This window comes from Streptomyces galbus, assembly GCF_005280195.1.
Lineage (GTDB): Bacteria > Actinomycetota > Actinomycetes > Streptomycetales > Streptomycetaceae > Streptomyces > Streptomyces galbus.
On the sequence record NZ_SZPR01000034.1, the window covers coordinates 1 to 57,671 of the forward strand.

The 57,671-nt window shown below is 73.5% G+C and carries 44 protein-coding genes and 2 pseudogenes (1 of these 46 running past the window's edge); 26 read left to right on the top strand and 20 right to left on the bottom strand.

From position 1 onward, the window contains the following. Nucleotides 1-194 precede the first annotated feature (194 nt). On the bottom strand, nt 195-572 hold the full coding sequence (locus tag E4U92_RS32325; protein WP_137303993.1) for a MerR family transcriptional regulator: 378 nt from the start codon (nt 570-572) through the stop codon (nt 195-197). Nucleotides 573-647: 75 nt separating this feature from the next. On the opposite strand from E4U92_RS32325, the gene E4U92_RS32330 reads away from it, so the two are divergent. Then, nucleotides 648-1,376, top strand: coding sequence for an SDR family oxidoreductase (locus E4U92_RS32330; RefSeq protein WP_137303994.1), 729 nt, complete (start codon nt 648-650; stop codon nt 1,374-1,376). Nucleotides 1,377-1,398: 22 nt separating this feature from the next. Here the strand turns inward: E4U92_RS32330 and E4U92_RS32335 are convergent. Further along, nucleotides 1,399-1,795: pseudogene (locus E4U92_RS32335) on the bottom strand (SDR family NAD(P)-dependent oxidoreductase); the annotation flags it as partial. Between the two features lie 78 nt (nt 1,796-1,873). Between E4U92_RS32335 and E4U92_RS32340 the strand changes: the two are divergent. The 4 genes from E4U92_RS32340 to E4U92_RS32355 all read left to right on the top strand — a co-directional run bounded on the left by E4U92_RS32340 (nt 1,874) and on the right by E4U92_RS32355 (nt 4,436). Further along, the gene (locus E4U92_RS32340; RefSeq protein WP_137303996.1) at nt 1,874-2,275 is read left to right on the top strand and encodes a VOC family protein; all 402 of its coding nucleotides are present in this window, start codon (nt 1,874-1,876) and stop codon (nt 2,273-2,275) included. 67 nt (nt 2,276-2,342) lie between these two features. After that, nucleotides 2,343-3,332: a magnesium and cobalt transport protein CorA gene (locus E4U92_RS32345; protein WP_137303997.1), complete on the top strand. Its 990-nt coding sequence runs from the start codon at nt 2,343-2,345 to the stop codon at nt 3,330-3,332. A 106-nt stretch (nt 3,333-3,438) separates the two neighbouring features. Then, complete coding sequence (locus E4U92_RS32350) at nt 3,439-3,945, top strand: DUF6584 family protein (protein WP_137303998.1); 507 nt, start codon at nt 3,439-3,441, stop codon at nt 3,943-3,945. Between the two features lie 53 nt (nt 3,946-3,998). Continuing rightward, nucleotides 3,999-4,436: a VOC family protein gene (locus tag E4U92_RS32355; protein WP_137303999.1), complete on the top strand. Its 438-nt coding sequence runs from the start codon at nt 3,999-4,001 to the stop codon at nt 4,434-4,436. A gap of 18 nt (nt 4,437-4,454) precedes the next feature. On the opposite strand, the gene E4U92_RS32360 is transcribed toward E4U92_RS32355, so the two are convergent. From E4U92_RS32360 to E4U92_RS32375, 4 genes are all read right to left on the bottom strand, one after another. Continuing rightward, nucleotides 4,455-4,736, bottom strand: a complete 282-nt coding sequence (locus E4U92_RS32360) for a hypothetical protein (RefSeq protein ID WP_137304000.1) — start codon at nt 4,734-4,736, stop codon at nt 4,455-4,457. Nucleotides 4,737-4,937: 201 nt separating this feature from the next. Further along, nucleotides 4,938-5,519, bottom strand: coding sequence for a DUF4328 domain-containing protein (locus tag E4U92_RS32365; RefSeq protein ID WP_229863514.1), 582 nt, complete (start codon nt 5,517-5,519; stop codon nt 4,938-4,940). A gap of 171 nt (nt 5,520-5,690) precedes the next feature. Further along, complete coding sequence (locus tag E4U92_RS32370) at nt 5,691-6,233, bottom strand: MOSC domain-containing protein (protein WP_137304002.1); 543 nt, start codon at nt 6,231-6,233, stop codon at nt 5,691-5,693. Nucleotides 6,234-6,344: 111 nt separating this feature from the next. After that, nucleotides 6,345-7,385: a zinc-binding alcohol dehydrogenase family protein gene (locus E4U92_RS32375; protein WP_137304003.1), complete on the bottom strand. Its 1,041-nt coding sequence runs from the start codon at nt 7,383-7,385 to the stop codon at nt 6,345-6,347. A gap of 167 nt (nt 7,386-7,552) precedes the next feature. On the opposite strand from E4U92_RS32375, the gene E4U92_RS32380 reads away from it, so the two are divergent. The 3 genes from E4U92_RS32380 (at nt 7,553) to E4U92_RS32390 (ending at nt 9,415) form a co-directional block, all read left to right on the top strand. Next, a complete protein-coding gene (locus E4U92_RS32380; RefSeq protein WP_137304004.1) occupies nt 7,553-7,918 on the top strand; it encodes a winged helix-turn-helix transcriptional regulator in 366 nt (121 codons plus the stop codon). 222 nt (nt 7,919-8,140) lie between these two features. Beyond that, nucleotides 8,141-8,902 (top strand): dienelactone hydrolase family protein, encoded by a 762-nt coding sequence (locus tag E4U92_RS32385; protein WP_137304005.1) that lies wholly within the window; start codon nt 8,141-8,143, stop codon nt 8,900-8,902. 195 nt (nt 8,903-9,097) lie between these two features. Beyond that, nucleotides 9,098-9,415 carry a peptidoglycan-binding domain-containing protein gene (locus E4U92_RS32390; RefSeq protein ID WP_168725242.1) on the top strand — a complete coding sequence of 106 codons (318 nt, stop codon included), beginning with the start codon at nt 9,098-9,100 and terminating at the stop codon, nt 9,413-9,415. Nucleotides 9,416-9,550: 135 nt separating this feature from the next. Here E4U92_RS32390 and E4U92_RS32395 read toward each other — a convergent pair whose 3' ends face one another. Continuing rightward, entirely contained in the window at nt 9,551-10,192 is a 642-nt protein-coding gene (locus E4U92_RS32395) for a carbonic anhydrase (protein ID WP_137304007.1), read from the bottom strand. A 174-nt stretch (nt 10,193-10,366) separates the two neighbouring features. Between E4U92_RS32395 and E4U92_RS32400 the strand changes: the two genes are divergently transcribed. Beyond that, nucleotides 10,367-10,579, top strand: coding sequence for a hypothetical protein (locus tag E4U92_RS32400; RefSeq protein ID WP_137304008.1), 213 nt, complete (start codon nt 10,367-10,369; stop codon nt 10,577-10,579). 87 nt (nt 10,580-10,666) lie between these two features. Continuing rightward, the gene (locus E4U92_RS32405) at nt 10,667-11,710 is read left to right on the top strand and encodes a LacI family DNA-binding transcriptional regulator (protein WP_137304009.1); all 1,044 of its coding nucleotides are present in this window, start codon (nt 10,667-10,669) and stop codon (nt 11,708-11,710) included. A 36-nt stretch (nt 11,711-11,746) separates the two neighbouring features. Here the strand turns inward: E4U92_RS32405 and E4U92_RS32410 are convergent, their stop codons facing one another. The 3 genes from E4U92_RS32410 to E4U92_RS32420 form a co-directional block, all read right to left on the bottom strand. Next, nucleotides 11,747-14,191, bottom strand: coding sequence for a beta-glucosidase family protein (locus E4U92_RS32410; protein WP_137304064.1), 2,445 nt, complete (start codon nt 14,189-14,191; stop codon nt 11,747-11,749). Between the two features lie 104 nt (nt 14,192-14,295). Beyond that, nucleotides 14,296-15,387 (bottom strand): DUF1996 domain-containing protein, encoded by a 1,092-nt coding sequence (locus E4U92_RS32415; RefSeq protein ID WP_137304010.1) that lies wholly within the window; start codon nt 15,385-15,387, stop codon nt 14,296-14,298. 133 nt (nt 15,388-15,520) lie between these two features. After that, nucleotides 15,521-17,707 (bottom strand): discoidin domain-containing protein, encoded by a 2,187-nt coding sequence (locus E4U92_RS32420; RefSeq protein ID WP_137304011.1) that lies wholly within the window; start codon nt 17,705-17,707, stop codon nt 15,521-15,523. A gap of 1,263 nt (nt 17,708-18,970) precedes the next feature. On the opposite strand from E4U92_RS32420, the gene E4U92_RS32425 reads away from it, so the two are divergent. The 8 genes and pseudogenes from E4U92_RS32425 to E4U92_RS32455 all read left to right on the top strand — a co-directional run bounded on the left by E4U92_RS32425 (nt 18,971) and on the right by E4U92_RS32455 (nt 30,404). Beyond that, nucleotides 18,971-23,005: an amino acid adenylation domain-containing protein gene (locus tag E4U92_RS32425; protein WP_229863516.1), complete on the top strand. Its 4,035-nt coding sequence runs from the start codon at nt 18,971-18,973 to the stop codon at nt 23,003-23,005. A 62-nt stretch (nt 23,006-23,067) separates the two neighbouring features. Beyond that, nucleotides 23,068-23,676 (top strand): serine O-acetyltransferase EpsC, encoded by a 609-nt coding sequence (epsC, locus tag E4U92_RS32430; RefSeq protein ID WP_137304013.1) that lies wholly within the window; start codon nt 23,068-23,070, stop codon nt 23,674-23,676. Between the two features lie 82 nt (nt 23,677-23,758). Continuing rightward, nucleotides 23,759-24,643: pseudogene (locus tag E4U92_RS36905) on the top strand (ATP-grasp domain-containing protein); the annotation flags it as partial. 96 nt (nt 24,644-24,739) lie between these two features. Then, entirely contained in the window at nt 24,740-26,005 is a 1,266-nt protein-coding gene (locus tag E4U92_RS36910) for a cysteine synthase (protein WP_373311743.1), read from the top strand. Further along, the gene (locus tag E4U92_RS32440) at nt 26,002-27,276 is read left to right on the top strand and encodes an ATP-grasp domain-containing protein (protein WP_137304014.1); all 1,275 of its coding nucleotides are present in this window, start codon (nt 26,002-26,004) and stop codon (nt 27,274-27,276) included. The genes E4U92_RS36910 and E4U92_RS32440 overlap by 4 nt, the downstream gene beginning before the upstream one ends. Nucleotides 27,277-27,355: 79 nt before the next feature. Continuing rightward, entirely contained in the window at nt 27,356-28,612 is a 1,257-nt protein-coding gene (locus E4U92_RS32445; protein WP_137304015.1) for an ATP-grasp domain-containing protein, read from the top strand. An 8-nt stretch (nt 28,613-28,620) separates the two neighbouring features. Continuing rightward, on the top strand, nt 28,621-29,886 hold the full coding sequence (locus tag E4U92_RS32450; RefSeq protein WP_137304016.1) for an MFS transporter: 1,266 nt from the start codon (nt 28,621-28,623) through the stop codon (nt 29,884-29,886). Nucleotides 29,887-29,951: 65 nt separating this feature from the next. Beyond that, a complete protein-coding gene (locus tag E4U92_RS32455; RefSeq protein ID WP_067238279.1) occupies nt 29,952-30,404 on the top strand; it encodes a cupin domain-containing protein in 453 nt (150 codons plus the stop codon). A gap of 96 nt (nt 30,405-30,500) precedes the next feature. Here the strand turns inward: E4U92_RS32455 and E4U92_RS32460 are convergent, their stop codons facing one another. From E4U92_RS32460 to E4U92_RS32475, 4 genes are all read right to left on the bottom strand, one after another. Further along, on the bottom strand, nt 30,501-31,040 hold the full coding sequence (locus tag E4U92_RS32460) for a nucleoside deaminase (RefSeq protein WP_229863519.1): 540 nt from the start codon (nt 31,038-31,040) through the stop codon (nt 30,501-30,503). 26 nt (nt 31,041-31,066) lie between these two features. Further along, complete coding sequence (locus E4U92_RS32465) at nt 31,067-31,903, bottom strand: LLM class flavin-dependent oxidoreductase (protein ID WP_137304018.1); 837 nt, start codon at nt 31,901-31,903, stop codon at nt 31,067-31,069. An 85-nt stretch (nt 31,904-31,988) separates the two neighbouring features. Next, nucleotides 31,989-33,215, bottom strand: coding sequence for an MFS transporter (locus tag E4U92_RS32470; RefSeq protein WP_137304019.1), 1,227 nt, complete (start codon nt 33,213-33,215; stop codon nt 31,989-31,991). Nucleotides 33,216-33,225: 10 nt separating this feature from the next. Continuing rightward, the gene (locus E4U92_RS32475) at nt 33,226-34,254 is read right to left on the bottom strand and encodes a transporter substrate-binding domain-containing protein (protein ID WP_137304020.1); all 1,029 of its coding nucleotides are present in this window, start codon (nt 34,252-34,254) and stop codon (nt 33,226-33,228) included. A gap of 618 nt (nt 34,255-34,872) precedes the next feature. Between E4U92_RS32475 and E4U92_RS32480 the strand changes: the two genes are divergently transcribed. Beyond that, complete coding sequence (locus tag E4U92_RS32480; RefSeq protein ID WP_137304021.1) at nt 34,873-35,238, top strand: hypothetical protein; 366 nt, start codon at nt 34,873-34,875, stop codon at nt 35,236-35,238. A 71-nt stretch (nt 35,239-35,309) separates the two neighbouring features. On the opposite strand, the gene ppk2 is transcribed toward E4U92_RS32480, so the two are convergent. Further along, entirely contained in the window at nt 35,310-36,266 is a 957-nt protein-coding gene (gene ppk2, locus E4U92_RS32485; RefSeq protein ID WP_174864111.1) for a polyphosphate kinase 2, read from the bottom strand. Nucleotides 36,267-36,393: 127 nt separating this feature from the next. Then, a complete protein-coding gene (locus E4U92_RS32490) occupies nt 36,394-37,155 on the bottom strand; it encodes an SDR family oxidoreductase (protein ID WP_137304023.1) in 762 nt (253 codons plus the stop codon). Between the two features lie 183 nt (nt 37,156-37,338). Here E4U92_RS32490 and E4U92_RS32495 point away from each other — a divergent pair, with 183 nt between their 5' ends. The 4 genes from E4U92_RS32495 (at nt 37,339) to E4U92_RS32510 (ending at nt 41,007) form a co-directional block, all read left to right on the top strand. Continuing rightward, entirely contained in the window at nt 37,339-38,187 is an 849-nt protein-coding gene (locus tag E4U92_RS32495; protein ID WP_137304024.1) for a helix-turn-helix transcriptional regulator, read from the top strand. A 143-nt stretch (nt 38,188-38,330) separates the two neighbouring features. Continuing rightward, complete coding sequence (locus tag E4U92_RS32500) at nt 38,331-39,164, top strand: CPBP family intramembrane glutamic endopeptidase (protein WP_137304025.1); 834 nt, start codon at nt 38,331-38,333, stop codon at nt 39,162-39,164. Nucleotides 39,165-39,199: 35 nt separating this feature from the next. Further along, nucleotides 39,200-40,351 (top strand): sensor histidine kinase, encoded by a 1,152-nt coding sequence (locus tag E4U92_RS32505; RefSeq protein WP_137304026.1) that lies wholly within the window; start codon nt 39,200-39,202, stop codon nt 40,349-40,351. Then, nucleotides 40,348-41,007, top strand: coding sequence for a response regulator (locus E4U92_RS32510; protein ID WP_137304027.1), 660 nt, complete (start codon nt 40,348-40,350; stop codon nt 41,005-41,007). Before E4U92_RS32505 ends, E4U92_RS32510 begins: the two co-directional genes overlap by 4 nt. A 71-nt stretch (nt 41,008-41,078) precedes the next feature. On the opposite strand, the gene E4U92_RS32515 is transcribed toward E4U92_RS32510, so the two are convergent. Both E4U92_RS32515 and E4U92_RS32520 read right to left on the bottom strand, forming a co-directional pair. After that, on the bottom strand, nt 41,079-43,052 hold the full coding sequence (locus E4U92_RS32515) for a lamin tail domain-containing protein (protein ID WP_137304028.1): 1,974 nt from the start codon (nt 43,050-43,052) through the stop codon (nt 41,079-41,081). Nucleotides 43,053-43,264: 212 nt separating this feature from the next. Next, entirely contained in the window at nt 43,265-44,533 is a 1,269-nt protein-coding gene (locus E4U92_RS32520; protein WP_137304029.1) for a helix-turn-helix domain-containing protein, read from the bottom strand. Nucleotides 44,534-45,189: 656 nt separating this feature from the next. On the opposite strand from E4U92_RS32520, the gene E4U92_RS32525 reads away from it, so the two are divergent. Next, on the top strand, nt 45,190-45,927 hold the full coding sequence (locus E4U92_RS32525) for a LuxR C-terminal-related transcriptional regulator (protein WP_137304030.1): 738 nt from the start codon (nt 45,190-45,192) through the stop codon (nt 45,925-45,927). 109 nt (nt 45,928-46,036) lie between these two features. Here E4U92_RS32525 and E4U92_RS32530 read toward each other — a convergent pair whose 3' ends face one another. Together E4U92_RS32530 and E4U92_RS32535 are read right to left on the bottom strand one after the other, a co-directional pair. Continuing rightward, a complete protein-coding gene (locus E4U92_RS32530) occupies nt 46,037-46,555 on the bottom strand; it encodes an RNA polymerase sigma factor (protein WP_137304031.1) in 519 nt (172 codons plus the stop codon). A gap of 16 nt (nt 46,556-46,571) precedes the next feature. Beyond that, nucleotides 46,572-47,897, bottom strand: a complete 1,326-nt coding sequence (locus tag E4U92_RS32535) for a phthiocerol/phthiodiolone dimycocerosyl transferase family protein (RefSeq protein WP_137304032.1) — start codon at nt 47,895-47,897, stop codon at nt 46,572-46,574. Between the two features lie 639 nt (nt 47,898-48,536). Between E4U92_RS32535 and E4U92_RS32540 the strand changes: the two genes are divergently transcribed. Both E4U92_RS32540 and E4U92_RS32545 read left to right on the top strand, forming a co-directional pair. Beyond that, nucleotides 48,537-57,284, top strand: coding sequence for a non-ribosomal peptide synthetase (locus tag E4U92_RS32540; RefSeq protein ID WP_137304033.1), 8,748 nt, complete (start codon nt 48,537-48,539; stop codon nt 57,282-57,284). Next, a protein-coding gene (locus E4U92_RS32545; protein WP_137304034.1) for a type I polyketide synthase crosses the window boundary here: on the top strand, nt 57,277-57,671 show its start. It continues 3,418 nt past the right edge of the window; the window shows 395 of its 3,813 coding nt (coding positions 1-395); the start codon lies at nt 57,277-57,279; its stop codon lies off the right edge, out of view. The genes E4U92_RS32540 and E4U92_RS32545 overlap by 8 nt, the downstream gene beginning before the upstream one ends.

A 57,671-nucleotide genomic window follows, 5' to 3' on the forward strand; every position in this document is an offset into this window, starting at 1 on the left:
CTCTCCGAACAGCACACCTAGGTCGTGTCCGCAAAGTCGCGTCGTCCGCCCGGAGGGCGGGCCCTGCGGCGTCCGGTGCGTGCTCTCGGCGTGCCGGGCGGACGCCCGCGTACTGGCCGTACTCGGGTGTTCGCCCGGTGCGGCGAGAGTGCGTGCCGGGCGTCGTAGGGCAGGCGGGACTTTGCGGACACGGCCTAGGGATGCGTGTCCGTGATCGCGATGACCTGGTCGAGGCGGTCCCGGGCGGCCTCCAGGTCGTCGATCCTGGCCTGGAGGCGCTCGCGCTCGACGCGCAGCATGGCTCGTTGGCCGGCGTCGGTGTGCCCGGAGTCCCAGCACGGGAGGAGTTCGGTGATCCTCCGGCTGGTCAGGCCGGCGGCGAACATCTGCTGGAAGAAGCGGACCATGGCGATGGCGTCCGGCCGGTACAGGCGCTGGCCGGACGGGCTGCGCTCCGCGGTGAGCAGCCCCTGCTGCTCGTAGTAGCGCACGGCGCGCACCGAGACGCCGGCGGCCCGTGCCACCTCGCCGATGCGCATCAACCGCTCGGTCGCATCCCCTGTGACAGACATGGTGGCCCCTCTCGCCCCGGCTCCCACCATCGGCGCTTGCCTCTGACGCCGACGTCAGGTTTTAGCGTACCGGGCATGGACATCAACCACTCCGTCGCCCTTGTCACCGGTGCCAACCGCGGCCTCGGCCGCGCTTTCGCCCAGCGCCTGCTCGAACGGGGCGCCCGCAAGGTCTACGCCACGGCCCGCCGGCCGGAGGCCGTGGACCTGCCCGGGGTCGAGGTGCTGCCCCTCGACATCACCGATCCCGCATCCGTGCGGGCCGCCGCCGACGCCGCCCCGGACGTCTCGCTGCTCGTCAACAACGCGGGGGTCAGCACGGGGACCGATCTCGTGACCGGCCCGCTGGAGGCGGTGCGGCACGAGCTGGAGACCAACATGTTCGGCCACCTGGAGGTGATCCGGGCGTTCGCGCCGGTGCTCGCCGGGAACGGCGGGGGCGCGATCGTCAACGTCCTGTCCGCCATGTCGTGGTTCGGGGGCAAGGGCGCCGGGGCCTACCACCTGTCCAAGGCCGCCGCCTGGGCCATGACCAACGGCGTCCGCCTGGAGCTCGCCGAGCAGGGCACGCTCGTCACGGCGGTCCACCTCGGCCTGGCCGACACCGACATGGCCGCGGGCTGGCCCGTGGCCAAGATCGCTCCCTCGGACCTGGCCGACGCGGCGCTCGACGGTGTGGAGGCCGGCGCCGCGGAGGTCCTGGCCGACCAGTGGAGCCGTGACGTCAAGTCCCGCCTGCCCCTGGCGCCGGAGGACTTCGCCGCGGCGATGGACCGCGCGCTGGCCGCGCTGCTGGCGGCCTGAGGCCTCTCTCCCCGGCCCCTGGTCACCAGGGAAGGGGTCCGGACCGGCCGACGAACTGCCCCGTCGGTCCGTCCGGACCGGTCGTGGCGAGGGCCACGATCGGGTCCGCGCCGTCGGTGACGCCGTGTCCGAGGCCGCCGGTGGAGTCGGTCGCGGTCTGCCCGGGGTCGGCCGCGTTGACCTCCACGTCCTTCAGTTCCCCGGCGTACTGCGACTCGACCCGCTCCGGGTCGTGGGTCATGCCGAACGAGCCCATCCCGCTGGACACGTTGACGATGACGGGGTGCGGCGACCTGCGCAGCAGCGGCAGGAAGGCGCGGGTGACCCGCACGATCCCCACGACGTTCACGTCCAGCACGGGCGCTCATGTCGGCCGCGGTGTACTCCTCGACGGGACCGGTCCTGCCCAGCACGCCGGCATATAGGACCGCATCCGTCCTACAGCGCTCCTAGGCTGCGACGCGCACCCTCCCGTACAGCGAGCCAAGGAGCACCCCATGCAGTTCACCTCCATCCGCGTCATCACCGGTGACGTGGCCCGCCTCGTCGGCTTCTACGAGCGCGCCACCGGAGTGCGGGCCGCGTGGGCCACCGAGGACTTCGCCGAACTGAGGACCGAGGGGGCCACCCTGGCGATCGCCGGCACCCGCACCGTGCCCCTGTTCGCTCCGGGCGCCGCCCGTCCGGCGGACAACCACAGCGTGATCACGGAGTTCCTCGTGGACGACGTGGACCGTGTCCATCGGGACCTGGCCGGTTTCGTGACCGACTTCGTCAGCGGACCCACCACCATGCCCTGGGGCAACCGTTCGCTCCTGGTCCGCGACCCCGACGGCAACCTCGTCAACTTCTTCACGCCGGTCACCCCGGCAGCCGTCGCGAAGTTCGCTCGCCCCTGACGGTGCGAGTCCGCCCGGAGCGGTCCCGCCAGGCATGAAATGCCCGGGCGGAAGCACCCGGAGGGGCATGGAGTGCGCGATCTATCAGGAGCAGACGGATGAGTGGGAACAGGTCGACTGCCGGCAGGCGGACGGCGGGTGCAAGGCCACCCTGGCCCGGCTGGCGGACCTGAGGCCCGGCGAGTTCGCCTGGATCCGCATGGACGAACCCGGCGAGGAGGAGCTGCAGCAGCTCGGTGAGCACCTGGGGCTGCACCAGCTCGCCGTGGAGGACGCGGTCCACGCCCACCAGCGGCCGAAGCAGGAGCGCTACGGCGACGTGCTGGCGGTGGCGGTCAAGACCCTCTGGTTCGTCGAGCGGACCGCGGACGTGGAGACGGGCGAGGTGATGATCTTCCTCGGCCCGTCCTTCGCCCTCACCGTCCGGCACGGCGCGGCCGACCCCGCCGCCGAGGCCACGCGACGGCTCGCCGAACAGCCCGACCTCGCGCGGCTCGGCCCGGTGAGCGTGCTGCACGCGGTGACCGACGTCGTCGTCGACGCCTACACGCAGGCCGCCGCCCAAGTGCGCACGGACCTCACGCAGTTGGAGCGGTGCGTGTTCTCCCCCGCCCGCGAGGACCTCACCGAGCAGATCTACTCCCTCAAGCGGGAGGTGGTGGAGTTCCGCGACGCCATCCAGCCGCTGGTGCCGGTCCTGCAGCCCTTCGCGACGGCGCGGGACGACTGGCCGCACGAGGTCGTGCCGTACTTCCGGGACGTCGCGGACCACCTCACCCGCGCCGACGCCGAGGTCCGCGCCATGGACGACCTGCTCTCCTCCGTCCTCGACGCCCACCTGGCGAAGGTGAGCACCTGGCAGAACGACGACATGCGGCGCATCAGCGCCTGGGCGGCGATCTTCGCCGTGCCCACCATGGTCGCCGGCATCTACGGCATGAACTTCGCCCACATGCCCGAACTCGACTGGCGCTACGGCTATCCCTGCGCGCTCGCCGTGATGGCGTTCGGCGCGGGCTTCCTGTACCGGGCCTTCCGCCGCAACGGTTGGCTGTGAGCAAGGGAGGGGTAGGACACGCGCACGCGGGCCGCCGGAGGCCGGACGGGGCGCGGCGCGGGAAACCGGGTCGACGGTGATCGCCGCGGTGCCCGATCATGTGATCATGCCCTTGACAGAGACACTCGCCCGGGTCGACGCGGACCTCGCCGTCGGCCGGGTCCCCGTCGCGCGCCAGCGTCTGCGCGGACTGGTGTCGTCCTTCCCCGACGACCTGACGGTGCGCCGGCGCCTGGGTGAGGTGTACCGCCTCTACGGCGACCCCGCGGAGGCGGGCCGCTGGATGTACCTCGAGGAGGACCGGGACGCGGCGGAGACGTCCGCCTTCGAGGCGAGGTACCGTACGGCGCCGCAGCGCATGCGGGCGCTGGCCTGGCAGGGTCCGGAGTCGCGCGCCGCCACGGCCTTCGCCAGGGAGCGCCTCGCGGCGGTCCGGGCGGAGTGTTCCGACGCCATGGGACGCCCCGTCGACTGGGACTCGGTGCCCTCGGCCGAGCGAGCGGACGGCAGGAACAGCGCCGTCGCCGACTCCCTGGCCGGGGCGGGGTGCCTGCTGGCGGTGCTGGCGTTCCTCGCGATCTGGGTCAACGGACTGGTTGCGCTCTTCGACTGACCCGCCGCGGATGGAGGGGTGACGCGGAAGGCCCGCTGGGTAGCATCCCGCGCATGGCCATCAGACTCGAGAACGTCGGCATCGCCGTGCGGGACCTCGAAGCCGCGATCTCCTTCTTCACCGACCTCGGCCTCACGGTCGTCGGCCGGGACACGGTCAGCGGTGAGTGGACCGACACCGCCGTCGGCCTGGACGGCAACCACGCCAGGATCGCGATGCTCCGGACGCCGGACGGCCACGGCTGCCTGGAGCTCTTCGAGTACCTCCATCCCGAGGCGATCGAGACGAAGCCCACGCGCCCGAACGAGATCGGCATGCACCGCGTCGCCTTCTCGGTCGACGACATCGACGAGGCGCTCGCGACGGCCGCGAGGCACGGCTGCCGTCCGCTGCGCGGTGTGGCGACGTACGGGGACGTCTACAAGCTGACGTACCTCCGCGGTCCCAGCGGCATCCTGGTCATGCTCGCCGAGGAGCTGAAAAAGGGCTGACCGCCGGCCCGTACGCGGTCAAGCGGTGGGAGCCACCGGCCTGGTCCCGGCCGGGGAGTCGAGCTCCAGCGGGTGGAGCTGGCTCCAGTACAGGCGCAGGACCTCCTCCGGCGTCTGCGGGGACGGTCCCGTCCGGTCGCGGAAGGCCAGGTGCAGCTCTTCGACGCGGTCCCCCACCGTCTCGGCGGTACGCGACGCGGACCCCGCGCCACGGTTGGCCCACCAGCGTGCGGCGCAGGCCGCCCCGGCGGCTGCCGCAGCGGTGATGGCCAGTACCTCGCGCGACGAGATGACCTGCATGACACTCCCCGACTCTCCAGACCAGGCATGCGCTTGCCTTATGGGGTGTCCCGAGCGCGGCCGTTCATGCCCCGTTCCGCGAGCGGGCTCGCGTCAAGTGCCGCCGCCCGGACGGGGCGTGGCCGGGGCACGGGCAGGATCGGGGGTCCGGAGCCGAGGCCGCTCCCCCCGCGGCCTCTCGGAGTTCAGGAGCTCAGGGGTTCAGGGGCTGACACCTGGCTCGAGGCGTGCGGCGGGCAGGGTGTCGCTGAGTGCGACGGCCTGGAGCGTCGTGACGCGCTCGATGACCAGGCCGAGCAGCACGGCCGCGGTGATCATCAGCGCCTCCGCCGACACGAGCAGAAGCATCGAGCCCGGGTCGGCCCGGTTCGCCACCGCGAGCACCAGCGCGTGCGCGACCCAGGCGGCCCACCACAGGTTCACCAGCATCGTGTCCCGCGTCTCCCGCCAGGCCAGGGAGCTCGCCCGCCCGATGTCCAGGACGAACCGGCGCGGAACGAAGAAGTTGACCACCGGGACGAACCACGCCCCCACCGTCCAGGCCGCACCCGGCAACGGGGCCCGCGGGGACAACTCCTGGGCGTTGCGCCGGGACCGGGCGAGCCACACGAGGAACAGCACGACCGCGAGGGTCATCAGGTAGACGAAGGCCATGGAGACGAGACCCGACCGGTGCCGGGACGCCTCGGTGGCATGCAGGTAGTGGTCGCGGACCGCCGCGGCACGGAACACGTCCGCCACCGCGGCCACCGCTGTCGCCGCCTGTGCGCAACGGGCGAGCATCCATGGGGCGTTCCGGGCGGTACTCGTCATCGGCCTCGGCCCTGTCCGGGAGGTCTGCGCGGCCGCGGCGGACACCGAGGCGGGATGATCATAGGGGGTGCAGGCCGTGCACCGCTGCGGGGGCGACGGCTCGGTCGTCGCCTCCCGCCTCGTGCGGGCCTCCCGGCCGGGTCAGACCCGGTCCAGGGGGCGGTGCGGGCCTTCCGGGAGGCGGACGTCGATCGGGTCGCCCGGGCGCACCACACCGCCCTCCTTCACCACGCTCATGATCCCGGCCTTGCGCACGATGTTGCCCTGCTCGTCGCGGCCGACGACCTGCTTCAGGAGCCCGTCCTGGAAACGGTCGATCTGCAGGCAGGGGTTGCGCAGGCCGGTGACCTCCAGGACCGCGGAGTCGCCGATGTGCAGGAGGGTGCCCACCGGCAGGCCGAGCAGGTCGAGGCCGCGCGTGGTGATGTTCTCGCCCAGCTCGCCCGGCGCCACCTGGAAGCCGTCCTCGCCGACCTCGGCGAACAGCTCCTCGTGGATGAGATGCACCTGGCGCAGGTTCGGCTGGGTGGGGTCCTGCGCCATGCGGGAGCGGTGCTTGACCGTCACCCCCGCGTGGACGTCCCCCTCCACACCGAGCCCGGCCAGCACCGTGATGCTGTCCCGGTTCGGCTTGGTGAACGCGTACTCGCCGTTGCTGCTGACTGCGGTGACTACTCCGGTCATGACCGAGACCCCCTCGTCCTGCGCGTGATCGGCCATGAGCCTAGTCCGGGCGCTGCCCGCCCCGCGCCCGGACCGTTCCCTGCAGCGCGTTCCGGTCGGGTGGCCCGCCCCTCAGGCCCCCGAGAAACCGGTCAGCGTGATCTTGCCGATGGCCTTGCCCGACTCCAGGACGCGGTGCGCCTCGCGCAGGTGCGCGGCGTCGACCGTGCCGAGGTCGGTGGTCGCCGTCGTGGTGAGGATGCCGGCGTCCACCAGCCGGGACACCTGGTTCAGGATGCGGCCCTGTTGCGCCTGGTCGGCCGTCCGGTGCAGCGAGCGCGTGAACATGAACTCCCAGTGGAAGGCGATGCTCTTGGACTTCAGCAGCCCGATCTCGACCGGGCCGAAGTCGTCGATGGCGACGATCCGGCCGAACGGCTCGAGGACGTCGACGTAGGCGGCCAGGTTGCGGTCCGTGCCGGCCGTGCTGAAGACGAAGTCGACGCCGTGCGGGGCAACTTCGGCCACCTGGGGCGGGAGCGGCCGGTGGTGGTCGACGATGTGCGAGGCGCCCATGCGGCGGGCGAACTCGGTGGTCTCCGGGCGCGAGGCCGTACCGATCACGGTGAGGCTGGTCAGCGCGCGGGCGAGCTGGGACACCATCGCGCCGACACCACCGGCGGCGGCCGTGACCAACAGCGTCCCGGTCTGCCGCAGGGCGCCGTCGTGCAGCCCGAGGTGCTCGAACAGGCCCTCCCAGGCGGTGAGCGACGTCAGCGGCAGGGCGGCCGCCTCGGAGAACGACAGCGTGGCCGGCTTGCGGCCGACGAGGCGCTCGTCCACGGCGTGATAGCGGGAGTTGCTGCCCGGCCGGTCGAGGGCCCCGGCGTAGAAGACATCGTCGCCCACGCGGAACGACGTCACCTCCTCGCCGACGGCGACGACCGTGCCGGCGGCGTCCCAGCCGAGGACCTTGGGTTCGCCGTGCGGGTCGTTGTTCTGGCGCACCTTGTGGTCGACCGGGTTGACCGCGACGGCCTCGACCCGCACGAGCAGGTCACGCGGTCCCGGCTGCGGCACCGGCAGGGTCACGTCGAGCAGGCTCTCCGCGTCGTCCACGGGCAGGCTCTTGCGGTAGGCCACGGCGGGCATGGTCTGCGGGATCGGGCTCATCTCTGCGCATCTCCTCGTCGTCACACTCCGGCGGCCGGTGCGCCCACGGCGTCCGTCCGACCGCTCGGTGAGCACCGTAGGTCCCGGGCGGTGGTAACCCGCAAGGGCACCTACTTCCCCAAGGGAAGTATGCTGGTCGGAGCCGCGAAGGAGAGGGGAAACAGCTCATGGGGACGCCCTGCACGAACGAGCGGCACGACCATCACGACGTGTACGCCGCCCAGTGCCCCTGCCGCGACGTGCTCGACCTGCTGGCCAACAAGTGGTCGGCGCTCGCCATCGGCGCGATGGAGGAGGGCCCCCAGCGGTTCGGTGCGCTGCAGCGGCGGCTGGAGGGCGTCAGCCCCAAGGTCCTCACCGCCACGCTGCGCCGGCTCGAGGACAAGGGATTCGTGGAGCGGACCGTCTACCCGGCGGTCCCCCTGCACGTCGAGTACGCGCTCACCGCACTCGGCCGCAGCGTGGCCGACCCGCTGGCCCGGCTGCGGACCTGGGTCGAGGACCACATGGACGACATCGACGCGACGGGCTGACGGCCCTTCCCGGTGCCGCGAAGGGCGCCGTGGGCAGGGGGCCCGGAAATGCGGTGGCGGGCCGTGGTGGCCGCTGCTACCTTTCCGGAGGCCGTGCGAGAGAACGAGGAGGTGGTACCCGTGACCGTATCGACATGGGTGCTCCCCTCCGGGGTCACGGTCGGGCGATAGATCGTCCGGGAGCGCCGTACACGCGCACTCCCGAAAGGCACGACCGTGCACTTGCAGTTCACTTCCGAACAGCGTCTCGACGACGGCGTCCTCGCCCGCGAGTTCACCCTGGGCGAGATCCCCGGCACCCTGTGGACGCCCGGCTCCGCGGCCCCCGTCCCGCTGGTCCTGATGGCCCACAACAACGGCCTGCCCAAGGCCGATTCCCGGCTGGTGGCCCGGGCCCGCTACACCGCGGCGCGCGGCTACGCGGTGGCCACCATCGACGCGGCGGGGTGCGGTGACCGTCCGCGGTCCGCCGCCGCCGAGCAGATCCGCGCCGAACTCCGGCAGGCCGTGCAGGCCGGCCGACCGGCCGACGAGCTCGACGAGCTCTTCGAGTCCCTCGTCGGCCCGCTGGTCGCCCAGGCGGTGCCGGAATGGCAGGCGACCCTGGACGCCCTCCTCCGACTCCCCGACATCGGCGGGCCGGTGGGGTACTCCGGGGGGTGGGCCGCCCTCGGCATCCGGCTCGCGGTGGCCGAACCCCGCATCGTGGCCGCCGGCTTCTTCGCGGGGGGCTACGTACCCCGCGCCCAGCGCGAGGAGGCCCGCCTGGTCACCGTCCCGCTGCTGTTCCTGCTGCAGTGGGACGACCAGGGCAACCCGCGCCGCCGGGCTCTGGACCTCTTCGACGCCTTCGGCAGCAAGGAGAAGACGCTCCACGCCAACCTGGGCGGCCACACGGGCACCCCGTGGTTCGAGCTGGAGGACGGGTGCCGGTTCCTGGACCGGCACTTGAAGGTGCCCCCACTGGCGGACAGCGCGCGGTAGTCGGCGAAGGGCCGCGCCGTCGTACGGCAAGCCGCTCACGGCTCCTCCTGACGTCCTCGCCCTGAGATGCACCCCTCGTGCGGGAAGGAGAGGATGGAAGAAGGGCAATCCCTTCTGGAGGTGATCAGCATGCGACGCATGCTCACCGCCGCAGCGGCCCTTGCACTGCCTCTTGCTTTCGTGGGAGCACCGGCTGTGGCAGCAACCTATGAAGTGGTCACGCCGCCCACCAGTGTCATGACGGTCGGTCCCGACGACGTCTGCAACTACACCGACAGCCGTCCCACCCTGCACGTGGGCTCGTCGGGATCGGCCGTCCGTCAGGCTCAGTGTTACCTCAACCAGGCCATAGGCGCCGACCTGGACGAGGACGGGGACTTCGGCCGGGTCACCCAGGCCGCCACGAAGGACTTCCAGCGCTGTGCCGACATCGTGGTCGACGGCATCATCGGAGCCCAGACCTGGTCGTTCCTGTCCTTCTGGGCCAACGCGCCAGGAGCGCCCTTCTGTTGATGCCTCTCCGGGCGCCGCCGGTGGTCGCCTTCCCCGGGTACACGAACCGACCGAACCAGGGCAAGGCGACGGCGGCTGCCCGGACCCTCAGGCGCGTTCTGCGCGTCCCGGGGTGGGCAGCCGCCGTCGGGGCGGTCAGGAGGCTGCGGGGACCGGTGTGTCCAGGCCGCGGGTCGCGACGACCTGGGCGGTGCCGTCGGCCAGGCGGTAGCGCAGGCCCACCACCGCGGTCCGCCCGGCGGCGACCTTCTCGGCGAGGGACCGGGAGCGCTCGAGGAGCTGGTCGACGGTGCGGCGCACGTGCTCGGCGAGGATGTCGTCGGGGTCGGTCTGTCCGGCGGCCCGCGCCGCCAGCACGCTCGGGGTCACGCGCTCGACGACGTCCCCGACGTAGCCGCCCGGCGTCAGACCGTTCTCCACCGCGGCGCAGGCGGCGGCGACGGCGCCGCAGGAGTCGTGGCCCAGTACCACGACCAGCGGGCAGTTCAGCACCTCGACGCCGTACTCGACGCTGCCCAGCACCTCGCCGCCGGCCACGTGGCCCGCGGTGCGCACCACGAACAGGTCGCCCAGTCCGCGATCGAAGATGATCTCGGCGGCCAGCCGGGAGTCGGAACACCCGAACAGCACGGCGAAGGGCTGTTGGCCCGGCGCGATCTCCGCGCGGCGGGCGGCGTCCTGGTTCGGGTGCTCGGGCGTACCGGCGACGAAGCGCTGGTTGCCGGCCAGCAGCAGCTCGAAGGCTTCCTGGGGCGTCGGGGTCTCGATCTCGCTCATGGTCCGAAAGCCTAGAACCCCTGGCCAACGAACGCACGGCCTGGTCCCGTCTCGTCTCATCAGGTGGGAGACCGGCGAGCCGTGCGGGCGGCGAAGACACCCGTACGGCCGCTGCGGGGAGCGTGCAGCGGCGCCCCGCATGCGACCTGCCCGGACACGGCGCACCCTGGTGGCATGCCCTCCGTGCCGCCAGTGGTCGTCTACCCGCCCGACGAGCGGGGTGGCCGCCGGGTGCGCATCGACAGCGAGATCTCCGGGATGGCGTACGGCCTGCGCGACGTGGCCGAGTTCCTCCGCCGGGCCGGCCTCGAGATCGAGCCGGCCGAGGTGACGCAGGCCGCGTGGATCGAGTGGCGGGGCGGCGGCCCGGACGTGTGGACGCACTGAACGCGGCCCCCGTGACGGCCCCCGCCCACGGCCCCTGCTCCCCCGGCGATCTACCCAGCCTTTTCGCCGTGCCGTTACAGTGCACGCGTGAGTAGGCAGCCACCGACCCTGGAGGACGTCGCTCGGGCAGCGGGGGTGTCGCGGGCAACCGTTTCCCGGGTCGTGAACGGCGTGCGCAACGTCGACCCCGCCCTGCAGGAGATCGTCTTCCGTGCGATCGAACTGACGGGGTACGCCCCGAACCGCGCTGCCCGCTCCCTGGTCATCCGGCGTGCCGAGACGGTCGCCCTGGTCGTCTCCGGCGTGGGCGGCGCGGCGGACGACGAGGCCCGCGAGGTGTTCGCCACGCGCGTGTTCACCGATCCGTTCTTCGGGCGGGTCGTCGGCGGCGTGATGAGCTTCCTGCGGCCGCGCTCGATGCATCCGGTGCTGATGCTCGCCGAGTCCGACGCCGACCGCCAGGAGGTGGTCTCCTTCCTGCGGCAGGGGCGGGCCGACGGCGCCCTGGTCGTCTCCACGCATCCGGACGACCCGCTGCCCGCCCTGCTCGCCGGGGCGAAGCTGCCCGCCGTGCTCTTCGCCCGTCCCTCCCGGGCCGTGCCGCTGACCTACGTCGACCTGGACCACCGGGCCGGCGGCGCGCTGGCCGCACGGCACCTGCTGGCGCGCGGGTGCCGCAGACCGGCCACGGTCAGCGGGCCGCTCGACGTGCGGGCGAGCCGCGAGCGGCTGGCCGGCTTCCGCGAGGCCCTCGCGGACGGCGGGGTGACGGACGTGCCGCTCGCCGAAGGCGGGTTCACGCTCGCGAGCGGCATCGAGGGCATGGCCGACCTGCTCACCCGGCATCCCGACGTGGACGGCGTCTTCGCGGCCAACGACCTGATGGCGCAGGGTGCTTGCCGGCTGCTGCGCGAGCGCGGCAGGCGGGTCCCGGACGACGTCGCCGTGGTCGGCTTCGACGACAGCGGGGTGGCCGTGACGTGCGAGCCCCCGCTCACCTCGGTGCGCCAGCCGGTGGAACGGATGGCCGAGGAGATGGCCCGGCTCCTCGACAGCCAGGTGCGCGGGGAGTCGCAGGCGCCGACCGGTGTCGTCTTCGACCCCGAGCTCGTCGTACGCGCGTCCGCGTGAGCGCGGCGCGGGGGCGCGGCCGATCCGGCCCTCCGCTCACCGCCCGCCGGTGACCGTGACCGTCACCGGGCGCTCGCACCGGATGTCGCCCGCCGAGCGTCCCACCAGCAGCCGGTACGTCCCCGGCTCGGTCCGCCACGCCTGGTCCGGCGTCGACCAGTGCCGCAGGGCGCGGGGTTCCACCACCACCTCCGCGGTCACCCGCTGTCCCGCCTCCGCGCGGACCGCCGCGTACCCGGCGAGCCAGCGTTCCGGTCGTTCCACCGCGGAGCCGGGGCGCGCCAGGTACACCTGGACGACCTCGCGTCCCGCCCGGGGGCCCGCGTTGCGCAGGTGCACCCGGAGCGCGATCGGGGCCCCCTCCGTCACCTGGGGCGGGACGTCCACGGACTCGTAGTCCCACCGGGTGTACCCCAGTCCGTGGCCGAACCAGTAGGCCGGTTCCCGGCCCGCCCGCAGCCAGGCGCGGTAGCCGATGTGCAGGCCCTCGTCGTACGGCAACCGCCCGCCGGTCGGGCGGGTTTCGGTGACGAGTGCGTCGGCGAGGCGGGCCGCCCAGGTCGTGGGCAGGCGGCCCCCCGGTTCGGCGCGGCCGAGGAGGACGTCGGCGACGCCGGCGCCGGCCTCCTGGCCGGGGAACCAGGTGAGCAGCAGGGCGGCGACCCGGTCGCGCCAGGGCAGTTCGACGGGGCCGCCGCTGTTGACGACGGCGATGGTGCGGGGGTTGGCCGCCGCCACGGCCCGCACCAGGTCGTCGCAGGCGCCGCCGAGGGCCAGCGAGGTGCGGTCGTGGCCCTCGGTCTCGCTGTGTCCGGTGGTGCCGACGAAGACGACCGCGGCGTCGGCGGACCCGGCCGCGGCCACCGCCTCGGCCAGTGCGGTCCGGGTGTCCGGTGCGGGCGGGGCGGCCGCGAGGACGGTGGCGCGTCCGTCGCCGGGGAGCAACTCCCGTCGTGCGACGACGTGTACGGGCCGCAGCGCGGTGAGGGACGTACGGGCCGTCCGCAGCGGTGGGGTGACGTGCACGATCGCCGGGTCGTCGGTCTGCCGGGGGAACGCGCCGTCGAGCAGGGTCCGGTCGTCGACCCTGAGGCTCATCCGGCCGAACCCGCCGACGCCGAACGTCCAGGTGCCGGTGGTGTGCGGGCGCAGCAGGGCGCTGATCTCCACGGTGTGCGCGCCCGCCACCAGGGCCGGTTCCGGCTGGCGGCCGGACAGCCGTCGTTCCGCGTGCAGTTCGCGCCCGTCGCCGTCCAGCAGCCGGACGAGTACGCCCGGGGCGCCCGAGCGCGGATCGGTGCAGTGGTCGGGGGTGACCGGGGCGGGCGGTACGTCGAGGGCGGGGCCGGCGGCGTGGACGACGCGCGCCCGGCCGCGCAGCGCGCTGCGCAGGGCGTCCAGCGGGGTGACCGTTCCGGTCGGGTGCACCTCGGCGCTGCCGCCCCCCTGGGTGCGGGGCGCGGCCGCGTGGGCGCCGATGACGGCGACGGTGGACAGGGCCGCGGGGTCCAGGGGCAGGACGTCGTCGTGGTTGCGGACCAGGACGCTCGCCGCGGCGACGGCGCGGCGCAGCAGCTCCCGGTTGCCGCGGTGCCGTCGGGCGCGGGCGGCGGGGGCGCGGTAGGGGCCGAGGGCGCCCACCCGGGCGGCCAGCCGCAGCAGGCGCCGTACCTTGTCGTCGACGGCGTGCTCGGGGACCTCGCCCGCGCGCACCGCGTCGGCCAGGTCGGTGGCCCAGGGACTGTCCGGGCCGGGCATGGCCAGGTCCAGTGCGGCGCGGGCGGTGTCCCGCGTGGTGCGCACGGCGGCCCAGTCGGAGACGACGACCCCGTCGAAGCCCCAGTGCTCCTTGAGGACCTCCCCGAGGAGCGGACTGGCGGTCATGGTGGTGCCGTTGACACTGTTGTACGCGGCCATGACGAGCCATACGCCCGCCTCCACGGCCCGCTCGAACGGCGCCAGGTACACCTCGCGCAGGACGCGGTCCGCGACCCGGACGTCGACCGTGAGGCGGTCGGTCTCGGAGTCGTTGGCGACGAAGTGCTTGGCCGTGGCCGCGACGCCCTGGGACTGGATGCCGCGGATCAGCGCGGCGCCGGTGCGGCCGGTCAGTTCCGGGTCCTCGGAGAAGCACTCGAAGTGCCGGCCGCCGAGCGGGCTGCGGTGCAGGTTGAGGGTGGGTGCGAGGACGACGTGCACCCCCTTGCGGACCGCCTCGGCCGCGAGGAGGCGGCCCAGTCCGGTGAGGAGTTCCTCGTCCCACAGGGCGCCGAGGGCGGAGGCCGAGGGCAGCAGCGCGGAGGTGCGCCGCTCGTCCCAGGACTCCCCGCGCACCCCGGCGGGCCCGTCGGAGCAGACCATCGCCCGCAGTCCCAGGTCCGGTTCGGCGGCCGTGCGCCAGGTGGTGGCGCCGGTGAGCAGGCGCACCTTCTGGGCGAGGCTCAGCTTGTCGGTCATCCGGTCGAGTTGTTCGTCGTTCATCCCCATGTCCCCACCCCTTGTCCGACGGTCCGACGACGGAGGGCCCGGTCGCCCCCGCCGCCGGGCGGCAGGGGGGACCGGGCCGTTGCGGCATCCGGAGCTGCTCAGGGCAGCCGGTAGTCGCTGTTGAGCGTGGCGCCCGCCTCCGGGTGCGTCTGGTCGTAGCCGCGTGCGTCGCACTGCAGGCCGCCCACGATGCAGTGGTCGACCAGCGCCTTGAGGGTGCGCTCCTCCCAGGCGTTGAAGAAGTCGTAGTGGAAGGAGTAGCCGCGGCCGCTGGCCAGGCGGACCTGGGACATGTCGCCGTTGACCGGGAAGGCCATCTTGAACTCGATCATCGGCAGGGCGACCGGGTGGTCGGCGGGGCACATGTTGTCGTTGGTGCCGGGCTTGACCACCGGGTACGCCATGTGGCTCTTGTGGTCCGGGGTGTCGAGGTACTTCCCGTCCCAGCAACTCGGTGCCTGGAACCGGATGTTGAGCTGGACGTCGGGGCGGCTGGGACAGCTCGCCGGGAAGTCGACGTTGAAGTAGCTGTCGCCGCACTCCCAGCCCTCGACGAAGCCGCGGTGGTGGCGGAACTCGTCGGCGCTCTGCATCGGGTTGCCCACCACGAAGCGCAGGCCCTTGGGGAACGGGCGCACGCTGGTGTAGTCGGTGACGCCGGCCTTGTAGTAGATGGTCTGCGGGCCGACGGGCAGGATCTTGCGGTCACCGTTGTACAGCGAGGGCATCCAGTAGCCGGAGGCGTCGGCGGGCGCCTTGCAGGTGGTGGCGCCGCCGCTGAGGGAGGCGGTGGTGCTGTTGGCGTCGGTCGAGGTGTTGCCCATGAAGGTGTGGTCGTGGGACTTGCCGGGCTGGCCGGGGTAGACGATCGGGTCGTCGGGCGCGGTGTGGGTGACCGAGCAGTTGGCCTGGAACTCGTGGAAGTAGCGGGTCGGCGGGGTCGCCGTCGACGGGGTGACGCCGGTGACCTGCGGGACCGCCGGGATGTAGCCGTCGCCGTCGGGGTCGTCGCCGGACGCCTGGGTGGACACCGCCATGGTGTGCCCGAGGTGGGCGGCGGAGGTGGCCGCGGTGGCGTCCCGGCCGGTGTGCGTGTCGGTGGCCGAGGCGATGGTGCCGACGCCGAGGACGGTGGCGACGAGCGCGGTGCCGAGGAGGAGTGCGGGGAGCCGGCGTGGACTCGATCTCATGGGATCTCCTGCCCGTGAGGTGGGGTGGGAAAGGGGGTGAGCACCGCGGGGCGCCCGGGCGCCGTGCGGCGGTCAGGAGCGGGTCCGGTGGCGCCGGGCCGGGTGAGGCAACCGCCGCCACCGGACGGGGCCGTCAGCCGTAGATGCCGATCTCGTGCAGGGAGTAGCCCCAGCCGGTGCCGCGGGCCGTGAGCTGCAGGCGGACGTAGCGGGCCGTGGCCGCGAGGGGGATGGTGTCCACGTCGCCGTCCCCGGTGGTGGTGGAGTACGCGGAGCGCCAGGTGGTGCCGTCGTCCGAGAGCTGCACCGTGTAGGCCTTGCCGTAGGCCGGGTCCCAGACCAGTTGGAGGGTGCGCAGCGCCTTGGCCGCGCCGAGGTCGACCTGGATCCACTGGGGGTCGCTCCAGTCGCTGGCCCAGCGGGTGTCGGCGCGTCCGTCCACGGCCAGTTGGGGGGTGCAGGGGCAGTCGCCGTAGGACTGCTGGGAGGAGGAGGCGGTGGCCGGGCGGTTCAGTGCGACGTTGGTGCCGCTGACCGGCGGGGCCACCACCCGCACGGACTTGGTCTCGATGCCGGCGTTGCCGTGGCCGTCCTCGGCCTGGACGTACACCTTCCACACACCGAGCTTCTGCGGGGCGGTGACGGCGAACGTGCCGTTGCCGGTGGACCGCCACTGCGCGGCCACGAGGCCCTTGTCGCCGCTGGCGTAGTTCCCGCTGAGGAAGATCTTGTAGGTCACCGGGTCGCCGTCGGGGTCGCGCACGTCGGCGTGCACGGTGAACTCGCCGCCGGCCGGGGCGGAGGTCGCGGGGCTGACGGTCATGTTGCCGAGGACCGGGGGTGTGTTGCCGACGGCGGTCGTGCCGGTGTACGCGCGCTTCACGGCGTAGTAGGACAGCCGCTTCAGTCCGTCGGGCACAAGGTTGAACCAGACGCCGCCGAAGTCGTGTTCGGTGCCGTAGTGGAAGAGGGTGGCGCCCAGGGCCACGCCCTGGTGGCCGGTGACGCAGTTCCACGCCTTGGTGTAGCCGTCGGCCTTCTGCACGTCGGTCGGCTCGTCGGGGACGCCGTTGACGTCGTTCGGGACCTCCCACTCCCCCGCCGGGCCGGTCTCGGTGATGATGTACGGCTTGGTGTAGCCGCCGTCGATCCAGTCCTGGCGGACCTTGCAGACGTTGCTGTACGAGTTCATCGCGTACAGGTCCAGGTCGGGCGCGTTGCGCTTGTAGTACGGCCAGGCGCCGGTCCACGCGTCGGTGGAGGTCACCGGGTGGTCGGGGTCGATACTGTGGATCTTTTTGGCGACGTCGTTGACGAAGCTGGTGTAGGCGTTGCGCTCCGCTTCCAACTGGGTTCCGCTGTAACAGTTCTGGAGTCCGAGGACCGACTCGTTGCCGACGTTCCACATCAGGGTCGCCGGGTGGCTCTTGTAGGTGTCCACCCACTTGGCGAACTCGTTGAGCGCGTTGGTCTTGTACGTGGTGTCCGTGACGTAGTCGACGCAGCCACCGGCGCCCGGGCCGCCGCCCGGCTGGAGCCAGAAGCCGTTGATGACGCGGATGCCGTTGGCGGCGGCGCTGTCCAGCAGCGGCTTGGTGGAGGCGTCGGTGCCCCAGGTGCGGATCGTGTTGGCGCCCATGGCCTTCACGTCGGGCAGGTAGGTCGGCGCGGCGGAGGGGGCCGGGCCCCAGGTCACGCCCTTGACGGTGTAGGGCTGTCCGCCCACGGTGAGGCGCCAGTCGCCCTGGGTCCCCTCGACCTTGACGGCGCCGCCGGGCGGCGGCTGAGTGGTGCCGCCGCTCCCGGTGGAGCCATAGACCTGGAACTCCCACAGCGAGTACCCGTAGCCGCCGGCCCGGGCGATGCCCTGCATCCGCACGTAGCGTCCGGTGCCGGAGAGGGCGAGGTCGTCGGTGCCGCCGTCGCCGCCGGTCACCGTCTTCAGGGTGCGCCAGTCGGTGCCGTTGCCGGACGCCTGGATCGCGTAGTCCTTGCCGTAGGCGGCCTCCCAGGTCAGCACGACCCTGCTGAGCGTGGCCTGTTGGCCGAGGTCGACCTGGATCCACTGCTGGTCGCTCCACTGGCTGGCCCAGCGGGTGCCGGTGAGGTTGCCGTCCACCGCCGCGGCGGGCGCGTAGCCGTCGCCCTCCTGCGAGGAGGCGGTGGCGGGCCGGCCCTGGGACAGCAGGGTGTCGGCGGCGTGCGCGGCGGGGGCGAGCGCCAGGGTGGTGAGCGAGGAGGCGAGGAGGAGCCCGGCCGCGAGGAGGGCTCCGCCGGTGCGGCGGCGGGCTGGTGGGTCGGTGAGGGAGGCTCTGGACACGCGTGCTCCTGGTTCGTTCGCCGTGCGGGGAGAGGCGGGTGGGGGTGGCGGCGGGCGGGGCGGTGTGCGGCGTCAGCTCTCGGAACGCCATGCGGGAGAGCGCTCTCCGACCATGCCGCGCGGCCACAAGGCGGTCAAGAAGGTGGACAGGTTTTTCTTCGACCTTGTTTCAAGCCTTGAAGCGAAGGGGGTGACCGCTCGCCGCAGCCCCGGTCCACGGGCCGCCCGGGCGATGTCGTGGGCCGGGGCCGCCAGGGCGAGCCGCGCCGCGTCCCGGTGCCGATCGGCACCCTCGGCGACGGCCGCCGGGAAGGGGCGCCGGCCGACCACGACGTCGGCGGGGGACGGGGGGTCCGATTCCCAGGATCAGGCAAAGAATGGCGCATGCCGTACGGTTCTCGGCCCGCATGGCGGTCGGTGACAAAGGCTCGATTGCATCGTCGCACCGGCCGCCTGAGCGGAACCAAGAAATCCGACCGGCTCCCTCTGTTGCGGCTCCATGAACGCTGCCTTACAAGGCGGGCCGGACCGACCGGCGGCCCCCGGAATACCGCACGCCGGAAATTCACGGCAGCAGAGAGTCACCGGTGTGCGGGTGCGACAGATCCTCGGGCCGACTCGCACCGCTTGCCCTGGTGACGCGCGTCATGGCGCGGTCCGCAGGAAATCCCGCACCTGTCGTGCGGGTGAAGAGAACCGGAGCAAAGTCGCTCACTTTGCAGCCAGAAATGCTCACACCTGTACGGCTCGCCCGACGGAAGACTGACGACAAGAGGAACAAACGGGACGTGCCGGGCAGTTGTGTGGTCTCGCGTCGGCCACCGCCTTCGTGTACGTTCCGATCGATCACGCAAAGGACTGACCTGTTCTGGCCTGAACGACGCCCTCCAACGGGAGTTGTACGGTTGGCGCAGGCACACCGGTTCGACAGGGGGAGGCGTACACGCATGTCTGCACCATGTCCTGAGTACGTGCAGAATCCCTGTGTCCGATGTACGGCGGCGCCGACGACGTTCTGAGGGCCGACTCCGCACCGCACGGCCCCAGCGGTTCCTTCCGGCGACCGATTCACTGAACGAGCGCCGTTCCAATCTTTTCACGGCTGCCCGGCCGCGGCCGAAGCCCACCACGCTACGCGTCTTTTGCATGCCCCGATGCCGTGGCCGTGTTACGCGCGTCGACTCCACCTGCCCTAATTCAAGGCTCCAACTTCACGAATTCCAGGTTCGAAGGATGATGGCGAAACCAGCGGGGTCCGGAGAATTGTCCCTGTCAGAAATGCTGCGCGCGGCCACCGCCGCCCAGCCCGACCGGACTGCCGTCTCCTGTGGCACGGAGCGGCTCTCCTTTCAGCAGCTCAGTGAGAGCAGCGAGCGCATGGCCGCCCACCTGCGACAGCTCGGTGTGGCGGCGAACGACCCCGTCGGCATCTTCATGGAGCCGTCCGTCGACCTCATGGTGAGCGTCTGGGGCGTCCTGCACTCGGGCGCCGCGTACCTGCCGCTGTCGCCGGAGTACCCGGACGAGCGGGTGCGCTACATGGTCGCGGACTCGCGGACCGAGGTCGTCCTGACCGAGGAGTCCCTGGTGCCCCGGCTGGCCGCGATGACACCGCCGGGGACGCGGATCGTCACCGTCGCCGACAGCCAGGTCCGCACGGAGTGGCCCGCCGACGGCGTGACCGCCGTGCCGACGGCGCTGCCGCCCGCGCGGGGCGACTCCCTCGCGTACGTCATCTACACCTCGGGGAGCACCGGCAACCCGAAGGGCATCGGCATCGAACACCACAGCATCGTCAGCCAGATGCGGTGGCTCGCCGAGGAGCAGGGCCTGCACGAGCGCAGGACGGTGCTGCAGAAGACGCCGCTGAGCTTCGACGCGGCCCAGTGGGAGATCCTCGCCCCGGCCTGCGGCAGCAGCGTGGTGATGAGCGAGCCCGGGATCTACGCCGATCCCGGCGGGCTCATCGACCTGATCGTGGCGCACCGGGTCACCACCCTGCAGGGCGTGCCGACGCTGCTGCAGGCGCTCGTCGACACCGGCCGGCTGTCCGACTGCACCTCGCTCACCCACGTGTTCAGCGGAGGCGAGGCGCTGACCCGGACCCTGGCGGTCGAACTGCTCGACGCTTTACCGCACATCGACCTGGTGAACCTGTACGGCCCCAGCGAGTGCACCATCAACGCGTCGGCCCACACGGTGGACCGCGGCACCGTCCACGAGGGCCCCGACCACGTCAGCATCGGCCGGCCGGTCCCGGGCATGAGCTTCCACATCCTCGACGCGGCCCGTCGGCCCGTGGCGCCGGGAGATTCGGGTGAACTGCACATCGCGGGCCACCAGTTGGCCCGTGGGTACCTCAACAATCCCGAGCTGACGGCGCAGCGGTTCATCCCCAACCCGTTCTCCTCCGACCCGGCGTCCGCGCGCCTCTACCGCACCGGCGACCTGGCCCGCTGGAACGACGACGGCACGGTGCAGTTCCTCGGCCGGACCGACAGCCAGGTCAAGCTGCGCGGCTTCCGGGTCGAGCTGGACGAGATCAAGGTGTCCATCGAGAAGCACGAGTGGGTGAAGCGGGCCGCCGTCCTGGTCCGGGACGACACGAGGGTCGGCGCCAACCTCATCGCCTTCATCGAGCTCGACCCGCAGCGCGCCGCGCTGATGGACCAGGGCAACCACGGCAGCCACCACCAGTCCAAGCAGAGCAGGCTCCAGCTCAAGGCCCAGCTCGCCAACCTGGGGGTCCGCGAGGACGACGGCGCGGCCGTCGTCGAGCTGCCCGGCCGTGCGGCCACGGCGGACCAGCGGCGCACGGTGTTCGCCCGCAAGACGTACCGGTTCTACGAGGGCGGCGAGGTCAGCCGCGCCGACCTCCTGGCGCTGCTCGCCCGGCCGGCCGGGCAACCGGCCGCACACCGGGACCCGGCCACCCTGAGCCTGGCCGAACTGGGCACGCTGCTGCGCTGGTTCGGGCAGTTCCCGAGCGGCGAACGGCTGCTGCCCAAGTACGGGTACGCCTCCCCCGGCTCGTTGTACGCCACGCAGCTCCACCTGGAGCTGTCCGGCGTCGCGGGCCTGGACGCGGGCTTCTACTACTACCACCCGGTCGAGCACCGGCTGGTGCTGATCGGCCCGGCCGCGACCGGCGAGCCCAGGCTGCGGGTCCACTTCATCGGACGCCGGTCCGCCATCGAGCCCGTCTACCGCAACAACATCCAGGAGGTCCTGCAGTTCGAAGCCGGGCACATGCTGGGCCTGTTCGACCACGTCCTCCCCGAGTTCGGGCTGCGCATCAACCCCGGCCCGGTCACGCCCGAGGTCAAGGACGTCCTGCGCTGCCCCGAGGAGGACTACTACCTCGCGACGTACGACGTGGAGTCGGCCGGGGCGCCGGCGGTCCCCGGCGCCGTCGAGCTGTACGTGCAGGCCCACCCCGACCGCGTCACGGACCTGCACGGCGGCCAGTACCGGTTCGACGGTGCGGACCTGGTCCACGTGTCCGACGACCTGGTCCGCAAGCAGGACGTCATCGCCATCAACCAGGAGGTGTACGACCGGGCGAGCTTCGGCGTCAGCCTGATCGGCCGCGCCCCGGAGCCCTGGCAGCGCTACGTCGACCTCGGCCGGGAGCTGCAGCGCCTGCAGATGAACAACCTCGACGTGGGGCTGATGTCGTCGGGCTACAGCTCCGAGACCGGCAATCCCCTGCCGTCCGCCCGGCGCATCGCGGACATCGTCGACCTGGGCACCGGCACGGCCTCCTATTTCGCCGTCGGCGGCCGCATCAGCGCCGAACAGCGCCTCAGCGAGGGCATGAAGGAGGACTCCGTCCACATGCGGGGGCCGGCCGAGATCGTCAAGGACAACCTCGCCGAGACCCTGCCCCCGTACATGGTGCCCAACCGGGTCACCGTGCTGGACGCCTTCCCGCTCACCCCGAACGGCAAGATCGACCACCAGGCACTGCGCGAGCTGGACAAGGCGGCCGTCGACCACACCGAGACGCCGGTCGTGCCGCCCCGCACACCCACCGAGGAGGCCATCGCCGCGCTCTGGGGCGCGGTGCTCCGGCAGGAGCGCGTCTCGATCCGGGACAACTTCTTCGCCGCCGGAGGGCATTCGCTGACCGCGGTGAACCTGGTCGGGCGAATCAACCGCGAACTCGGCAGCTCCCTGCCGCTCCAGGTGCTGTTCGACGCGCCGACCATCGCCGAGCTGGCCCGGCGCGTCGACCGGGAGCCCGCGACCGCGCTCACCCGGCTGGTGCGGCTGCGCGCCGGGGACGGTGCCCGGCCGGTGTTCTGCTGGCCCGGGCTGGGCGGGTACCCGATGAGCCTGCGGCTGCTGGCCGGCCGGCTGGAGCTGGACCGGCCGTTCCTCGGGGTGCAGGCCCACGGCATCAACGAGGGCGAGGTGCCGTACCCGACGTTCGAGGAGATGGTCGCCCAGGACATCGAACTCGTCCGCCGGGTCCAGCCGGGCGGCCCGTACACCCTGTGGGGGTACTCCTTCGGGGCCCGGGTCGCCTTCGAGGTGGCCCACCAGCTCGAACGCGCGGGCGAGCAGGTCGACGAGCTGATCCTGATCGCGCCGGGCAAGCCGCCCGTGGAGGCCGGCGCCGAGCGGCCGGCGGAGGCGCCGGCCGGCTACGCGGACCCCACCTTCGTCTCGATCCTGTACTCGGTGTTCGCCGGGAACCTGGAGCGGTCGGCGGTGCAGGCGTGCCTGGCCGCGACCCGGGACGAGGACTCCTTCGTCGACTTCGTCTGCGGCCGGTTCGAGCACCTGGACCGTGACCTGGTGCGCCGCATCGTCGGCGTGGTGCGGACGACCTTCCCGTTCGAGTACGCCCCCGACGAGCTGGCCCGGCGTGGTCTCACGGCGCCGATCACCGTGCTGCGGGCCCGGGGCGACCAGGACTCCTTCATCGACTCCGCCCCCGCGCTGTCGCGGACGTCGCTGCGGATCAGCGAACTCCGGGCGGACCACTACGAACTGCTGCGCGCGCGGGGGATGGACGAACTCGTCTCCGCCCTGCACGCCGCGCGCCTCACCGGAAAGGCCATCGGAGTGCCCCACGTCAGCATCAAACACTTCCCCAACAACCTCGCGGCCGACCAGATCTCCGCACTCGTCGACGCGATCACCAGCGCCGTGCGGACCGCCTTCTCGGTCGACGAGGGCGCCGTGTCCATCGCCCTGGAACCGGTCACCCAGGAGGCGTGGACCGAGCGGGTGTACATACCCGAGATCGTCCACGGCACGGCGAACCTGGTGAAGGCCCCCAACTACTGACGTCCGCCGCGGAGTTCGACGTGCCCCCGGGAAAGACCAGACATGACATTACGGAGCATCGCATGCGTAGGCTGATCGTCAGGGCGAGGGAGGACCTCTCCGTGATCGTCGCGCGGGACCCGTCGGTCCGCACCCGCGCGGAGGCGCTGCTGCACCCCGCCCTGCCGGCGCTGTGGACCCACCGGCTGGCGCACGCCCTCTACACCCGCGGGCACCGTCAACTCGCCCGGCTCCTCGCCTACCTGGCCCGCGCGGTGACCGGCGGCATCGAGATCCACCCGGGCGCGAGGCTCGGCCGGCGCGTGTTCATCGACCACGGCGCCGCCGTGGTCATCGGGGAGACGGCCGAGGTCGGCGACGACGTCACGATCTTCCACCAGGTCACGCTGGGCTCGGTCGGCTGGTGGCGGGACGGGCGCCGGGCGGCCGGTGCGCGCCGCCACCCGGTCGTCGGCGACCGGGTGGTGCTCGGCACCAACGCGATCGTGCTGGGCCCGGTCAGCGTCGGCGACGACGCGCTGATCGGCGCGGGGTCGCTCGTCCTCGGCGACGTACCGGCGGGCGCCCGGGTGATGGCCCCGCTGGGCGAGGTGACGCCGCGCCTGTCGGCCGCGGACCGCGAGGAGGCGGACGAACTGCTGCGCGCGCTGGCCACCTCCGGGTGCTGGTGACCGCCCGCCCCGTCCCCGTCCCCGCACGTCGCCCGCCGTTCCCCGCCCCCCGACCACGCGTCGGCAGCCATCGGAGGCACACATGATTCACGTCGGTGTCGTGGAGAGCAATCTCTCCGGATCCGGCTTCGAGGGCCTGCAGATCATCAAGGAACTCGACTGCCGCGTCACCTTCTTCACCCGCGACCTGGACCGCTACCTGGCCGTGCCGGGCGGACCGGCCTACTTCGAGCAGTACGTCGACGAGATCGTCCACTGCGAGACGAACATCTACGAGGAACTCCTGCCGCACGTGCACGCGGCCGGGGAGAAGCACCCCTTCGACGCGTTCCTCACCCTCGCCGAGTACGACGTGGTCGTGGCCGCCCAGGTGGCGGTCCACCTCGGCCTGCCCACGGTCAGCGTCGACGGCGTGGCCACCGCGCGCAACAAGGCGCTGATGCGCCGGCGCTGCGCCGAACTCGGCGTCGCGATACCGGCGTTCCGCACCGTGCGCGACCCCGCCGAGGCGGAGGCGGCCGCGGCCGAGATCGGCCTGCCCTGCGTGGTCAAGCCGGCCGACGAGACCAGCAGCGCGGACGTACGGCTGGTCGACACCGCCGCGCAGGCCGCCGAGCACGTCGCGCTGATCCGGTCCCGCAGGGAGAACACCCGCGGCCAGGCCCGCTACCACGAGCTGATGGTCGAGGAGTACCTGAGCGGCCCCGAGGTCAGCGTGGAGGTGCTGGCCGACGGCGACCGCTACGAGGTCTTCGGCGTCACCGACAAGTCGGTCGTCGGCCAGGGCTACTTCGTCGAGCTGGCCCACACCTTCCCCTCCAGCCTGCCCGAGCCGGTGGTCCGCGCCTGCGGCGACCTGGCCGTCGAGGCGCTGCGCGCGGTCGGGTTCGACCTGGGGATGGCGCACGTCGAGATCAAGGTGACCCCGGCCGGACCCAAGCTCATCGAGATCAACCCCCGGCCCGCCGGCGGCAAGATCACCTACCTCGTCGACCGCGCCCTCGGCATCAAGTCCCTGGAGCTGGTGGCCCGGCAGTACCTGGGACAGCCCCTGCCCGCCCGCGTGCTGCCCGAGCAGCCGGTCGGCGGCGCCGCCATCCGCTACCTGACCGCGCAGCCCGGCCGGGTCGTGTCGGTCGGCGGCCTCGAGCGGGCCGCCGCGCTGCCCGGCGTCGAGGAAGTGGTCGTCAAGCCGAAGCCGGGCTCCGTCATACGGGAGTTGCGCCGCAACGGCGACCGCGCCGGACACGTCCTCGTGGTGGCCGACACCGCGGAGCTCGCGGCGCGCACCGCGGAGGCCGCCGCGCAGGAGATCAGCATCCGCACCGAGCCCGTCCTACGGCGCCCCGTCGCGGACTCCCTGGTCGACCTGATCGGGGGCACCCCGCTGCTGAGGCTGCCCGTCCACCGGGTCGTGGACGGGGCACCGGACGACGCCGAGGTGCTGGCCAAGCTGGAGCTGTTCAACCCCTGGTCCAGCAGCAAGGACCGGGCCGCGCTGTCGATGCTGCGCGGCGCCGAGGAGCGCGGGCTGCTCACCCCGGGCGACGGCACCGTGATCGAGGCGACCTCGGGCAACACCGGCATCTCGCTGGCCGCACTGGCCGCGGCCCGCGGCTACCGGTGCGTCATCGTGCTGCCGGACAACGCCACCCAGGAGCGGGTGGCCATCCTGCGCTCGCTCGGCGCCGAGGTCGTACGGACCCCGCACACGGGCGGCTACCAGGCGGCCGTCGACAAGGCGGAGGAGCTGCACCGGCAGACCCCCGGGTCCTGGTTCTGCTGCCAGCACGACAACCCGGACAACACCCGCGCCCACTACGAGACGACCGGCCCGGAGATCTGGAGCGACGCCGACGGGCGGATCGACGTGTTCGTGGCCGGGGTGGGCACCGGCGGGACGCTCAGCGGCGCCGGACGCTACCTGCGCGAGGCCCACCCCGCGGTGCGGATCGTGGCGGTGGAGCCGGCCGGCTCGCCGCTGCTGTCCGGCGGCGAGCCCGGCACGCACTCCATCCCGGGCTTCAACGGCGGCTTCATCGCGCCCACCACCGAACGCCACCTCATCGACGAGGTGATCGCGGTCTCCGACGCGGACGCCCTGGACACCACCCGGCGGCTCGCGGCGCGCGCAGGTCTGCTGGTCGGGGTCTCGGCGGGTGCCGTCGTCCACGCGGCCGGCGTCCTGGCGGCCCGCCCGGAGTACCGGGGCCGGCGCATCGTGACCCTGCTGCCCGACACCGGCGAGCGCTACCTCAGCCTGCTGGGCCGCGAGGCCGAGGCCGTGCCGGCCGGCGCCGTCGTCGCCGAGGCGGGCGGTGCCCGGTGACGACGCCCGCACCCGCCGACGGCCGGCCCCGCCTGCTGATGGTGATGCCCTACCGCCAGTTCGTGCGCAAGGCGCAGGCCGAGGGCTTCTGGGTCGGCGCCGTCTGGGACCCCCGGCTGGAGTCGCCCGCGTACCTCGACGACGTCCGCGCCCTGGCCGACCTGTACCTGGAGACCGACTTCCAGGACCCGGAGCTGCTGCGCCGCACCCTGCGCGAGGCGGCCCGCGAGCACGGGGCCACGGTGATCTACCACATCGGCCGGGAGGAAACGATGGTCACCGCCCACGAGGTGGCCGAGGAACTGCACGCCGAGCTCAACCCGGCCGCGGCGATCCGCTTCCTCGCCGACAAGCACGCCATGCGCGACCTGCTCGCCCGGCACGGGCTGTCCCCGGTGTCCTTCGAGGCGGCGCCGACCCGGCGGGAGGTGCCCGGCGCGGTCGAGCGGATCGGCTGCCCGGCCGTCGTCAAACCGGCCGCGCTCGCCGGCAGCCGGGGCGTGTTCCTGTGGCAGGAGCCGCAGGACCGGGCGGCCTGGACGGCACTGGTCGACGCGTACGGCTACGACGGGCCGTTCCTGGTCGAGGAGTACCTGCGGGGTCCGGAGTACAGCGTGGAGACGCTGAGCCGGGACGGCCGCCACCAGGTCGTCGGCATCACCGAGAAGCTGCTGGGGCCACCGCCGCTGTTCGTGGAGGTGGGGCACGTCCACCCGGCGCCGCTCCCCGAGGACCGCAGGCGGGCCGTCGAGGACCTCACCACCGAGCTCCTCACGGCGTGCGGCTACCGGTTCGGGCCGGCCCACACCGAGGTCATCTGGACCGAACGCGGCCCGCGGATCGTGGAGTCGCAGGCCCGGCTCGGCGGTGACCGCATCCCGCGGCTCGTCGAACTCGCCACCGGACTGGACATCGAGCAGGCGATCTTCACCGCCCTCGCGGACCGTCCCGTGGCTCTGCCCGAGGCGACGGCGACGGCGATCGTGCGGTTCTTCACCTTCCCGCCCGGCCGTATCAGCGAGATCCGGGGCCTGGAGACGGTCGCCGGCCTCCCCTACGTCGACGAGCTGAGCCTCAAGCTGAGCCCGGGCGGCACGGTGCCGGAGGTCCGCGACTCCAAGAGCCGGCACGGCCACGTCATCGTCTCGGGTGCCACCGCCGAGGAGGCCCGGGCCCGCTCCGCGGAGGTGCTCGCCGCGCTCGAGGTCGTCATCGACGGCACGCCCGTCCGCGCGGACGGCCGCACCTCGGTGCTCGGGACGCCCGTATGAACGCCGTCGGTCACGAGTCCCCCCACGTTCGAAGAAAGGCAGTGACCATGCAGTGGTCCCCATCCCCCAGGAGGTCGCCATGACCAGCCCCGCCAGCGACGCACAGGTGGTGTTCGTCGGCTACAACGCGGCCTACCTGCGCGCCATCGACGGGAGCGTCCCCAGCGGGTCCGTCGTGGTGATCGAGGAACCCGACATCATCCGCAAGCGCGAACTGCACGACGCCGCCAGCCGGTTCGACTGCCTGGACCGGATCGTCCCGGCGAGCTACCAGCAGTCGGCCGGGGCCCTGGACCTGGCCGCCGAGCTGACGGCCACCCGCCCGGTGGCCGCCGTCGTCCCCGGTCTGGAGTACGCGGTGCCCGCCACGGCCGCGCTCGCCGAGAAGCTGGGGCTGCCGGGGGCGACCGAGGCGGCCGCGCAGGCGCTGCGCGACAAGGTGCGGCTGCGCGAGGTGTCCGGGGCCGGCGGCGTGCGCAACCCGCGCTGGCGCGAGGTGCACGGGCCCGCGGACATCCTGGAGTTCGCCGACGGCGGTCCGGTGGTGGTCAAGCCGGCGAACCGGCAGGCGAGCGTGGGCGTGCAGCTGCTGGACTCGGTCGACGAGGCCACCGCGGCCGAGGCGTGGGAGCGGACCTCGTCCGCCGCCGAGTACGAGCAGGTGCCCGACCGGGAGCTGGCGTGGCGCTTCCTGGCCGAAGAACGGCTGCGCGGACCGGAGTTCAGCGTCGAGGCGCTGGTGCGCGAGGGCGAGGTGGTCTTCGAGAACGTCACGGCCAAGACCGTCGTCCCGGGGCCCTACCCGGTGGAGCAGGGCCACCTGCTGCCGGCTCCGCTCGACCCCGGCACCCAGGAGGCGTTCGGCACGGCGATCCGCAAGCTGGTCGCCGCCACCGGCTTCGGGACGGGCATCCTGCACGCCGAGTGGATCCTGACCGAGGACGGTCCGACGCTGGTGGAGTGCGCCGGCCGCTGCCCCGGTGACTACCTGGTCGACCTCATCGACCTGGCCTACGGGACCCGCGTCAGGCTGACGCTCATCGACCTGCTCGCCGGCCGTCCCGTCACGCTGCCCCGCTCCGCCGAGCGGACCTCGGCGATCCGGTTCCTGGCAGCCGAGCCGGGCACGGTCACCGCGGTCACCGGGCTGGACGAGGCGCAGCGGCTGCCCGGTGTGCACGTCGCGGAGGTGGACGTCGAGGCCGGTCAGCAGGTGCGTGCCTGGGCGTCGTCCTGGGACCGGGCCGGACACGTCATCGCGACCGGACCCGACGCGGACACCACCCGCCGGCGCGTCCTGGACGCGGACGCCGCCATCCGCATCGCTACCGATTGAGGAACGACATGTCTGCTGTGTGGCAACGCGTCCGCGGGTGGCGCGGCTCCATGCCCGGAGGCTCGGTCGGCCTGCGGCTGGCCGTGATGGCGATGATCGACGCCGTCGGCACGGGTGCCTTCCTCGCCGTGTCCGTGCCGTTCATCACGCGGTCGGTCCACCTGTCGGAGGGCAACCTCGGCCTCGGCCTGACCCTGTCCGCCGCCGTCGCCCTCGCCACGGCCATCCCGATCGGCGTCCTCGCGGACCGGATCGGCCCGAAGAAGGTGCTGGTCGGGGTCAGCCTGTGGCGCTGCGCCTGCTTCGTGGTCTACCCGCTGGTGCAGAACCTGTGGCAGTTCCTGACCGTGGTGTGCCTGCTCGGCCTGGTCGACAAGGCGGCCGCACCGATGGAGCAGGCCCTGGTCGGGCAGGCCACGGCGACCGAGGACCGGGTCAGGGTCGTCGCGATCCTCCGGTCGCTGCGCAACGTCGGCTTCACCGTGGGCGCGCTGCTCGGCGGGATCGGGCTGCTGATCGACACCCGCGCCGGGTACACCGCGATCCTGCTGGTCAACGCCGCCTCGTTCGCGGTGCTCGCGAGCCTGGCCGCGCGGCTGCCGGTGCTCAGCGCCCCGGCGAAGAGCCTGCGCCGGCGCTTCTCGGTCAGCGTGCTGCGGGACGGGTCGTTCCTGTCGTTCACCGGGATCAACGCCGTGCTCACGATGCACATGACGCTGCTGAGCATCGGTATCCCGCTGTGGATCGTCAAGCACACCGACGTCTCCTCGGCGCTGATCTCACCGCTGGTGGCGGTCAACACCGTGCTGGCGGTCGCCCTGCAGGTGCGGGCCAGCCGCGGGACCGACACGATCGCGGGTGCCGCGCGGGCCCTGGTGTGGGCCGGCGTCTCGCTCGCGCTGTGCTGCCTGCTGCTCGTCGCCGCGCCGAAACTGCCGGTGGTCCTCGCCGTCGGCGTGCTGCTGCTGGCGATGGTCGCGCTGACCGGCGGTGAACTGTTCCAGTCCGCCGGCGGCTGGGGCGGCTCCTACCTGCTCGCCGCGCCCGGCCAGGAGGGCGTCTACCTCTCGGTCTTCTGGCTCGGCGTGGCCATCCAGCAGATCGCGGCGCCGGTCCTGGTCAGCCTGGTCGTCACGACCGGCACCTCGGGCTGGGTCGTCCTGGCGGCGCTGTTCGCCGTCTGCGGTCTCGCCGCGCCGCCCATCGGCCGCTGGGCCCAGGCCCGGGCCGACAGCAGGCCCCAGCCGGACCCGACCCTGGCCGAGGCCACGTAACCACCCCTGAACCGCCGGCCGCTCGACCGTGTCGGCACTGTGTGATCAACCATCTGAGGAGAGACATGTCCGTTCCGCTGTACGTTCCGTCGGGCGAAGGCGAGTTCGTCAACATCCGCGACACCAAGAGGACGTACCTCAAGCTCACCACGGCGGACTCCGACGGCGAGTTCGGCTTCTTCGAGCACCACATGGCGCCGGAGGCGAGCGGTGCGAGCCCGCACATCCACAAGCAGTCCACCGAGATGTTCTACGTGGTGAAGGGCGAGATCGAGTTCACCATCGGCGACCGCAAGGTGGTGGGTGAGCCGGGTGCGTTCGCCTACGTCCCCAAGGGCGAGCCGCACGGCTTCACCAACCGGGGCAACGAGGACGCCACGCTCCTGATCATGTTCTACCCGATCTACAACCGCGAGGACTACTTCCGCGGCCTGGGGCGCCTCACGGCCAACGGGCGCAACCCCTCCCTGGAGGAGCTGCAGGAGCACATGGCGAAGTACGACCAGTTCATGGTCTGACCCGCCGACCGGCGGCGCGGTCCGAGCCGTCGGCCGGCGGCAACGCACGGGGCCTGGCAGCGATCGCGCCGCCAGGCCCCGGTCTGCGTGTCACCGTCAGTCGCCCGCGCTGTTCCGCAGCCGGAAGCGCCACTGCAACTCCCGCACCTGCTCGGCGAGTTCCGGAACCGGACCCGCCACCTCCTGGCCGGGCACGACGTCCTGGACGGACAGCGGGGCCAGCGGCGAGGTGACGGGGACGCCCCACTCGGCCTTCCAGTCCCGGGCCTGCCGGGACGAGCTGGCGTAGACGATGCGGCCCAGCCCGGCCCAGCCGTGGGCGGCCGCGCACATCGGGCAGTGCTCGCCCGAGGTGTACACGGTCGCCGCGGCCCGCTCCTCGGGGCTCAGGTGGGTCACGGCCCACCGGACCAGCTCGAACTCGGGGTGCCGGGTCGGGTCGCCCGTGGTGGACTCGCGGTTGCGGTCCTCGGCGAGGATCTTGCCGTCCGCGTCGACGAGCACCGAGCCGAACGGCCAGTCGCCGGCGTCGACCGCCTCGGCGGCCAGCTCGATGCAGCGGCGCAGGTAGGGCAGTTCGGCCTCGTCGACGGTGCCGGTGCCGTGCTGGGAAAGGTCGTGGTCGTTGGGGGCCACTGTCACTCCGTCTCTGTGGGGGGCGGCTACGGCCGGTGCGCGGCCAGGGTGGCCAGTGCCTGCCATGCCGGCTCGGGTCGCAGGGTCTCGTCCGGGTCACCGTGGTACGGGTCGAGCAGCACGGTTTCCGCACCGGCCCGGCGGAGTTCCTCGATGTCCTCGAGAATCTGCTCGAGGGTTCCTTCACCGGCCCGCCGGTCAGGGTCGTCGATCGGCTTTTCGGTGAGCTGAAGATAGATGCGCGGGGCCAACTCGGGAACCGGCAGTTCGAGTTCGTCCGCGATATTCCGCACGCGCGGCAGGGCCTCCCGGAACCAGGACATCGTGAACCGCAGGGGATGCCAGGGAGAACCGAAACGGACGGCCCGCCGTATTGCGGCGTCGCTGTTTCCGCCGACCCAGATCGGAATCTGCCCGCTGCCGTAGTCGGCCTCGTCGGCCCACGCGGAGCGCAGGGTCCGCAGGAGTTCGTCGGTCAGCGCGCCGCGGCGCCGGAACTCGACGTCCAGCGCCGCGAACTCCTCGCGCGCCCAGCCGACCCCGACGCCGAGAACCAGCCGTCCACCGCTGAGTTGCTGCAGGTTGGCGGCCATGCGAGCGACCAGCAGGGGGTGCCGGTAGGGCGCGATGAGGACCGTCGTGCCCAGGTGGATCCTGGTCGTGATCCCCGCCAGCCAGGCCAGCGTGGTGACGGGTTCGTAAAAAGGCGCCGGATATTGTTTCGCCACATCCGACGTGATCGCCACATGATCGGAGAGCATCAACAGGTCGAAACCGAGCCCCTCCGAGGTCTTGGCCCAGCGGGCCAGGTTGTCCGGGGTGGCACCCGGACCGAAGTTGGGAACATTCACGCCTATCCGCATGGCCCCACACTAGCAACTGCGCGGCGGCGACGTGCAGTTGTCCGCGAGGGTTATGGCGGCGGAATCCACGGAAAAGCAATGGCGGTCAGTCGCCGGGTGGCGACGTGCATTTCCCGGTATCCGGCCGTCGTGTCACCCACCGGTCGAAGAGGAGGAACACGGCCAGGACCGCCGCCGCGGCCGGGAAGAGGGCGGCCGGGCCGCCGTGGGAGAGCACGGGGCCGCCCGCGAGCGATCCGACGCCGGTACCGCCGTCGAAGGCGACGTTCCAGGCGACCCCGGCCACCGCGAGGCCGGCGGGGTGGTCGCCGGCGGCCTGCAGCGCGAGCACCAGCGTGGCACTCTGCACCGCCCCGAAGCTGGCCCCGAACAGCGCGGTTCCGGCGAGCAGCAGGACCGGTTCGTGCGGCGCGGCCCCCGCGGCGGTGCCGAGTGCCGTGAGCAGCACGGCGGGGGGCAGTACCCGGCGGGCGCCGTACCGGTCGATGAGCCACCCGGCGCCGAGGCGGGAGAGCACGGTGGAGACTTGCGCGGCCAGCAGGGCACCGGGGGCAGCCGAGGCCGTCAGCGGCAGGAAAGTGAAGACGACGCCGTACGCCGTGGTGGAGGCGGCCTCCACCAGCAGGGGGCCGGTCATGGGGCGCAGGGCCCGGCCCGTCGCGCGCAGGGTCCGCCGGTGGCCGGGTTCCGGCGCGGGGGCGGGTGCTGCCGCGCGCGGGAAGCAGAACGCGCCGGCCACGACCAGCGCGGCGGTGGCCGTGGCCAGGGCGAAGACCAGCGGATAGGCCCGCTCCCGGGCCAGGGCGATACCCGCGGGGGCCCCCAGCACGCCGGAGACCCCGACCACCGCGCCGTACCAGCCGATGGCCCTGCCCCGGGCGCCCGGCGGGAACAGTTCGGCGGTGAAGGTGACCCCGGCGACGACGAAGACGCCGAAGCCCAGCCCGCGCACGGCCGCCAGTGCGGTCAGTGCCGGCAGTGCGGACACCGCCGGCAGGACCGGGCAGGGCAGCCCGAAGAGCACGCCGCTCAGCGCGAGGGACTGGCGCCGTCCGATCCGGGCGAAGAGCCACGGGGTGACCGGCTGGACGACGAGGGTGGCCGCCATGAGGGTCGCGGTGAGCGCTCCGGCGCCCGCCGGTCCGGCGCCGGAGCGGACGGCGTACGCGGGCAGCGCGGAGAGCGTCAGGTTGAAGCTCGCGAAGCCGCCGAACGCGGCGATCAGGGCGCCGGCCACCGCGACCCGCCTCCGGCCGGCGGGGGGCGCCGGGCGGAGGCCGGTCGTGGTGGAGGCGTCCGGCGGCCGGGTCATCGGGGGCGGGTCAGGCGTTGTCGAGCGGCAGCCCGGGCGGGTTGACCTCGGCCTTGGTGACGGCCTCGTTGGAGAGGTGCCAGGCCGCCAGCCACTTGGCGTACTGCCCGTTCTGGATCAGGTAGTTGATCGCGGCGGCGACCGGCTCGGCCAGGCCGCTGCCCTTCTTGGCGGTGGCCGCGATCAGGCCCTGCAGCGAGTCACCGGCGCCGGAGAAGGTGCCCGCGTTGGCCGTGGGCTTGGGCGACGTCGCCGTCTGCGTGATGTGGTACGAGATGGTCGGGTTGGGGCCGAAGTGGGCGTCGATCTCACCGCTGCTGAGCGCCAGGTGGACGGCGTTGTTGTCCGGGTAGTGCTTGATGGTGAGCTTCTTGCCCTCGCTCTTCAGCTTCTTCTGCCACTCCAGGAGGATGCGCTCCTGGTTGGTGCCGGAGCCGACCTCGACGGTCCTGCCGGCCAGGTTCTCGTAGTCGCCGTCGAACTTCCAGGGGTTCGACTTCAGCACCTCGAAGGCGAGGTTGTCCTGCCGGTAGGAGGCGAACTCGTACTTGCGCTTGCGCTCCTCGGTGTCGGTGATGTTGGAGAAGCCCACGTCCACCTTGCCGCTGTCGATGCCGACGAACAGGTTGTCCCAGGTGAAGTTGCGGCTCACCGGCTCCAGTCCGAGGACCGCGGCGACCAGGCGGCCGATGTCGGCCTCGGACCCGGTGAGGGTCTTCTGGTCCTCGCCGATGAACTCCAGCGGGGCGGAGCCGGACGGCAGGACGCCGTGGCCGATCACCAGCTTGCCGCTCTTCTTGACGTCGGCGGGCAGCTGGGCGCTGATCGACTTCACCTCGGACACCTCGAGGGTGGTCTCCGTGGCGGCGCCGTTCGAGAGCCGGCCGATCGTCACCCTCCCGGAAGCGGCGTCGCCCGTCCCGGTGGCGGCGTCACTGTCACCGCCGCAGGCGGCCAGCCCGGCGGTGAGCGTCGCGAGGACGGTGGCCGCGGTGAGGCCGCGGAGCAGACGGGGTCTGGAGGAGGAGTGGGTAGGCATGGCCGTTCCTTGTCGCTGAGGGAAGAAGGGCGGCGTGGGGGGATCGGGTGCGTGCGCGGTGGGGTCGCGGAGGTGCGCCTCGTGAGCGCCGGGCGGCTTCCGGCCGTTCCACGACCACGCATCACCATGTCTACCAGGCAGAACCGCGGCGGATCATTGCAGGCACATGAAGCTTCCGGCCAACTGTCCGCGCAGGCCGTGGTGTTGCCGGGCCGGTGACGACGGACGCCCTTGACTCCGCGAGAACCGCCGATCCACGGTCGGCGCGAACCAAGGGCCGGGCGATCAGCCGACGAGCCCCTTGTCCGCTTTTCCGCACGCGCGTCGGCATCGGCCGCGCGGTCGGCCGACGAACCCGGGAGGACGACGTGGTGACCACCCTCGTGCTGTTCCCGCGTTGTCACGCCGGCCTGCTGCGGGTCTCCGGCTGTCCGTGCCACGGCTGACCTCGTAACACCGCTCGGCGGCCCGGTCGGTCCGCGCCGAGCGGGCCGTGGCAGGCCCGTCCCGTGCGTGGGGTCAGCAGCACGGGTTTCCGGGCGAAGAGGGTGCGCAGGGGGCGTCAACCTCCTGAAAGGTGTCTACGCTAGCCCTTCAGGGCGACTGGGGGGATGGCCTGTGAACTGGATCTGGTGGGTTCTCATCGCGTTCTGGACGGGCGGGTTCGCCTGGGCCGCGGACACGGTCCGCACCGCGCTGCGCACCCGGCACAAGCGGAAGCTGCAGCTGCTCGAGGCGGCCAGGGAGGAGCGCCTGGCCGTCGAGGCGGCGAACAAGCCCCCCGAGCCGGTCTGCGGGTGCACGCACCACCTCGCCAAGCACGACAAGCAGGGCCGGTGCCACGAGCGCGTCGAAGTGCCGACGACCTGGGACGAGAACAAGAAGCCGCTGCGCTACGAGGCCGGCCGGTGCAACTGCCAGCAGTACGTGGGACCGCAGCCCCTGGCGCAGGTGTTCGCCGAGGAGCTCACCGACCGCATGTGAGCGGCGCCGCCCGGCCGGACGCCGACGTGCGGCGGGGCCCGCCCCGCAGGGTGGGCCCCGCCGTGCGGGGGTCAGTCGTTGCCGGGGTGTTTGCCGGGGACGCCGACGCCGGGTGACAGCGGTGTCGGGGAGAGCTGCGTGTCCTCCTCACCGGGCTCCAGGAGGGTGTCGGCGGCGCCGACGACGAGGGGGTCCGGCGTGCCCACCGCCTCCTCGTCCTTGCTCGCGTAGTCGATGCGCGCCAGCAGGCTGCGCATCGTCTCCAGCCGGGCGCGCCGCTTGTCGTTGCTCTTGACCACGGTCCAGGGGGCGTGCGGGGTGTCCGTGGCGCGGAACATGTCGACCTTCGCCTCGGTGTAGGCGTCCCAGAGGTCCAGGGACGCCAGGTCGGTCGGCGAGAGCTTCCACTGGCGCACCGGGTCGACCTGCCGGATCGCGAAGCGCGTGCGCTGCTCCGAGCGGGACACCGAGAACCAGAACTTCACCAGCAGGATGCCGCTGTCGACCAGCATCCGCTCGAAGGTGGGGCACTGGTCGAGGAACAGCTCGTACTCCTCCTGCGAGCAGAAGCCCATCACCCGCTCCACACCGGCCCGGTTGTACCAGGAGCGGTCGAAGAAGACGATCTCCCCGGCCGTCGGCAGTTGTGCGACGTACCGCTGGAAGTACCACTGCCCGGCCTCGCGTTCGGTGGGCTTGTCCAGGGCGACCACGCGGGCGCCCCGCGGGTTGAGGCGCTCGGTGAGCCGTTGGATCGTGCCGCCCTTGCCCGCCGCGTCCCGCCCCTCGCACACCAGGACGACGCGCGAGCCGGTTTCCTTGACCCAGCGCTGGAGCTTCAGCAGCTCTATCTGCAGGACACGCTTGGCGCGCTCGTACTCCTTGCGTGACACCTTGTGGTCGTACGGGTAGTTCTCCTTCCAGGTCTGGATGGGGCGCCCTTCGGCGTCCAGCACGATCGGCTGCTCACGCCGACTGGCGTCCACGGTGAGTCCGTCCAGCAGCTTCTCGGCGTCTTCGGCGTTCATCAACTGGCGTTCCGTTCGGCTCTCGCGGTCGGTCGGAGGGACACCCGAGTGCCCCGTCCGACCTGGTCCATGTGGCGGCGCCCCGGTGGACGGCGGCGACGGCCGTGGTCACGGCGCGCGGACCGGGTCAGCCCTGGCGGCCGGGGAGCATCGCCAGGGCGCGGGAGCGCCGGGCGACGAGGTCGTCGTAGGTGCCGTCGCGCTCCGCCCAGCGGTGCGCCAGGACCCGCTCGACCAGGATCTCGTGCGGGGTGGGCTCCTGTCCGAGCAGCCCCATGACCTCGGTGGCGAACACGTCGAGCGGCAGCGCGTCCGGGTTCACCTTCTCCTGTCCCGCCGTGGCGACCGCGGGCGGGACCAGTTCGACGACGCCCACACCGGTTCCGTCGAGCTGGGCGCGCAGGGCCTCGGAGTAGGCGTGCACGGCGGCCTTGGAGGCGGCGTAGGCGGGCATGAGCGGGAACGGCAGGAAGGCGATGCCGGAGGTGACGGTGACGAGGGTCCCGGCGCCGCGTCCGACGAGGTGCGGGGTGAAGGCGTCGGCGACGCGGATGGTGCCGAGCAGGTTGGTGTCGACCGTGGTCCGCGCCGCCTCGAAGTGCGCGGGGTCGCGCAGGTCCTCCAGGAGCATGACGCCCGCTGCGATCACCACGGTGTCCAGCTCCGGGTACCGGGCGAGGACGGCGTCCCGGGCGCGTGCCACGGATGCGCCGTCGGTGACGTCGACGGCGAAGGTGGCGAACCCTTCGGCGGACAGGTCGCCGAGCCTCTCGGCGCTGCGTCCGCCGACGGCGACGGTGCTGCCGGCCGCGGCGAACCGGCGCGCCAGCTCCCGGCCGATGCCGGAGGTTCCGCCGACGACGAGAACGGTGCGGTGGGACAGGTTCACGGAGATTTCCCCTTCGATCGTTCACGGCGCCCGCCGCGGGCCGCCCGGCCCGCGCGGACACCGTCCTCGGCGGCAGTGCGGGAGCCAGTCTCGGATGACGCGGGCGGACGCGGCAGGGCCCGGCTGCTCCCTGGTCCTGACAGGGCCCCCCTTCGGGCGGCCGGGCGGGACTACGGTGGCGGCATGGAGCACGAGGAACCCGGCAACCGGCTCGGCAGCTATCTGCGCGCCCGGCGCGAGCTGGTCTCTCCCGCGCAGGCGGGCATCCCGCCCGGCGGCAACCGTCGCGTTCCCGGGCTGCGGCGCGAGGAGGTCGCCCTGCTCGCCGGGATCAGCCCCGACTACTACCTGCGCCTGGAGCGCGGCCGCGACACGAACCCCTCACCCCAGGTGCTGGAGGCGCTGGCACGTGTCCTGCGCCTGGACGACACCGAGCGGACGTACCTGCTGGGGTTGTCCGCGGCACGGCCCCGGGCAGCGCGCCGCAGGCGCCCCGAACGCGTCCCGGACCGGCTGCACGAGCTGCTGGCCCAGCTCCAGGTCCCGGCGTTCGTCGAGGGACGCGCCTTCGACGTCCTGGCCTCCAACCCCCTCGCCGTCGCCCTCTCGCCCCGGTTGAGCCCCGGCCACAACCGGCTGCGGTCCTTCTTCCTCGACCCCGAGGAGCAGGAGTTCCAGGGCGACTGGGAGAAGGCCGCGGCCGGCTTCGTCGCGGCCCTGCGCACCAGCGTCGGGGACGACACCGACGACCCGCGCTTCGTGGAGCTGGTCGGGGAACTCGCGTTGTCCAGCGCGCGGTTCCGGTCCCTGTGGGCCCGCCACGACGTCCGCGCCCTCGACGGCGGCACCACCACCGTCCGCCACCCCGTCGTCGGCGAACTGCGCCTGCACCGCGACAAGCTGCCCGTGGACGACATCCTCCTCGTCGTGTACTACCCCGACCGCGGCAGCGAGAGCGACGAGAGGCTGCGCCTCCTCGCCGGCCTGCACGCGGACGCGGGGCGCCCCGGTGGCGCCGCCGTGCGCGACTGAGGCCGTCCCCCGTGAGGACTACGGGAAGGTGTCCTCCGTGAGGTGACGATTCCCGACCGGCGTTTCCCTAGCGTTACGGTCAGCCGGGGCGGACCCGCCGCGGACGGACACGGAACCGGGAACGGGGCCGGGAGGGAGTCGTCGTGAAGCTGGTGTGGCAGGTGCCGGCCGTGGTCGCGGTCGCAGCGGTCGGGGGGCAGGCCGTCGGCGCCGTGCACGACGACCCGTGGCTCTCGCTCCTCCTGGGCGCGGTGACGGTCGTGCTCTCGGTGGTCGTCTACCGGTGGGTGGTCGGGCGCACCGAGCGGCGCCCGGTCACGGAGCTGGCCCGGGAGGGCGCCCGAGGCGCGGTTGCGCGGGGGATGTTGATCGGTGCCGCGATGTTCGTCTGCGTCATCGCGAACATCGCCTTCCTCGGCGACTACGACGTGCACGGCTTCGGTTCGGTGGGCGGGGCGCTCGCGCTGGTCGGCTTCATGGCCGGTGCCGCGGTCACGGAGGAGCTGATGTTCCGGGGCCTGCTCTTCCGGCTCGTGGAGCGGCGTCTGGGCACGTACGCCGCGCTCGTGCTGTCCAGTGTGCTGTTCGGCGCGGCCCATCTGCTCAACGAGGACGCCACCCTGCTGGGCGCCGTCGCCATCGCGATCGAGGCCGGTGGGATGCTCGCAGCCGCGTACGCCGCCGCCCGCTCCCTGTGGCTGCCGATCGGCCTGCACTTCGGCTGGAACTTCGCCGAGGCGGGGATCTTCGGCACCGAGGTCTCCGGCAACGGCGACACGCACGGCCTGCTGGACAGCTCGACCTCGGGCGCCACCCTGGTCACGGGCGGTGCGTTCGGGCCGGAGGCCAGCATCTACGCGATGCTCTTCGGCGGGCTGCTGACGATCGCCTTCCTGCGGCTGGCCCGGCGCCGGGGCACCGTGGTCCCGCGGCGTCGCGGCGGGCGCGCCGACACGCTGGCTGCACTCCCCCGGTGATGAGCCCCGAGACGGTCCGCCGGCGGTAGCGCCGGCTGGACGTCACCGTCCGCGACCTCCCCCTCGGGCTGCTGTTCCTGGTCGCGTCGTTCCTGCCGGGACTGCGCGGTCAGGGGACACAGGTCGGGGACCTGCCGAGCCGCCCGTTCGACGCCCTCGCCGTCGTCGCGCTCGCCCTCGAATGCCTGCCGCTGGCGGTGCGGCGCCGGTGGCCGCTCGGGTGTCTCGCCCTGGTGGGCTGCGGCTTCGCCCTCGACCAGCTGCGGGGTTACCACTCGGCTGCGGGCAGCGCGCTGCCCCTCGTCCTGATCAGCGCGGGTTGCCATCTGGAGCGCCACCGCCGCACCGCCGTGGTCCTGCTCTCCGTGGCGTACGCGCCCCTCGCCGTCGCGCTCTCCCGCCTCGGGTCGGGCGGTGAGACGCCGGAGGAGTTCGTGACGTTCTACCTGGTGCTGGCGCTGGCCTGGGGAGCCGGGGCGTGGCTACGGTCCAGCCGGATCGCCGAGACCGAGCGCCGCGAACGGCTCGCCGTCCAGACCAGGGCGGCCGAACGCGCCCAGATCGCGCGGGAGTTGCACGACGTGGTGACCCACCACGTGACGGCCATGGTCGTCCAGGCCGAGGCCGCCCGCTACCTGACCGGCGCCCCCGAGCGGCTCGACCGGTCCCTGGCCGCCGTCAGCGACACCGGCCGCCGCGCGATCGCCGACCTGCGCCACCTGCTCGACCTGCTGAACCCCGACTACGGCGCTGACCACGACGCCGAAGCCGACGCGGCGGGCACCGCGCAACCCAGGAGTCCCGCCGCAGGCCGGGTCCTCACCCTCGTCGAGCAGACCCGCCGTGCCGGGCAGCCGGTGGACTTCAGCGAGCGGGGAATCCCCGCGGTGTCGACCGGCAGCGCCGACCTCGTCGCCTACCGGGTGGTGCAGGAGGCGCTGACCAACGCCCTCAAGTACGCTCACGGCAGCCGGACTTCCGTCCAGGTGCGGCACGGCGAGGGGGAGATCACCGTGGAGGTCAGCACGGAGGGCTCCGGGTCGCGCAGTGCCGCCGCGGTCGGCGGCGGACGGGGCCTGGCCGGCCTGCGCGAACGCGTCCACGTCCTGGGCGGCGACTTCAGCGCCGGGCACAGCACGGACGGCGGCTTCACCGTACGGGCCCGTATCCCCGGCAGCCCCGCATGAGCGCACCGATCAGGGTCCTGGTCTGCGACGACCAGACGCTGATCCGCACCGCCCTGGTGACCATCGTCGGCGCCCAGCCCGACATGGAGGTGGCGGGCGAGTGCGGCGACGGACGGACCGCGGTGCGACTCGCGGGCGAGGTGGGGCCGGACGTCGTCCTGATGGACATCCGGATGCCGGTCCTCGACGGCCTGGAGGCCACCCGCCTGCTGGCCGGCGCGGGGGTGCCGCACCCGGTCAAGGTCCTCGTGCTGACCACGTTCAACCTCGACGAGTACGTCTACGAGGCCCTGCGCGCCGGGGCCTCCGGCTTCCTCCTGAAGGACGCGCCCCCGGACCGGCTGCTGCAGGGCATCCGCACCGTGGCCAGTGGCGCGGCCCTCCTCGATCCCGAGGTCACGCGCCAGCTCGTCGGCCGGTACGCCACCCGGATCAGGCCCGCCGAGGACACCTCCCGCCACGCCCCGCTCACCCCCCGGGAGCTGGAGGTGCTGCGGCTCCTCGCGGACGGTCTCTCCAACAGCGAGATCGCCGCGGTCCTGGTCATCAGCCCGGAGACCGTCAAGACCTTCGTCTCCCGCATCCTGGCCAAGCTCCAGTTGCGGGACCGCGTCCAGGCCGTGGTCTACGCCTACCGCCACGGCCTGGCGACCTGACGCCGCGGCCGGGCGGGCCCCGGCGCCGTGCGTCGCCCGCGGTCGGGGACCGCCCTGCTCGGTGCGTCGGGTCAGCAGGGGAAGGTGCCGCTGTACAGGGCGTGGCCGAAGGAGGAGGTGCCGGCGCCGAAGCCGTAGCTGCCGTCGTCGCTCCAGACCGCTTCCCGGGCGCCGTCGACGCAGGTGGAGACCGGTGCGAGCGCGAAACCCTCCAGGTTGTCGGTGGGCATGACGGCCGGGTTCGTGTAGGTGACGTCCGGGACGATCGCGCCGCCGGCGCCGACCTTCAGGAAGGTGTGCGTCTCACCGCAGGTGTTGTCGCAGGTGGCGACGAGGCGCTGGGTGCCGGCGTCGAACAGCACGTCCATCACCGAGCCCTCGCCGGTGGCGACCGTGCCGAGCGTCGTGTACGTGCCGTCGGAATTGAGGGCGTAGACGTGGAGCGTGCCGTCCCACTCCAGGCCGGCGAAGAACAGGCCCGAGCCGTGCAGCGGGTAGCGGGCCGGGTCGTAGGCGGAACCGGTAAGGGGGTCGGCCCAGCCGTTCGCGGTCAGCCAGCCGTCCGGCACGTAGCCCACGCCCTCGAAGCCGAGGTTGGCGTCGTCCTTGCTGCCCGTGTCGAGCTGCGGGAACTGGGCGGTCATGTCCCACTGGCGCAGGGGCGTGAGCGTCCCTCCGGTGGCCGCCGGGTCGAACTCCATGATCGTGTCCTTGGGCACGGTGTTGCTGGTGTTGTCGCGCTCGGAGGTGACGTAGAGGTGGCCGTTGCCGCCCACGGTCAGGCCCTCGGAGTCGGGCCGGCCGGTGCCGCCGGCGAAGCGGATCTGCTTGCCGGACGCGCTCCACGTGGCGTCCGGGACCCACGCGCCGTTGCTCTTGACCAGCTTGTACAGCCAGTTCTTGTTCTTCACGGCCCACAGCACCGACGGGTTCGCCGGGTCGAACGCGAGGCCGCTGAGGTCGCGGCCCTCGGGGCCGGTGGAGGTGGTGAACGCGCAGACGGTGTCCGCGATCCTGACGTCGGGACCGCCGGGCCAGGCCAGGGTGCCCGCGGGGGCGGAGCCCGTTCCCGAGGGTGCCTCCGGGGCGCAGCCGCTGGTGAGCGCGCCGCCACCGCCCAGCAGCCGGCCGGTCTGGCCCCCTGCGCCGCCCCCGCCGCTGCCCGAGCAGGAGTTGGAGCCGCCGAGTGTGGCGGTCGTCGCCGTGCGGAACCACCCGGTGCCGTCGGCGCACCGCTCGTCCGACGGCTTGGCGCCGCCGGTCGCCCAGGTCACCGAGTCGACGCTGGTCCCGTTGCCGTCGAGGAGGAAGAGCGAGTCGTCGTCGCCCAGGCCCGGAGCGGAGGTGAAGGTGACGTGTCCGCCCGCGGGGATGCTGGTCGCGCTCGGCGCGGAGGACGAGAGCGGCACCGGGGTGTGGCCGGTGTCGCCGTCGACGTACTTCCACGACCCGAGAGCGACCGCGCTCGTGCCGCCGTTGTACAGCTCCACGGTGTCGGCGCCGTCCGAGGTGACCTCGTTGATCCGCACCCGGCTCGACGCCGGGGGCGACGACGGGCAGCCGGGGGCGTCGGGGGCGCCGAAGGTGGTCGCCGCGGTGGTGGTCACCCACGCCCCGGTGCCGTCCCCGCCGCACCGCGCCATGGCCGGCTTCGCCGCGTCGGTGGCCCACTCGACGCGGTCGACCACCGTCCCGTCGGAGGTGTAGAGCACCAGTTTGTCCGAGTCGCCCAGCCCCTTGGGCGAGTCGAACGTGACGAAGCCGCCCGCCGGGACGGTGGGCGCGGACGGGGTGAAGCCCTGCGGTGCGAAGCTGTCGTCGGACGCCTTCCAGCCGCTGAGGCTCACCGCGGTGGAGCCGGCGTTGTAGAGCTCCACCGTGTCGTTGCCGGACGAGGTGACCTCGTTGATCCGGACGTTCTGGTAGCCGGCGGGGGCCGCTGCGGCCGCGGGCTGGGCCGCGGCCGTTCCGGTGAGCAGTGCGGAGAGCGTCAGGGCCGCGGCGCACGCGGTCGCGACACCGGCGCGCGGAGATGAGGTAGGCACGACGCCGAACTCTGATGACACGATCTGGAAACCGTGTGAACGCCGCCTGAACGGGCCCCGTTGGGCGCCGGAACGCCCGACGCGGGACGGGTCACGCCGTGTACAGGCGGGAGGGGGACCTCCCGGACGATCCGGCCGCGGTCCGGGCCGGCCCGTATGCCGAGCCCGCATTCACCCTCGAGCACCTCAGGCCCTGACGCGCACCGCGTCCCTCAACGCGCCGCGCGCGGTGCGCCGTCGGCGGCGTTCGCCCTGTGCGGGAGGCGCAGGTCCGCCAGGGTCTGCGCCAGGGCCTGCCAGACGTGGGCGGCCAGGTCCAGGTTGCGGGACTCCGCGGCCTGACGGCCCAGCCCCTGCAGGACGGCGATGCCCTCCTCGACCCGTCCGGACAGAATCGTGAGCCGGCCGTCGAGGACCGACAGCCGCACCCGGTCCCGGTACGGCAGCCGCAGGTCGTCCTCGGCCAGCAGCGCGGCGCTGATCGCGCGGGCCTCGTCCGGCCGGTCCCGGTGGAAGGCCAAGTGGGCCTGCAAGGCGCGCAGTTCCTGGGCCTGCACGGAGGTGCCGATCAGCTCCACCACGGACGCGGCCTCGGCCAGCCAGCACTCGGCGGCGCTCACCTCGGGCGGTGTCATCTCGAGGGCGGCCGCGGCGGCGGCGAGCCGCAACCGGGTCCACAGGGGCAGGTCGTCCGTGCTCCTGAGGAGCCGGAGGGCCGTGTCGAGTCTGGCCCGGGCCGCGGCGTGGTCGCCCTGGCGGCTGCACACCGTGGCGGCGGTCCACCAGCCCTCCGCCGCCTGCGCCGGCGCGGCCGCGGGCAGCAACTCCCGTTCGAGGTCGCCGGCGTGCCGTGCGGCCGCGTCGAGCCGGCCCAGCTCGGCCTCGATGTCGACCAGTGCCGTCAGGGCGGCCAGGGTGTCGGACACGGACAGGTCCTCCGAGCGCGCGAGCCGGAACGCCTCCGCGGCCGCCGGTTCTGCCGTGTGCATGTCACCCAGGGCCCGGGTGCAGCGGGCGTACGCCACCAGTGAGCGCACCCGCAGTTCGGGCACCTCCAGCGTCCCGCTCAGCTCCACGAGCCGGTCCAGGCGCTCGCGCTCCTCCGCGTAGTCGCCGGCGCACCCGGCGGCGCGGCTCAGCAGCCACAGGGCCTGCCAGCGGGCGGCGGGATCGTCCCCCGCGTCCTCGTCGACCACCCGGCCGAGGGCGCCGACGTCGCACGTGCCGCACGGCGCCGACAACGCGACCGCCACTTCGTACGCCAGGGGCCGCTGCGGCGGCGGTTCGGTCAGCACGGAGGCGTCGACCCCCAGCCGTTCGGCGAGGTACGCCGTCGCCCGCTCCGTGGGCCGGCGGTCCCCCGACTCGAGGCGCGACAGGTACCCGGTCGACATGCCCTCGCCGACCAGTCCTGCCTGGCTCAGCCCCCGCTCCAGCCGGAGCCGCTTGAGCCGGCGGCCGAAGTGCGGTTGCTCGAGCATCTCCCCACCTTCGCTCCCATGACGCGCCATGACCTCCGTTCTGACGACACACCCACGGCCCGTTCGACCGGAGACCTGAAGTTGTCAACACTTTACGAAGCCCGGGAAAGGGGTCGCAAGGTGAATAGTGATCGTCAAGTCCCCAGTTCACGACGCGTGTTGCGTTACCGGAGACGACTTCCGGCCCGCTCGAGAGTGGCTCAATCCGCGCTTGATAAAGGCGAGTTGACACGTTGCCAAGGTCACCTGGCAAACCCTTGCCAAGGGGGTTGCCGCACTTTAGCCTCGAAGGCACCGCCCTGACGCGACTCCCCCATTTCGTCTCATGGAGGTTTCCGTGCCCCACCCTGCCTGCCGGGGGCCGAGCCCGTTCTGCGAACCGAGCGGCGCACCCCGATGGCCTTGACAACGTTATCCGGCCTACGGCCGAGCCCTGCTCGGTGCATCCGTTCCCCGCGTACGGCGGCCCCGGGCCCGCCGTACGCGCCCGCGCTGCCCTGACCCCTGACGGCATGACAGCCGGCGGCCGCCGATCCGGCGGCACGCCCGTGGACCGGACCGCCGCCGGCACCCCGGCACCGACACACCAGTCCGGTCCGTACCCCCACCACCCACCACCCACCACCCCCCATGCGCACCAAAAGGACGGTACGTCCGTGGCGACCACGAGTTTCCCCGACGCCTCGCCCCGCAAGCACCACCGGAAGGCCCGGCCGGCTCCCCCCGCGCTCCCCGCCCCCCTCGGCAACACCCCACGTCCCCCTTCCGCCTCCAGAGCCGTCTGCACGGTCCGCTCCTTTCCCGACAACCTCGTCATCACGGCCGCGGAACCGGAGTTCGCCCGGCCGTTCGGCCTCAGCAGCGGCGAGATATGCGGTTACGGGCTCCTCGACCTCCTGCACTCGGCCGTGCCCGACCGCCTCCGGGAGCAATTCGTCGCCCTCGCCTCGGGCCGTCAGCCCCGGTTCACCGAGCGGGTCACCGGAAAGGACAGCGCCGGGGCCCTCTTCCACGCGGACATGACCGCCATCGCCGTGCGAGGGCTCGCGGGCGGGACCTCCGGCGCCGTCGTCCTCCTGCACCTCCCGGCACCCGCAGCGGCCGTCCCCGCGGCGACGCCACCGGTCACCCGGTCGGCGGTCGCGCACGCCGGACCGCTCCTGAGCGCCCTCGACGCGCAGGTGCTGGAGGGCGTGGCGCGCGGCGAGTCGACGGTGCAGCTCGCCTCGCGCCTCTACCTCAGCCGCCAGGGCATCGAGTACCGCATCGGTCAGATGCTGCGCCGGTTCGACACCCCCAACCGGCCCGCGCTGGTCTCCCGCGCGCACGCGCTGGGCATGTTCGCCGCCGGTCAGTGGCCGCCGCGCGTCCTGCCGGAGCACGTCAAGCCGTAGCGGCGGGCGACCGCAGCAGGCGGTGTCCGTCGAGGGCCGTGACCGTCGGGGACGACGGTCACGGCCCCAAGGGGTGTCTCGTCGTACGCCCGCAGCACGGCCGTCTGCCTCAGGCGGCCGACGGCTGCCACGCCTCCTGGAAGCGGCGGCGGGCGCGGAAGAGGCGGGAGCGGACGGTGCCCACGGGCAGTGCGAGCACCTCCGCCATCTCCTCCTCGTTGAGGCCGTAGGCGCGCAGGGTCAGCACCTGCCGGTGCGGCCGCGAGAGACGGTCGAGCACGTCGGTGATGTGCACGGCGTCCAGGGGGTTGGCCTGGTGCTGCGACTCGACCTCGGAGCAGGTCTGTTCCTCGCCGAAGCGCCGGGCGGTGCGCACGGCCTCGCGGACCGTCACCGCGCGCACCCACCCGTAGAAGGCGACCGGTTCGCGCAGGGTGCCCAGCCCGCGGTAGATGGCGAGCAGGGCCTCCTGGGTGGCGTCGGCGGCGTCGTCGCGGGTGATGGAGCGGCAGATGCGGCTGACGTAGGGCGTGATGTGGTTCAGCAGGTGGTTCATCGCCTGCTCGTCGCCCGCCTGGGCGCGCGGCACCAGTGTGAGCGGCGACGGGAGTTCGGTGACGGTGGACATGTCGGAGCAGCACTCCTTACGGCAACCGGGAGGCGTGGGCGGGGGCGGCCTGGGACGCGAAGGCGAGGAGGCCGTCGAGCACCTCGTCGCGGAAGGCCCGCATGAAGGACGGGGTGAAGCAGGCGGTGTAGTGCGGGAACTCGATGGACAGGCGGCCCTCGAAGGAGACCACGCACGCCATGACGGGGCTGCGCCCGGCCTGCGGGAAGTAGTTCTCGCGGCCCGGTACCAGGCGGACGTCGACGGCGCTCAGGCCGTCGGGCAGGCGGGGCCCGGGCACGACGCCCATGTTGGTGACGATCACCGTGGCGAGCTGGAGGGCGGGGTTGCGGGGGATCTCCGGGGTGATGCGCATCTCGTGGAAGTGGCCGCCCCCGGCGATGAAGTCGGTGAGCCGTGCGTGGACGGTGCGCGCCAGGCCCAGCGGGTCGGGCGTCCCGGACACCTCCAGGGTCTGCAGGTGCGTGGTGACCGCCGGCACCAGCACGGCCGGCTCCAGCGGCGGCGACAGCCGGGAGCGCAGGTCGACGGGTGACAGACAGCCCAGGGTGCGCGGGCCGTCGCCCCCGAGCCGCCGGCGGGCGGTGGTGAGCAGGGCGGCGGCGACGAGTGCGTGCACGGACACGCCCGCCTGCCGGGCCCGCTCGCGCAGGCGCGCGGTCCGGTCGGCGTCCAGGGTCAGCCGGCGCACCTCGATGTGTCCCTCGCCGGTGCCCTCCCCCGGCGCGCCGGCCGGCGTCACGTCGTAGCGGACCAGGTCGACCGGGTTCTCCTTGGCGTGCGCGGTGCGCGCGTCCAGGTAGGCGGCGGTGTCGGCCTCGTCGGCGGGCGGCAGCAGCGCGCTCACGGGTTGCGGCCAGTCCGGGGTGTCCGGCAGGTCCGCACCGGGGTCCCCGGGACGCGGGCGTTCGCCGGTGACGAGGGCGCGGTAGTGGTCCCACAGGGTGTTGTGGAGGGCGATGCTGCTGTGGCCGTCGGTCACGGTGTGGTCCACCAGCAGGACGAACAGGTGCTCCTCGCCGTCCGGTGCGCTGACCAGGACCGCGTGCGACAGCGGCCCGCCGACCCGCAGGGGCCGGTTCAGCTCCGTGGCGTACGCCTCGTCCAGGTCTCCGGTGCGCGTCTGCAGCCGGGGCCGCTCGGACTCGTCCAGCAGCGCCAGGGCGGGGCCGGCGCCGTCCGTGACGATGCGGGAGCGCAGGGTCGGGTGGGCCTGCGTCACGGCGTGGAACGCGGCGGCCAGCGCCTCGACGTCGACGTGGCCGCGCAGGGTGCAGGACAGCACGGCCCTGCTGCGCTGGCCCACGTAGAGCGTCTCGACCGGACACAGCGGACGGTGCATGACAGCAGCCCTTCTCGATGTTCGACGGGGTGGCCCTGGGCGCGGCCGGCCTGTCGCCGGCAGCGCGGTCCGGGGGTGTCCCGTCGATCGGGCCGGATCAGGGAGCGGCGCCCGGTGCCGTGCATCGCAAGGCGGTGGAGGGCGGCGATGCGGAGCATCGGCAACCGACGACGACGCGGCAAGGCGCGTGCCGGACGCCGCGAGCCCGGCCTGATCGACGAGACACCCCCGAGGGCGTCGGGATTCGCGTCCGAGAGTGCACCGCGCGCCGCCGCGGATTCCAGCCGGGAGGCCGCCGGAACGCCGAGTCGCGTGATTTCCCTAGAAGTTCGTGCCGTATGCACACTCCCCCGTCCGGCGTTCTTTGGGGAATTCCCTGAATTGCCGCGCGGGGGCCGGTGCCGCCTTGACCGGCCGGAGCGCGAAGACGCACCGTGATGTGCCGTAGAACCGGGGCCGGGACGACGGGTGTTCACCGGGTTCCCGGCGTGCGACCTCCCTTTCCGCTTCGTGGACCGGTCCGGCGCGCAGTCACACGCGAGGGCGGCACGGGGCGGTGGCCGCACCGCTGCTGTCCGGTCCGATCCGGTCGTGCCGTCGCCGGCCGGGACATTTCGGTTGCCACGTGAGGGTTGTGCTATGTCACTCCAGCAGGACGAGCGGCGTCCGCTGTCCGGGGCCCAGGAGGGCCTCTGGTACGCCGGGCGGCTCGCGTCGGACAGCGCCGCGTACAACACCGGCGAGGCGGTGGAGATCCACGGGCCGCTCGACCCGGGCCTGTTCGAGACCGCGCTGCGCCGCACGGTCGCCGAGGCGGACACCTTCGCGCTGCGGTTCGTCGACACCGAGGACGGGCCGCGCTGCCACCGCGCCGCCGACCCGGACGACTGGCCCCTGCACCACGTCGACGTCCGCGACGCCGACGACCCCCAGGAGGCCGCCTGGGACTGGATCCGCGCCGACCTGGCCACCCCGGTCGACCTGGAGAAGGGCCCGCTGTTCTCGCACGCCCTGCTGGCGCTGGCGCCCGACCGGTACATCTGGCTGCTGAGGGCCCACCACATCCTGCTCGACGGCTACAGCTACAAGCTGCTGGGCCGGCGGCTGGCCGAGGTGTACAACGCGCTCGCCGCCGGGCGCGAACCGGACCCCTCCGGGTTCGCGCCGGCGGGCCGGCTCCAGGAGGAGGAGGCCGCCTACCGCGCGGGCGACCGCCACACCCGTGACCGCGCCCACTGGGCCGATCGCCTGGCCGGGCTGCCCGAACCGCCGCGCCTGACCTCCCGTACGGCCGCCCCGGCCGCTCCCTTCCTGCGCCGCACCGCCGAGCTGACCCCGGCCGAGGTGGCCGCCCTGGACGCGGCGGCCGCGCGCCTGGGCGTCGCCCGGGCCGACCTGCTGGCCACGGCCACCGCCCTGTACCTGCACCGCATGACCGGCGCCGAGGACCTGGTGCTGGGCCTGGCCACGATGAGCCGGCTCGGCAGCGCCGCGCTGCGCACCCCGGGCACGGCCTCCGACGTACTGCCGCTGCGGGTGCGCGCCACCCCGGGGACGCCGCTCGAGGAGATCGCGCGGGGCGTCGCCGAGGAGCTGCGGGCGCTGCGCCGCCACCAGGCGTACCGGGGCGAGTACCTGCGCCGCGACCTCGGGCTGCTGGGCACCGGGCGCCGGCTGTACGGGCCGGTGCTGAACATCGTCCCCTTCGACGAGTCGCCCGTGTTCGACGGCCACCCCACCACCTGGCACCACCTGTCCGGCGGCGCCGTGGACGACCTGCAGATCTCGGTACGGCCCGGCGCCGACGCCGGGGGACTGTGGCTGGCGTTCGACGCCAACCCCGCCCTGTACGAGGAGGACGAACTCGCCCTGCACCGCGAGCGGTTCCTCACGGTCCTGCGCCGGCTGGCGGAGGCCGGACCGACGACCGCGCCGGCCGAGCTGGACCTCCTGCTGCCGGGCGAGCACCCGCGCGACACGCCCGTGCGCACCCATCCGGTGGAGCGCACCCTGACCGAGCTGTTCGAGGAGCAGGCGGCCGCCGTCCCCGGGCGGACCGCCGTCACCTGCGACGGCACCGGGCTGACGTACGCGGAACTCAACGCCGAGGCCAACCGGCTGGCCCGGCTGCTGACCGAGCGCGGCGCCGGTCCCGGCCGGGTGGTGGCGCTGGCGCTGGAGCGGGGGGCGCGGCTGCTGCCCGCGCTGCTCGCCGTCCTCAAGACCGGCGCCGCCTACCTCCCCCTGGACCCCGGCCACCCGGCTGAGCGGCTGCGCCTGGTCGTCGAGGACGCCGCGCCCGTCTCCCTGGTCACCGAGCGCGCCCACGCCCACCTGGGCGGGGCGTCGGTGCCCACCGTGCTGCTCGACGACCCGCGGGTCACCGCGGACCTCGCCGCACGTCCCGCCGGCGACCTGACCGACGCCGACCGGCGGGGGCCGACGAGCCCCGCCGACACCGCGTACATCATCCACACCTCGGGCTCCACCGGCCGGCCCAAGGGCGTCCCGGTGCCGCACGCCAACGTGGTGCGCCTGTTCGCGGCCGCCGCCGAGCACTTCGCCTTCGGCCCGGACGACGTGTGGACGCTGTTCCACTCCTACGCGTTCGACTTCTCGGTGTGGGAGATGTGGGGCGCGCTGCTGCACGGCGGGCGTCTCGTCGTCGTCCCCTACGCCGTCAGCCGCTCCCCGCGTGACTTCCTGGACCTGCTGCACCGCGAGGGCGTCACCGTCCTCAGCCAGACGCCGTCCGCCTTCGAGCAGCTGGCCGACGCCGACCTCGAACGCGGCGGGGACAGCGGGGCGTTGCGTTACGTCGTCTTCGGCGGTGAGGCCCTGCGCCCGGCGCGGCTGCGGCCCTGGGCCGACCGGCACGGCCTGGACCGCCCCGAGCTGGTGAACATGTACGGCATCACCGAGACCACCGTGCACGTCACCCACCACCGCCTGACCCGGGCCGACCTGGACGACCCGCGGCGCGGCAGCGTCATCGGCCGGCCCCTGTCCGACCTGCGCGTCCACCTCCTGGACGGCGAGGGACGGCCCGTGCCGCCCGGCGCGAGCGGCGAGATGTACGTCTCCGGCGCCGGGGTCGCGGCCGGGTACCTGCACCGGCCCGAGCTGACCGCCGAGCGGTTCCTCGACGACCCGTTCGGGCCGCCCGGCACCCGGATGTACCGCTCCGGCGACCTGGCGCGGCGCCGGCCCGACGGCACCCTCGACTACCTGGGCCGTGCCGACGCCCAGGTGCAGATCCGCGGCTTCCGCGTGGAGCCGGGCGAGATCGAGGCCGTTCTCGCCGCCCACCCGCGGGTGGCCCGGGCCGCCGTCGTCGCCCGCCGCGCCGACAACGGCGCCCAGCACCTCGTCGCCTACTTCGTCACCGCCGGCGACATGCCCGCCGACCCGGCCGAGCTGCGCGCCCACGCCGCCGCCCGCCTGCCCGAGCACATGGTCCCGGCTGCCTGTGTCGCCGTGGACGCCCTGCCGCTGACCGCCAACGGCAAGCTCGACGTACGGGCCCTGCCCGCACCGGACTTCACCGCCGCCGCCTCCGGCACCCGCCCCGTGACCCCGCAACAGGCCCTGGTGTGCGCCCTGTTCGAGGACGTGCTGAAGCTGCCCCGCGACAGCGTCGGCGTCGACGTCAACTTCTTCGACCTGGGCGGCGACTCGCTGCTCGCCACCCGTCTGCTGGCCCGGCTGCGGCACGACACCGGCGCGGAGATCCCCATCACCGCCCTGTTCGAGACCCCCACCCCGGCCGCGCTCGCGGCCCGGCTCGCCGCCGACTCGGCCGACCCCTCCGACGCGCTGCCCCGGCCCGCCCTCGGGGCCGCCGCCCGTCCGGAGCGGGTGCCGCTGTCGTACGCGCAGGAGCGCATGTGGTTCCTGCACCGGCTCGGCGACCGGGCCGCCACCTACAACATCCCGCTCGTGGTGACCGCGCCCGCCGCCCTCGACGCCGACGCGCTGGAGGCCGCCCTCGGTGACCTGGCCGACCGCCACGAGAGCCTGCGCACCGTGGTCGCCGAGCACGACGGCACCCCCTACCAGCGCGTCCTGCCGCCCGGCGCGCTGCGCCCACGGCTGCACCGGGTCGACTGCCCGGCCGCGGAGAGCGCCGCCCACGTCGACGCCGCCCTGCGCCACCGCTTCGACCTGGGCGCGGAGAGCCCCCTGGCCGCCTGGCTGCTGGGCCCGGCCGACGCGCGCACGCTGGTGCTCCTGCTGCACCACAGCGCCGCCGACGGCTGGTCGCTGCGGCCCTTCGCCGAGGACCTGGGCGCGGCCTACGCGGCGCGCCGCGGCGGCCGCGCCCCCGCGTGGCCGCCGCTGGAGGTGCAGTACGCCGACTACGCCCTGTGGCAGCGCGCCCTGCTGGCGCCGGAGCCCGACGGCACGGGCCGGCTGGAGCGGCTGACCGCGCACTGGCGCACGGCCCTGGCGGGGCTGCCCGAGGAGTGCGGCCTGCCCGGTGACCGGCCGCGCCCCGAGACGCCGCGCGGCACCGGCGCCCACCTGGAGACGGTCGTGGACGCCGCCCTGCACCGCGACCTGCTGGCCCTGGCCGACCGCGAGGGCGCGAGCCTGTTCATGGTCCTGCACGCCGCCCTCAGCGCCCTGCTCACCCGCTGCGGCGCCGGTGAGGACGTCGTCCTGGGCACCCCGGTGGCCGGCCGCACCGAGCCCGCCCTCGACCCGCTGATCGGGCTCATCACCAACACGCTGGTGCTGCGTGCCGACACCTCCGGCGACCCGGCCTTCCGCGACCTGCTGGCCCGGCTGCGCTCCGCGGACCTGGCCGCCCTGGACCACCAGGACCTGCCGTTCGACCGGCTCGTCGACGAGCTCAACCCGCCCCGCCACCCCGGCCGGCACCCCGTGTTCCAGGTGATGCTGGCCCTGCAGAACAACGACCCGGCCGTCCTCGAACTGGACGGGCACCGCGCCCGGTTGCGGCCGACCGCCACCGGCACCGCCAAGTTCGACCTCTTCGTCGACGTCCTGGAACGGCACACCCCCGAGGGCGCTCCCGACGGCCTGACCCTGCACGTCGAGTACGCCACCGACCTCTACGACGCCTCCACCGCCGAGGCGTTCGCCCGCGCCCTGCACGAGGTCCTGCGCGCGGTGAGCGCCGATCCCGCCGTGCGCGTCGGGCAGTTGCCCGCCGTTCCCGAGCGCACGCCGGTCCCGGCCGGCCCCCCCGCCGGGGAGCTGGAGGCGGCCGCGCTGTCCGTGCCGGGCATCCGCGCCGCCCGCGCCCTGACCGGCACCGACGGCCGCGCGCCGCACCTGTACGTGGTGCCGGGGCGGGCCGACGCGGCGGAACGTGTCGAGGAGGTCCTGGACCGGGCGGGTCACACCGCCGTCCGGGTGACCGCCGTCAACGCCCTGCCCCACGACGAGGAGGGACTCCTCGACACGGCCGCGCTGACCGCCCTGCCCGCCGTCGACCGCACCGCGGCCGCCGCCTGGCGCGAGCGCCTGGCCCGGGTCCCCGGGGTGACCCACGCCGAGGTGACCGTCGAGGACACCCCGGAGGAGCTGGGCCGCCGCCACGCCGGACCCGCCGACCGCGCCCCGGGCACCGCCGGCGCCGAGCCCGTCTCGGCCGCCAGCCCGGCGTCCGCCGTACCGGCGCTCAGCGAGGGCCCGGCGCTCGTCGAACCGTCGGTCCCCGGCTGGGCACAGGCCCTGCGCCGCGCCGCCGAGCGGGGGAAGGGCGACATCGTCCACGTGCACGCCGACGGCAGTGAGCACCGGCGCAGCTACGCCTCCCTCATCCCCGAGGCGTCCCGGGTGCTGGCCGGACTGCGCCGGGCCGGACTGCGCCCCGGCGACCAGGTGATCCTCCAGTGCGACGCCACCGAGGACTTCCTGGCCGTGCTGTGGGGCTGCATCCTCGGCGGATTCGTCGCCGTCCCGCTGACCGTCCCCGCCTCCTACGACACGCCGTCGGCGGCGCTGACGAAGCTGGAGGGCATCTGGCGGATGCTGGGCCGGCCCTGGGTCGTGTGCTCCGCCGACCGCGAGAGCGGCCTGCGGGGCCTGGCCGCCCGCCGGAACTGGCCCGGCCTGCGCCTGGCCACGGCCGACGAGCTGCGCGAGGCACCGGAGGACCACGACTGGTACGAGGCCCGGCCCGACGACCTCATCCTGATGCTGATGACGTCCGGCAGCACCGGTCTGCCCAAGGCCGTGCGGCTCACCCACCGCAACGTGCTCACCCGCTCGGCCGCCACCGAGCAGATGAACGGGCTCGACGCCTCGGACGTCTCCCTGAACTGGATCCCGCTCGACCACGTCACCGGCGTGGTGATGTTCCACCTGCGGGACGTGTACCTCGGCTGCCGCCAGATCCACGCGCCCACCTCCTGGGTCCTGCAGGACCCGCTGCGCTGGATGGACCTCGCCGACCGGCACCGGGTCAGCGTCACGTGGGCGCCGAACTTCGCGTTCGGCCTCCTCGCCGAGCAGGCCGACCGGTTCGCCGGCCGCACCTGGGACCTGTCGCCGATGCGGCTGGTGATGAACGCCGGTGAGGTCGTCGTCGCCGCCGCGGCCCGCCGCTTCCTGCACGTCCTGGAGCCGTTCGGCCTGCCGCAGGACGTGATGCACCCCGGCTGGGGCATGTCCGAGACCTGCTCGGTGGTCACCGACGTCTCCCTGGCCCCCCACCCCGTGCCCGGCGAGGGGACGTTCGTGAGCTGCGGACTGCCGTACCCCGGGTTCGCGATGCGCGTCGTCGACGACTCGGGCACGGTGCTCGCCGAGGGCGACGCCGGCCGCCTGCAGGTCCGCGGCACCTCCGTGACCGGCGGCTACCACGACAACCCCGGTGCGAACGCGGAGGCGTTCACCGAGGACGGCTGGTTCGACACCGGCGACCTGGCGTTCCTGCGCGGCGGTGAGCTGTACATCACCGGGCGCGCCAAGGACGTCATCATCGTCAACGGCGTCAACCACTACAGCCACGAGATCGAGGCGTGCGTCGAGGAACTGCCGCACGTGGTGCGCAGCTTCACCGCCGCCGTCGCCGTGCGCTCCGACCCCTCGGCGCCCACCGACGAACTCGCCCTGTTCCTCCACCTCTCCCCCCAGGCCGCGGCCGGGGACACCGCCGCCGCCCTGCGGGAGATCGCCGGCAAGGTGACCCGTGAGATCGGCGTCAGCCCCGCCTTCCTCGTGCCGGTCGCGCAGGACGCCGTCCCCAAGACGGAGATCGGCAAGATCCAGCGCACCAAGCTGCGCAAGAGCTTCGAGGCCGGCGCGTTCGACGAGCAGGTGCGCGCGACCCAGGTGCTCCTCGGCACCGCCGCGACCGTGCCCGACTGGTTCCTGCGGCCGGTCTGGGAGCGCGCACGGCGCCACGCCCCGCGCGAGGCCGCGCCCGGCCGGCACACCCTCGTCCTCGCGGGCGACGACGCCCGCTCCCTGCGGATCGCCGAGCGGATCGCCGGCACCCTGCGCGCCACGGGCGAGCGCTGCACCATCGCCTCCGACGGCCCGTCCTACGCCCGCCTCGACGCCGCCCGCTACCGGGTCCGGCCCGGCGAACAGAGCGACTTCGCCGCTCTGCTGGACCGGTTGGAGCGCGACCAGCGGCCGGTCGACGCCGTGATCCACCTCGGTGGCCTGCGCGACCGGGACACCCCGTCGGCCGCCCCGTACGACGAGCCCGGCACGCTGTCCCTGCTCGCCCTCGCCCGCACGCTCGTCTCCCGCACCGGACGGCAGGACCCCGTCGACCTGGTGTACGCCACCGCGGGCGCCCAGGCGGTGCGCGCCGAGGACCGGCCCGACCCCGGGCACGCCATGGCGGGCGCCCTGCTCAAGTCGCTGACGGAGGAGCTGGGTCGGCTGCGCGGCACGCACGTCGACCTGCCGGCCGACGCCGGTGAGGACGCGGCGGAGCTGCTGCTCGCCGAGGCGCGCGTCGCCCCCGACGCCGCCGAGGTGGCGTACCGCGACGGCCACCGCCACGTGCGCCGCCTCGCCCCGCTGCCGGACACCCCGCCGCGCCCCCGGCCGGCCGCCGCCGAGGGCTTCACCCTGGTCACCGGTGGTCTCGGCGGCGTCGGCGGCGAGGTCGCCGCGCACCTGCTGGGCACGCCCGGCACCCGGCTGCTGCTCCTGGGCCGCACCCCGGAGGACGCCCTGGACGCCCCGGACGACTCCACGGAGGGAGTGCGGCGCGGGGAGGTGCTGCGGCGGCTGCGCGAGCTGGGCGAGGTCCGCTACGCCCGCGCCGACGTCACCGACGAGTCCCAGGTGCGCGCCGCGGTGGACGCGGCCGCCGAGGCGTGGGGAGTGCCCCTGACCTCGGTGCTGCACCTGGCCGGGACGCTCGTCGAACGCCCGGTGGGCGAGCTGGACGAGGCCGCGTGGCGGCAGGCGGTCGCGGCGAAGGCGGGCGGCGCGTGGACGCTGCACCGGCTGACCGCCGACCACCCCGTCTCCTCCTTCGTCACGTTCTCCTCCGTCAACGGCTTCTTCGGCGGGGCGATGAACGCCGCCTACGCCGCGGCCAACGCCGCGCTGGACGCCCTCGCCCTGCACCGGCGGAGCCTCGGGCTGCCCGCGCAGTCCCTGGCCTGGAGCATGTGGCGCGAGCGGGGCGTCAGCCGCGGCTACCGGCTCGCCGCGCTCACCGAGGCCCGCGGCTACCGGCTGCTGGACGGCCCGGCCGCGCTGCGCTCCTTCGACCTGGCGCGCTCGCTGGACGTCCCGCACCTGCTGATCGGCGCCGACCGCACCGCCCCCTGGGTGCGCAGCCACGTGACGGCTCCGGTACGGCCGGTGCGGCGCCCGGCCGCCCGCGTCGGCCTGGCGGACGGCGCCGACCTGGGCGCCCTGTACCGCGCGGCGGCGGACGCCGCCCGGGCGGCGGGCCTGGCGGACGACTGGGTGCTGCGCTCGGCGGGCACCACCGGCGACCGCTCCGGACAGCCCGGCCCGGGTGAGGACGCCCGCCGGCTGGAGGGCCGGCTCGCCGAGGTGTGGTGCACGGTGCTGGGCCGCGACCGGGTGGGCCTGGACGAGAACTTCTTCGACCTGGGCGGCAACTCGCTGCTGCTGGTCACCGCGCAGTCCGCCGTCAACAGCGCCTTCGACGCCGACGTGTCGGTGGTCGACCTGTTCGCCCACCCCACCGTCCGCGCCCTGGCCCGCCACCTGGCGGCCACCGCCCGGCCCGCCGCCGCCCGGCCGTCACCGGGGCCGGACGGTCCCGGCGCCCGGGCGGACGACCCGGCCGGGCACCGGTCCGCCGGTCCCGCGCCCAGCGGGCTGGACCGCGCCAAGGAACAAGCACAACGGCAACGAGCGGCCCGCGCCCGCCGCACCGCACGCCACGGAAAGGACCGCGGCCATGCATGACACCCCCGCAGCGCACGCCGAGGCGGCCGAGGAGGAGGTCCCCGCCGTCGCCGTCATCGGCATGGCGGGCCGCTTCCCCGGCGCCGACGACCTGGACGCCTTCTGGGACAACCTGGCCGCCGGCCGGGAGTCGGTGCGCCCCGTCGGCGACGAGGAGTTCCTCGCCGCCGGCGGCAGCCCCGGCGACCTGGACGACCCCTCCCTGGTGCGCGTGGTCTCCACCGTGGAGGGCATCGACCGCTTCGACTCCGGCTTCTTCGGCTACAGCCCCGCCGAGGCCGCCGTCGTCGACCCGCAGCAGCGGCTGCTGCTGGAGACCGCCTACCACGCGCTGGAGGACGCCGGCTGCCTGGGCGAGGGGCGTGACACCGGGGCGTTCGGGGTGTA

Coding starts and splice junctions, on each gene's coding strand:
- E4U92_RS32360 (WP_137304000.1), bottom strand. CDS start 4,736: ATGCAGGTCATCTCGTCGCGCGAGGTACTGGCCATCACCGCTGCGGCA.
- E4U92_RS32475 (WP_137304020.1), bottom strand. CDS start 34,254: ATGCCTACCCACTCCTCCTCCAGACCCCGTCTGCTCCGCGGCCTCACC.
- E4U92_RS32370 (WP_137304002.1), bottom strand. CDS start 6,233: ATGACCGGAGTAGTCACCGCAGTCAGCAGCAACGGCGAGTACGCGTTC.
- E4U92_RS32375 (WP_137304003.1), bottom strand. CDS start 7,385: ATGAGCCCGATCCCGCAGACCATGCCCGCCGTGGCCTACCGCAAGAGC.
- E4U92_RS32530 (WP_137304031.1), bottom strand. CDS start 46,555: ATGTCCACCGTCACCGAACTCCCGTCGCCGCTCACACTGGTGCCGCGC.
- E4U92_RS32340 (WP_137303996.1), top strand. CDS start 1,874: ATGCAGTTCACCTCCATCCGCGTCATCACCGGTGACGTGGCCCGCCTC.
- E4U92_RS32400 (WP_137304008.1), top strand. CDS start 10,367: ATGCCCTCCGTGCCGCCAGTGGTCGTCTACCCGCCCGACGAGCGGGGT.
- E4U92_RS32450 (WP_137304016.1), top strand. CDS start 28,621: ATGTCTGCTGTGTGGCAACGCGTCCGCGGGTGGCGCGGCTCCATGCCC.
- E4U92_RS32535 (WP_137304032.1), bottom strand. CDS start 47,897: ATGCACCGTCCGCTGTGTCCGGTCGAGACGCTCTACGTGGGCCAGCGC.
- E4U92_RS32470 (WP_137304019.1), bottom strand. CDS start 33,215: ATGACCCGGCCGCCGGACGCCTCCACCACGACCGGCCTCCGCCCGGCG.
- E4U92_RS32355 (WP_137303999.1), top strand. CDS start 3,999: ATGGCCATCAGACTCGAGAACGTCGGCATCGCCGTGCGGGACCTCGAA.
- E4U92_RS32410 (WP_137304064.1), bottom strand. CDS start 14,191: ATGAACGACGAACAACTCGACCGGATGACCGACAAGCTGAGCCTCGCC.
- E4U92_RS32395 (WP_137304007.1), bottom strand. CDS start 10,192: ATGAGCGAGATCGAGACCCCGACGCCCCAGGAAGCCTTCGAGCTGCTG.
- E4U92_RS32540 (WP_137304033.1), top strand. CDS start 48,537: ATGTCACTCCAGCAGGACGAGCGGCGTCCGCTGTCCGGGGCCCAGGAG.
- E4U92_RS32365 (WP_229863514.1), bottom strand. CDS start 5,519: ATGCTCGCCCGTTGCGCACAGGCGGCGACAGCGGTGGCCGCGGTGGCG.
- E4U92_RS32325 (WP_137303993.1), bottom strand. CDS start 572: ATGTCTGTCACAGGGGATGCGACCGAGCGGTTGATGCGCATCGGCGAG.
- E4U92_RS32520 (WP_137304029.1), bottom strand. CDS start 44,533: ATGCTCGAGCAACCGCACTTCGGCCGCCGGCTCAAGCGGCTCCGGCTG.
- ppk2 (WP_174864111.1), bottom strand. CDS start 36,266: ATGAACGCCGAAGACGCCGAGAAGCTGCTGGACGGACTCACCGTGGAC.
- E4U92_RS32350 (WP_137303998.1), top strand. CDS start 3,439: ATGCCCTTGACAGAGACACTCGCCCGGGTCGACGCGGACCTCGCCGTC.
- E4U92_RS32495 (WP_137304024.1), top strand. CDS start 37,339: ATGGAGCACGAGGAACCCGGCAACCGGCTCGGCAGCTATCTGCGCGCC.
- E4U92_RS32415 (WP_137304010.1), bottom strand. CDS start 15,387: ATGAGATCGAGTCCACGCCGGCTCCCCGCACTCCTCCTCGGCACCGCG.
- E4U92_RS32510 (WP_137304027.1), top strand. CDS start 40,348: ATGAGCGCACCGATCAGGGTCCTGGTCTGCGACGACCAGACGCTGATC.
- E4U92_RS32465 (WP_137304018.1), bottom strand. CDS start 31,903: ATGCGGATAGGCGTGAATGTTCCCAACTTCGGTCCGGGTGCCACCCCG.
- E4U92_RS32380 (WP_137304004.1), top strand. CDS start 7,553: ATGGGGACGCCCTGCACGAACGAGCGGCACGACCATCACGACGTGTAC.
- epsC (WP_137304013.1), top strand. CDS start 23,068: ATGCGTAGGCTGATCGTCAGGGCGAGGGAGGACCTCTCCGTGATCGTC.
- E4U92_RS32445 (WP_137304015.1), top strand. CDS start 27,356: ATGACCAGCCCCGCCAGCGACGCACAGGTGGTGTTCGTCGGCTACAAC.
- E4U92_RS32345 (WP_137303997.1), top strand. CDS start 2,343: ATGGAGTGCGCGATCTATCAGGAGCAGACGGATGAGTGGGAACAGGTC.
- E4U92_RS32455 (WP_067238279.1), top strand. CDS start 29,952: ATGTCCGTTCCGCTGTACGTTCCGTCGGGCGAAGGCGAGTTCGTCAAC.
- E4U92_RS32330 (WP_137303994.1), top strand. CDS start 648: ATGGACATCAACCACTCCGTCGCCCTTGTCACCGGTGCCAACCGCGGC.